This is a genomic window from Streptomyces sp. NPDC045287, assembly GCF_056432325.1.
This window is the reverse complement of sequence record NZ_JBWKJG010000006.1, coordinates 277,190-334,860: the sequence shown is the minus strand read 5'-3', so window position 1 is coordinate 334,860 and position 57,671 is coordinate 277,190. Positions and strand designations below refer to the sequence as shown.

Annotated in this window: 40 protein-coding genes (1 of these 40 cut by a window edge); 26 read left to right on the top strand and 14 right to left on the bottom strand. The window is 71.4% G+C overall.

Translation table 11 applies throughout. The features are described from left to right. The 3 genes from AC07D6_RS13420 to AC07D6_RS13410 all read right to left on the bottom strand — a co-directional run. Positions 1-908, bottom strand: the 5' portion of a protein-coding gene (locus tag AC07D6_RS13420) for a catalase (protein WP_479044009.1). 550 nt of this gene lie to the left of the window's left edge; 908 of the gene's 1,458 nt are visible here — the first part of the coding sequence; it begins with the start codon at positions 906-908; its stop codon lies off the left edge, out of view. A gap of 235 nt (positions 909-1,143) precedes the next feature. Beyond that, on the bottom strand, positions 1,144-2,034 hold the full coding sequence (locus tag AC07D6_RS13415; RefSeq protein ID WP_479044006.1) for a 2-hydroxy-3-oxopropionate reductase: 891 nt from the start codon (positions 2,032-2,034) through the stop codon (positions 1,144-1,146). 32 nt (positions 2,035-2,066) lie between these two features. Continuing rightward, complete coding sequence (locus AC07D6_RS13410; protein WP_479044003.1) at positions 2,067-2,924, bottom strand: TIM barrel protein; 858 nt, start codon at positions 2,922-2,924, stop codon at positions 2,067-2,069. Positions 2,925-3,051: 127 nt separating this feature from the next. Here AC07D6_RS13410 and AC07D6_RS13405 point away from each other — a divergent pair, with 127 nt between their 5' ends. The 7 genes from AC07D6_RS13405 (at position 3,052) to AC07D6_RS13375 (ending at position 8,950) form a co-directional block, all read left to right on the top strand. After that, positions 3,052-3,303 carry a hypothetical protein gene (locus AC07D6_RS13405; protein ID WP_315877858.1) on the top strand — a complete coding sequence of 84 codons (252 nt, stop codon included), beginning with the start codon at positions 3,052-3,054 and terminating at the stop codon, positions 3,301-3,303. Next, positions 3,300-3,677, top strand: a complete 378-nt coding sequence (locus AC07D6_RS13400) for a helix-turn-helix domain-containing protein (RefSeq protein WP_479043999.1) — start codon at positions 3,300-3,302, stop codon at positions 3,675-3,677. The genes AC07D6_RS13405 and AC07D6_RS13400 overlap by 4 nt, the downstream gene beginning before the upstream one ends. A gap of 142 nt (positions 3,678-3,819) precedes the next feature. Further along, positions 3,820-4,335 carry a 2-oxo-4-hydroxy-4-carboxy-5-ureidoimidazoline decarboxylase gene (uraD, locus tag AC07D6_RS13395; protein ID WP_315877856.1) on the top strand — a complete coding sequence of 172 codons (516 nt, stop codon included), beginning with the start codon at positions 3,820-3,822 and terminating at the stop codon, positions 4,333-4,335. Then, positions 4,332-4,721 (top strand): hydroxyisourate hydrolase, encoded by a 390-nt coding sequence (uraH, locus tag AC07D6_RS13390; protein WP_315877855.1) that lies wholly within the window; start codon positions 4,332-4,334, stop codon positions 4,719-4,721. Before uraD ends, uraH begins: the two co-directional genes overlap by 4 nt. Positions 4,722-4,728: 7 nt before the next feature. Further along, positions 4,729-5,652 (top strand): factor-independent urate hydroxylase, encoded by a 924-nt coding sequence (gene pucL / locus AC07D6_RS13385; RefSeq protein ID WP_315877854.1) that lies wholly within the window; start codon positions 4,729-4,731, stop codon positions 5,650-5,652. 159 nt (positions 5,653-5,811) lie between these two features. After that, positions 5,812-7,197: an 8-oxoguanine deaminase gene (locus AC07D6_RS13380; RefSeq protein ID WP_315877853.1), complete on the top strand. Its 1,386-nt coding sequence runs from the start codon at positions 5,812-5,814 to the stop codon at positions 7,195-7,197. A 274-nt stretch (positions 7,198-7,471) separates the two neighbouring features. Then, positions 7,472-8,950: a nucleobase:cation symporter-2 family protein gene (locus AC07D6_RS13375; RefSeq protein ID WP_391653303.1), complete on the top strand. Its 1,479-nt coding sequence runs from the start codon at positions 7,472-7,474 to the stop codon at positions 8,948-8,950. A 63-nt stretch (positions 8,951-9,013) separates the two neighbouring features. On the opposite strand, the gene AC07D6_RS13370 is transcribed toward AC07D6_RS13375, so the two are convergent. From AC07D6_RS13370 to AC07D6_RS13360, 3 genes are all read right to left on the bottom strand, one after another. Further along, positions 9,014-9,271 carry a hypothetical protein gene (locus AC07D6_RS13370; protein ID WP_479043993.1) on the bottom strand — a complete coding sequence of 86 codons (258 nt, stop codon included), beginning with the start codon at positions 9,269-9,271 and terminating at the stop codon, positions 9,014-9,016. A gap of 142 nt (positions 9,272-9,413) precedes the next feature. After that, on the bottom strand, positions 9,414-10,010 hold the full coding sequence (locus AC07D6_RS13365) for a 3'-5' exonuclease (protein WP_479043991.1): 597 nt from the start codon (positions 10,008-10,010) through the stop codon (positions 9,414-9,416). Between the two features lie 136 nt (positions 10,011-10,146). After that, positions 10,147-10,728, bottom strand: a complete 582-nt coding sequence (locus tag AC07D6_RS13360; protein ID WP_479043989.1) for a hypothetical protein — start codon at positions 10,726-10,728, stop codon at positions 10,147-10,149. 156 nt (positions 10,729-10,884) lie between these two features. On the opposite strand from AC07D6_RS13360, the gene AC07D6_RS13355 reads away from it, so the two are divergent. Both AC07D6_RS13355 and AC07D6_RS13350 read left to right on the top strand, forming a co-directional pair. Then, positions 10,885-11,265, top strand: coding sequence for a hypothetical protein (locus tag AC07D6_RS13355; protein ID WP_315877849.1), 381 nt, complete (start codon positions 10,885-10,887; stop codon positions 11,263-11,265). Between the two features lie 120 nt (positions 11,266-11,385). Further along, complete coding sequence (locus AC07D6_RS13350) at positions 11,386-12,999, top strand: NnrS multi-domain protein (RefSeq protein ID WP_479043986.1); 1,614 nt, start codon at positions 11,386-11,388, stop codon at positions 12,997-12,999. Here AC07D6_RS13350 and AC07D6_RS13345 read toward each other — a convergent pair. Together AC07D6_RS13345 and AC07D6_RS13340 are read right to left on the bottom strand one after the other, a co-directional pair. Next, entirely contained in the window at positions 12,989-14,845 is a 1,857-nt protein-coding gene (locus AC07D6_RS13345; RefSeq protein WP_479044041.1) for a DNA/RNA helicase domain-containing protein, read from the bottom strand. The two genes, AC07D6_RS13350 and AC07D6_RS13345, sit on opposite strands and share 11 nt — an antisense overlap. A gap of 195 nt (positions 14,846-15,040) precedes the next feature. After that, positions 15,041-15,238: a hypothetical protein gene (locus AC07D6_RS13340; protein WP_479043985.1), complete on the bottom strand. Its 198-nt coding sequence runs from the start codon at positions 15,236-15,238 to the stop codon at positions 15,041-15,043. 430 nt (positions 15,239-15,668) lie between these two features. On the opposite strand from AC07D6_RS13340, the gene pglW reads away from it, so the two are divergent. The 3 genes from pglW to pglX all read left to right on the top strand — a co-directional run bounded on the left by pglW (position 15,669) and on the right by pglX (position 28,862). Next, complete coding sequence (pglW, locus tag AC07D6_RS13335) at positions 15,669-20,087, top strand: BREX system serine/threonine kinase PglW (RefSeq protein ID WP_479043983.1); 4,419 nt, start codon at positions 15,669-15,671, stop codon at positions 20,085-20,087. Between the two features lie 125 nt (positions 20,088-20,212). Further along, positions 20,213-25,147 (top strand): DUF3320 domain-containing protein, encoded by a 4,935-nt coding sequence (locus AC07D6_RS13330; protein ID WP_479043980.1) that lies wholly within the window; start codon positions 20,213-20,215, stop codon positions 25,145-25,147. Between the two features lie 67 nt (positions 25,148-25,214). Further along, a complete protein-coding gene (gene pglX, locus AC07D6_RS13325; protein ID WP_479043978.1) occupies positions 25,215-28,862 on the top strand; it encodes a BREX-2 system adenine-specific DNA-methyltransferase PglX in 3,648 nt (1,215 codons plus the stop codon). A gap of 85 nt (positions 28,863-28,947) precedes the next feature. On the opposite strand, the gene AC07D6_RS13320 is transcribed toward pglX, so the two are convergent. Together AC07D6_RS13320 and AC07D6_RS13315 are read right to left on the bottom strand one after the other, a co-directional pair. Continuing rightward, positions 28,948-29,148: a DUF397 domain-containing protein gene (locus AC07D6_RS13320; protein WP_479043976.1), complete on the bottom strand. Its 201-nt coding sequence runs from the start codon at positions 29,146-29,148 to the stop codon at positions 28,948-28,950. Further along, entirely contained in the window at positions 29,145-30,002 is an 858-nt protein-coding gene (locus tag AC07D6_RS13315; RefSeq protein ID WP_479043974.1) for a helix-turn-helix domain-containing protein, read from the bottom strand. The genes AC07D6_RS13320 and AC07D6_RS13315 overlap by 4 nt, the downstream gene beginning before the upstream one ends. 136 nt (positions 30,003-30,138) lie before the next feature. Between AC07D6_RS13315 and AC07D6_RS13310 the strand changes: the two genes are divergently transcribed. Further along, a complete protein-coding gene (locus AC07D6_RS13310) occupies positions 30,139-30,588 on the top strand; it encodes an ATP-binding protein (RefSeq protein ID WP_479043972.1) in 450 nt (149 codons plus the stop codon). Positions 30,589-30,778: 190 nt separating this feature from the next. Further along, a complete protein-coding gene (locus AC07D6_RS13305) occupies positions 30,779-32,677 on the top strand; it encodes an ATP-dependent nuclease (RefSeq protein ID WP_479043970.1) in 1,899 nt (632 codons plus the stop codon). A gap of 48 nt (positions 32,678-32,725) precedes the next feature. Here AC07D6_RS13305 and AC07D6_RS13300 read toward each other — a convergent pair whose 3' ends face one another. Beyond that, on the bottom strand, positions 32,726-34,339 hold the full coding sequence (locus AC07D6_RS13300; RefSeq protein ID WP_479043968.1) for a hypothetical protein: 1,614 nt from the start codon (positions 34,337-34,339) through the stop codon (positions 32,726-32,728). Positions 34,340-34,426: 87 nt separating this feature from the next. Here AC07D6_RS13300 and AC07D6_RS13295 point away from each other — a divergent pair, with 87 nt between their 5' ends. The 8 genes from AC07D6_RS13295 (at position 34,427) to AC07D6_RS13260 (ending at position 48,324) form a co-directional block, all read left to right on the top strand. Further along, entirely contained in the window at positions 34,427-35,893 is a 1,467-nt protein-coding gene (locus AC07D6_RS13295; protein ID WP_479043966.1) for a PIN-like domain-containing protein, read from the top strand. A gap of 97 nt (positions 35,894-35,990) precedes the next feature. Further along, positions 35,991-36,617, top strand: coding sequence for a hypothetical protein (locus AC07D6_RS13290; RefSeq protein ID WP_479043964.1), 627 nt, complete (start codon positions 35,991-35,993; stop codon positions 36,615-36,617). Between the two features lie 122 nt (positions 36,618-36,739). Continuing rightward, a complete protein-coding gene (locus AC07D6_RS13285; protein WP_479043961.1) occupies positions 36,740-40,573 on the top strand; it encodes a BREX-2 system ATPase PglY family protein in 3,834 nt (1,277 codons plus the stop codon). 41 nt (positions 40,574-40,614) lie between these two features. After that, positions 40,615-43,329, top strand: coding sequence for a BREX-2 system phosphatase PglZ (gene pglZ, locus AC07D6_RS13280; RefSeq protein WP_479043959.1), 2,715 nt, complete (start codon positions 40,615-40,617; stop codon positions 43,327-43,329). After that, positions 43,326-44,654: a BREX system ATP-binding protein BrxD gene (gene brxD / locus AC07D6_RS13275; protein WP_479043957.1), complete on the top strand. Its 1,329-nt coding sequence runs from the start codon at positions 43,326-43,328 to the stop codon at positions 44,652-44,654. The genes pglZ and brxD overlap by 4 nt, the downstream gene beginning before the upstream one ends. Continuing rightward, a complete protein-coding gene (locus tag AC07D6_RS13270) occupies positions 44,651-46,786 on the top strand; it encodes a DEAD/DEAH box helicase (RefSeq protein ID WP_479043954.1) in 2,136 nt (711 codons plus the stop codon). Before brxD ends, AC07D6_RS13270 begins: the two co-directional genes overlap by 4 nt. Positions 46,787-46,847: 61 nt before the next feature. Further along, positions 46,848-47,120: a hypothetical protein gene (locus AC07D6_RS13265; protein ID WP_479043951.1), complete on the top strand. Its 273-nt coding sequence runs from the start codon at positions 46,848-46,850 to the stop codon at positions 47,118-47,120. Positions 47,121-47,205: 85 nt separating this feature from the next. After that, positions 47,206-48,324 carry a DEAD/DEAH box helicase gene (locus AC07D6_RS13260; protein WP_479043949.1) on the top strand — a complete coding sequence of 373 codons (1,119 nt, stop codon included), beginning with the start codon at positions 47,206-47,208 and terminating at the stop codon, positions 48,322-48,324. A 92-nt stretch (positions 48,325-48,416) separates the two neighbouring features. Here the strand turns inward: AC07D6_RS13260 and aceB are convergent, their stop codons facing one another. Next, on the bottom strand, positions 48,417-50,039 hold the full coding sequence (aceB, locus tag AC07D6_RS13255) for a malate synthase A (protein ID WP_315877846.1): 1,623 nt from the start codon (positions 50,037-50,039) through the stop codon (positions 48,417-48,419). Between the two features lie 249 nt (positions 50,040-50,288). Beyond that, positions 50,289-50,939 (bottom strand): nucleotidyltransferase family protein, encoded by a 651-nt coding sequence (locus AC07D6_RS13250; protein ID WP_315877845.1) that lies wholly within the window; start codon positions 50,937-50,939, stop codon positions 50,289-50,291. Positions 50,940-51,074: 135 nt separating this feature from the next. Here AC07D6_RS13250 and AC07D6_RS13245 point away from each other — a divergent pair, with 135 nt between their 5' ends. Beyond that, entirely contained in the window at positions 51,075-52,973 is a 1,899-nt protein-coding gene (locus AC07D6_RS13245; RefSeq protein WP_479043946.1) for a serine/threonine-protein kinase, read from the top strand. Positions 52,974-53,154: 181 nt separating this feature from the next. Here AC07D6_RS13245 and AC07D6_RS13240 read toward each other — a convergent pair whose 3' ends face one another. Beyond that, on the bottom strand, positions 53,155-53,961 hold the full coding sequence (locus tag AC07D6_RS13240; RefSeq protein ID WP_315877843.1) for an IclR family transcriptional regulator: 807 nt from the start codon (positions 53,959-53,961) through the stop codon (positions 53,155-53,157). Between the two features lie 320 nt (positions 53,962-54,281). On the opposite strand from AC07D6_RS13240, the gene allB reads away from it, so the two are divergent. The 3 genes from allB to AC07D6_RS13225 all read left to right on the top strand — a co-directional run bounded on the left by allB (position 54,282) and on the right by AC07D6_RS13225 (position 57,666). Further along, positions 54,282-55,622 carry an allantoinase AllB gene (gene allB / locus AC07D6_RS13235; protein ID WP_479044039.1) on the top strand — a complete coding sequence of 447 codons (1,341 nt, stop codon included), beginning with the start codon at positions 54,282-54,284 and terminating at the stop codon, positions 55,620-55,622. A 5-nt stretch (positions 55,623-55,627) separates the two neighbouring features. Beyond that, complete coding sequence (alc, locus tag AC07D6_RS13230; RefSeq protein ID WP_315877842.1) at positions 55,628-56,764, top strand: allantoicase; 1,137 nt, start codon at positions 55,628-55,630, stop codon at positions 56,762-56,764. A gap of 281 nt (positions 56,765-57,045) precedes the next feature. Beyond that, complete coding sequence (locus AC07D6_RS13225; RefSeq protein ID WP_315877841.1) at positions 57,046-57,666, top strand: dihydrofolate reductase family protein; 621 nt, start codon at positions 57,046-57,048, stop codon at positions 57,664-57,666. The last annotated feature ends 5 nt before the right edge of the window (positions 57,667-57,671 follow it).

Here is a 57,671-nt window from a genome sequence, read left to right as displayed (position 1 = left end):
TTCTCCGGGTTGCGGTCGAGGACCATCCGGCCGACGCGGCGCAGCGGGTAGTCGGCGTGCGGCCACACCTTCGTCAGGTCGAACGGGTTGAAGCGGTAGTCGGCCGCCTCCGCCGCCGGCATGATCTGCACGTACAGCGTCCACGAGGGGTGCACCCCGCGCTCGATCGCCTGGAGCAGGTCCGTCTGGTGGGAGGTGGCGTCGGTGCCGGCGACCTCGGCGGCCTGCTCGGCGGAGAGGCAGCGGATGCCCTGGTTCGTCTTGAAGTGGTACTTGATGAAGAAGGCCTCGCCCTCGGCGTTCGTCCACAGGTAGGTGTGCGAGCCGAAGCCGTCCATGTGGCGGTACGACGCGGGGATGCCGCGGTCGCCGAACAGCCAGGTGACCTGGTGGGTGGCCTCGGGGGAGTGGGCCCAGAAGTCCCAGACGTTGTCCGGCTCCTGCTTGCCCGTGAACGGGTCGCGCTTCTGCGAGTGGATGAAGTCGGGGAACTTGATCGGGTCCTTGATGAAGAACACCGGGGTGTTGTTGCCGACGAGGTCGTAGTTGCCCTCCTCGGTGTAGAACTTCAGCGCGAAGCCGCGGGGGTCGCGCACCGCGTCGGCGCCGCCGAGCGAGTCGGCCACCGTCGAGAACCGCGCGAACAGCTCGGTCCGCTTGCCGACCTCGGAGAGGAAGGCCGCCTTCGTGTACGCGGTGACGTCGTCGGTCACCTCGAAGTGGCCGTACGCGCCGGAGCCGCGGGCGTGCACCACGCGCTCCGGGATGCGCTCCCGGTTGAAGCGGGCGAGCTTCTCGATCAGGTGCTGGTCCTGGATGAGCAGCGGCCCGCCGATGCCGGCGGTGGCGGAGTTCTGGTTGTCGGCGACCGGTGCGCCGGACTCGGTCGTAAGCACGCGCTTCTCCATCGTGACCTGGTGACCTTCCGTACGGGGAGCTGCTGGCGGTGCTCAGGAGCGTAGGTACGCCCCGAGGTGGCGTCAACAGTTTGTTGAAATTGGAGAAAGGGGTTCCGGACGGCGCCGGCGCCTGGGCGCGACAGGACAGGTTGTCAGCGCCGGCGCCGCCGGAAGTCTGGGCCGGCCCGGGGCGGGTCAGGAGCGCAAGCCCCGGGCCGGGGGCGCGAGGGCGGGTGAGGGGGCGTCAGACCTGCTGGCCGGAGAGGCGCTCCACGGCGCGCAGCAGCGCCGAGTGGTCCAGGCCGCCGTCGCCCTGCGCGCGCAGGGACGCGACCAGTTGGGCGACCACGGCGCCGACGGGCAGGGCGGCGCCGACCGCGCGGGCCGCGTCGGTCACGATGCCCATGTCCTTGTGGTGCAGGTCGATCCGGAAGCCCGGGGCGAAGTCGCGGTGGAGGAAGTTGTCCTTCTTGCGGGTCAGCACGGTGGAGCCGGCCAGACCGCCGTTGAGGACGTCCAGGGCCGCCTTGAGGTCCACGCCGGACTTCTCCAGGAAGACCACGGCCTCGGCGCACGCCTGGATGTTGACGGCGACGATCAGTTGGTTGGCGGCCTTCACCGTCTGGCCGGAGCCGTGCGGGCCGCACAGGACGATGGTCTTGCCGAGTGCCTGGAAGATCGGCAGCGCGCTGTCGAAGTCGGCCTGCTCGCCGCCGACCATGATGGACAGCACGGCCTCGATGGCGCCGGCCTCGCCGCCGGACACGGGGGCGTCCAGGACGCGGATGCCCTTGGCCGCGGCGGCCTTCGCGAGGTCGACCGAGGTCCGCGGGGTGATCGACGACATGTCGATCAGCAGCGCGCCCTCCTTCGCGTTCTCCAGGATGCCGTCGGGGCCGTACGCGATCGCCTCGACCTGCGGGGACGCCGGGACCATCGTGATGACGACGTCCGCGTCGCGGACCGCGTCGGCGAGGGACGCGGCGGCGGTGCCACCGGCCCGGGCGAGCCGGTCCAGCTTCTCCTGCTCCAGCGTGTAGCCGGTGACCTGGTATCCGGCCTTCAGCAGGTTCTCGGACATGGGGGAGCCCATGATGCCGAGCCCGATCCACGCGATCTTCGGGAGGGTGCTCATGTCGGTCCTCTTTCGGAAGCTCGTACGTAAGGTCAGTCGGCGGCGCGCAGTTCCCGGGGGAGCCAGTCGAAGCCGTCCGCGCCGGGGCGGTCGCCGGCCTTGTACTCCAGGCCGACCCAGCCGTCGTAGCCGCGGTCGCGGAGCCGCAGCAGCAGCGCGGAGAGGTCGAGGTCGCCGGTGCCGGGCGCGCCGCGGCCCGGGTTGTCGGCGATCTGGACGTGACCGGTCTTCGCGGCGTACGCGTCGATCACCGCCTCCAGGTCCTCGCCGTTCATCGACAGGTGGTACAGGTCCAGCAGGAACGCGGCGTTGCCCAGGCCGGTGGCCTCGTTGACCCGGTCGACGACCTCGACCGCGGCCGGGGCGCTCACCAGCGGGTAGCGGGGCGACTCGGGCTCGTTGAGGGCCTCGACCAGCAGGGTCGCGCCGATCCGGTCGGCGGCCCGGGCGGCGAGGACCAGGTTCTCCAGGGCCAGCGCGTCCTGGGCGGCAGGGTCGACGCCGTCGACGCGGTTGCCGTAGAGGGCGTTCAGCGCGGTGCAGCCGACGGAGGCGGCGAAATCGGCGGCCACGTCGATGTTGGCGCGGAAGCGGTCCGACTCCTCACCGGGGACGGACAGGGCGCCGCGGTCCGGGCCGGGGAGCTGCCCGGCGTAGAAGTTCAGCCCCACCAGCCGCGTCCCGGCGTCCTCCAGCGCCTTCTTGAGCGCGTCGAGCTCGCTCTGCGGCGGCGTGGGCGCCTCGGGCCAGGGCCACCACAGCTCCACCGCGGTGAAGCCCGCCGCGGCGGCGGCCGCGGGGCGCTCCAGCAGCGGGAGCTCGGTGAAGAGGATCGACAGGTTCACATCGAAGCGCTGGGCCTTGCCTGCGTCTTCTGAAAAGCGGGCCATGAGGCGGCGCTCCTTCCGTATTGCGGAAGTTCATTTCTGCGTGATGGAAGACTGCAAGTGGAGTGCCCACCTTGTCAAGAGCCACCCGCCGGACGGGCGCCCGCCGCGGCGGCGTTACGGTGAGGTCATGGAGCGATTGAGGGTCGAGTTCACGACCGAACCGTTCGACCTCGACGAGGCGCCGGCCCACGCGGTCGTGGCCCGCGAGGTCATCCAGGGCGCCGAGTTGGACGCCGTCGACGTGGGACCGTTCGGCAACACCGCGGAGGGGCGCGCCGACGCCGTGCTCGCCGCCGTGGACGCCCTGCTGCGCCGCGCGCTGGAGGCCGGCGCGACCCGGGTCTCCCTCCAGGTGAACGTCATCGGGGACAGTCGGTGACCGCGTCGGGAGACCACCCCCTGGTCGCGGCGGTGAAACCGCTCGTGGACGCGATGGGCGGGCGGATGCTCCCGCCCGGCGAGGCGGGGCCCGACGACGTGGTGCTCGCCTGGGAGGGCGAGGACGTGCTCGCCGTACGGCTGCCACAGCTCGCCGACTCCCTGGAGCACATCCTCGCCGCCCTGGAAAGACGGCACGGAATGCCGCTGGCCGAACTCGACCGCAAGAGCAAACAGGAGATCGTCCGCGGCCTTGAGGCACGCGGTGCCTTCTCCGTGCGCCACGGGGTGGAAACCGTGGCCGGCGCCCTCGGCGTCAGCCGGTTCACCGTGTACAACTACCTGAACAGGGAGAACGCCGCCAAGGGCAAGTAGAACCCCAGCCGTCGTCCGGGTGACCGGGCGGCGGCTTTCGCGTCACCGACTTTTCAACAAAGTGTTGACGCCGTGTTGCCGCAGGGCGTTAGCTATCCGCAGCCCGTCCGACGACAGCGAAAAACAGCCACGGAGGCTCCCCGTGACTTCGAGTACTTCGACACCGGGCCTCACCCGGTTCAACACCTCGGCGGACAGCGACGCGCTCGCCGCCCTGCACGAGGTGTGCGCCAGCTCGGCATGGGGGAGCAAGCTGCTCGCCCAACGCCCGTACGCCACCGCCGAAGCCCTCCTCCTCGCCAGCGACGCCGCCACGGCCGAGCTCTCCGCCGAGGACCTGGCCGAGGCCATGGCAGGGCACCCGCCGATCGGCCGCCCGAAGCCCGGGGACCCCACGTCCGCCCGCGAACAGCGGGGCATGGCCGGGGCCTCCGAGGAGCTCAGGGCCGAGATGCTCGAACTGAACCTGGCCTACCAGGAGAAGTTCGGGCACGTCTTCCTCATCTGCGCCACCGGCCGCACCGGCGAGCAGATGCGCGACGCGCTCCGCGAGCGGATCGCGAACACGCCCGAGCGTGAACGCGGGATCGTCCGCGCCGAATTGGGAAAGATCAACCGTATCAGGCTGACCCGTCTAGTGGAGGAAGACCCCGCATGAGCACCGACACGACCGCATCGGTGTCCACGCACATCCTGGACACCAGCGCCGGCCGCCCCGCCGAGGGCGTGGCCGTCTCCCTCGCGGCCCGCGCGGGCCGCGACGCGGAGTGGGTGGTGCTCGGCGCTTCCGCGACCGACGCGGACGGGCGGTGCAAGGACCTGCCGGCGCCGCCGGAAGGAACGACCCACGTACGCCTCGACTTCGAGACCGGGGCGTACTTCGCCAACAAGCAAGCCGAGGCACAGCAGGACGCCCCCGCGACACGGGACAGCGGCGTGTTCTTCCCCGAGGTGGCGATCACCTTCGCCGTCGTACCGGGCGAGCATTACCACGTTCCGCTGCTGCTCAACCCGTTCGGCTACTCCGTTTACCGAGGGAGCTAGCAGCCACATGCCCACGATTCTCGGCCAGAACCAGTACGGGAAAGCAGAGAACCGCGTCGTAAGGATCACGCGGGACGGCGCGACCCACCACATCAAGGACCTCAACGTCTCCGTCGCCCTCTCCGGCGACATGGAGGACGTGCACTACTCCGGCTCGAACGCCCACGTCCTCCCGACGGACACCACCAAGAACACGGTGTACGCGTTCGCCAAGGAGTACGGCATAGACTCCGCCGAGCAGTTCGGCATCCACCTCGCCCGGCACTTCGTCACCAGCCAGGAGCCCATCCACCGGGCCCGGATCCGGATCGAGGAGTACGCCTGGGAGCGCATCGCCACGTCCGACGCCAACTCCAGGTTCATCGGCGCCGACGAGGTCAAGCACTCCTTCGTCCGCAAGGGCCAGGAGACCCGCCTCACCGAGATCACTTACGACGGCGAGAACTGGCAGGTCATCTCCGGCCTCAAGGACCTCGTCGTCATGAACTCCACCAACTCGGAGTTCTGGGGCTACGTCAAGGACCGGTACACCACCCTCCAGGAGGCGTACGACCGCATCCTGGCCACGCAGGTCTCCGCCCGCTGGCGGTTCAACTGGACCGACGACGAGCAGCGGATGCCCCACTGGGAGAGGTCCTACGAGCAGGTGCGCAAGCACATGCTCCAGGCCTTCGCCGAGACGTACTCCCTGTCGCTGCAGCAGACGCTGTACCAGATGGGCGCGCGCATCATCAACAACCGCTCGGAAATCGACGAGGTGCGCTTCAGCCTCCCCAACAAGCACCACTTCCTCGTCGACCTGGAGCCGTTCGGCCTCAAGAACGACAACGAGGTCTACTTCGCGGCGGACCGCCCGTACGGCCTGATCGAGGCCACCGTCCTGCGGGACGGCGTGGAGCCCCGCATCCCGGTCGACCTGACCAACCTCTGACCCGGACCGGCCGTCCGACCCGCCCCGGCGGGCCGGGCCGGACGGCCGGACGGCCCCCCGACCTTCCCCCTCGGCACCCGCGGCCGGCAGACCGCGGCACTCAAATCTCCAGGGTCCTGCCGTGCCCACCCTCGCCATCCGACACCGGAAGGACGCACCATGGCACCTTCGGCAGCCCAGCGCACCGTGATCGAGAACTGCGCGATCGCCACCGTCGACGCCCAGGACACCGAGTACGCCTCGGGCCACGTCGTCATCGCGGACAACCGGATCGAGTCGGTCGGCGCGGGCCGGGCCCCCGAGGGCCTGGCGGACGTGGTCCGCCGCATCGACGGCACCGGCCACCTGGTGACGCCGGGCCTCGTCAACACCCACCACCACTTCTACCAGTGGATCACCCGCGGCCTGGCCACCGACCACAACCTCTTCGACTGGCTCGTCGCCCTCTACCCCACCTGGGCGCGGATCGACGAGCAGATGGTGCACGCGGCCGCCCAGGGCTCCCTGGCGATGATGGCCCGCGGCGGCGTCACCACCGCCATGGACCACCACTACGTCTTCCCCCGCGGCGCCGGCGACCTGTCCGGCGCGATCGTCAAGGCCGCCGCCGACATGGGCGTGCGCTTCACCCTCGCCCGCGGTTCCATGGACCGCAGCGTCAAGGACGGCGGCCTGCCCCCGGACTTCGCGGTCGAGACCCTCGACGGGGCGCTCGCCGCCACCGAGGAGACCGTCCGCACGCACCACGACGCCTCCTTCGACGCGATGACCCAGGTCGCCGTCGCCCCCTGCTCGCCCTTCTCCGTCTCCACCGAACTGCTCAGGCAGGGCGCGGAACTCGCCCGCCGGCTCGGGGTGCGCCTGCACACCCACGGCTCGGAGACCGTCGAGGAGGAGAAGTTCTGCTACGAACTGTTCGGCGTGGGCCCCACCGCGTACTTCGAGTCGACCGGCTGGCTCGGCGAGGACGTGTGGATGGCGCACTGCGTCCACATGAACGACTCCGACATCGAGGCGTTCGCCCGTACGAAGACGGGCGTGGCCCACTGCCCGTCGTCCAACGCCCGCCTCGCCGCCGGCATCGCCCGCGTCCCCGACATGCTGGCCGCCGGCGTCCCGGTCGGCCTCGGCGTCGACGGCACCGCGTCCAACGAGTCCGGCGAACTCCACACCGAACTGCGCAACGCCCTCCTCGTCAACCGGCTCGGCGCCCACCGCGAGGCCGCGCTGGGCGCCCGCCAGGCGCTCCGCCTCGGCACGTACGGCGGCGCCCAGGTCCTCGGCCGCGCCGACCAGATCGGCTCCCTGGAGGCCGGCAAGCTCGCCGACCTCGTGCTGTGGAAGCTGGACACCCTCGCCCACGCCTCCATCGCCGACCCCGTCACCGCACTGGTCTTCGGCGCGGCGGCCCCGGTCACCGCGTCGTTCGTCAACGGCCGGCAGATCGTCGAGGACAACCGGCTGCTGACCGCCGACGAGGACGCCATCGCGCGTTCCACCAGGGACGAGGCCCGGCGCCTCGCCCGCATCGCCGCCCAGGGCTGAGCCCGGGCGCGCACCACAGAAGTCCGGCCGGGGGGGACGGCCCCCGGCCGGTCGCCGCGGACCCCAGCGGGGCCCGCGGCAGCCGGACCGGGGGGTGCCGTACCGCAGAGGTACGCCGCCCCCCGGAACGGTACTGGTCGCCCGCACGCGCATGTACCGCCCCTCGCCTCACCTCCGTACCCCCCACCCCCACCCTCCGACCTCCCGGATCACCAGCAGCACCTCCCTGAAACCCGTGTCACCGCCGACGCGTCAACCGACCGGAGGAACCGCCGTGGCCGCCATGCCCAGGTCCCACAACGATGCAGGCAACCAGAACCCCGCCCCCGCCCCCGACACCCCTTCCGCCCCCGCGGGCGGGAAGCATCCGGTCGACGAGACGCTCCCGCCCGTCCGCATGCTCACCAGCGGCCTCCAGCACGTGGCCGCCATGTACGCGGGCGTGGTCGCCCCGCCGCTGATCGTCGGAGCGGCCGTCGGCCTCTCCGCCACCGAACTGACCTTCCTCACCGGCGCCAGCCTCTTCACCGCCGGACTGGCCACCTTCCTCCAGACCCTCGGCGTCTGGAAGATCGGCGCCCGGCTGCCGTTCGTCAACGGCGTCACCTTCGCCGGCGTCGCCCCCATGCTCGCCATCGTCGACACGACGGACGACAAGGCCGACGCCCTCCCCGTCATCTTCGGCGCGATCATCGTCGCCGGCGCCCTCGGTTTCCTGGCGGCGCCCTGGTTCAGCAAACTCGTCCGCTTCTTCCCGCCCGTCGTCACCGGCACGGTCATCACCCTGATCGGCGTCTCCCTGCTGCCCGTCGCCTTCGGCTGGGCGCAGGGGCCGAACCCCGCCGCCGACGACTACGGCTCCACGACGTACCTGACGCTGGCGGCCGTGACCCTGGTGGTCGTACTGCTGTTGCGCCGCTTCACCCGCGGCTTCGTCAAGCAGATCGCGGTCCTCATCGGCCTCGTCCTCGGCACCCTGATCGCCATACCGTTCGGCGTCACGGACTTCAGCCCGGTCGTCGAGGCGGACCTCGTGGGCTTCCCCACGCCGTTCCACTTCGGCGCCCCGCAGTTCGCCGTCGCCGCGATCATCTCCATGTGCGTGGTCATGCTCGTGTCGATGACCGAGTCCACCGCGGACATGCTGGCGCTCGGCGAGATCGTCGGCAGGCCCGCGGACGAGCGGACCATCGCGGGGGGTCTGCGCGCCGACACCCTCGGCTCGGCGATCAGCCCCTTCTTCAACGGCTTCATGTGCAGCGCCTTCGCCCAGAACATCGGCCTCGTCGCGATGACCCGCATCCGCAGCCGCTTCGTCGTGGCCGTGGGCGGCGGCTTCCTGGTCCTCATGGGCCTGTGTCCCATGGCGGCGTCGCTCATCGCGGTCGTGCCGCGCCCGGTCCTCGGCGGCGCCGGTGTCGTCCTCTTCGGGTCGGTCGCCGCGAGCGGCATCCAGACCCTCGTCCGGGCGGGCCTGGAGAAGGACAACAACGTCCTCATCGTCGCCGTGTCGCTGGCCGTCGGGATCATCCCGATCACCGCGCCGGAGTTCTACCACGCCTTCCCGGAGACCGCGAAGATCATCCTGGACTCCGGCATCTCCACCGGCTGTGTCGCGGCCGTCCTCCTCAACCTCGTCTTCAACCACATCGGTGCCGCGGCCCGCCGCGACTCCGACGACGTGACGGCCCCCATGGAGCCGGGCGACGAGATCACCGAGGTCCGTACGGCGAAACCCGCCCCGGCCCACTGACCCGCGGGTCGGCAGCCGCCACGGCCCCGCGCGACGACGTGCGCGCGGGGCCGGAGCCGTCGGTCACCGGGCCCTGTCGAGCTGCTCCGTCAGCACCGCGACTCGCTGCCGCAGCGCCGCCGTCTCCTCCGACCGCCCGGCCGTGGCGGACCCCTCCGGTCCCAGGGCCTCCACCAGGACGGCCACCTCCGCCTCGGCCTCGGCGGACCGTCCGGCGTGGAGGAGGTTCAGCACCAGGCCGTACCGGGCGTTCAGCACCACCGGCGCGCCCGGTGGCACGACCGGGGCGAAATCGGCCATGAGCGCGCGCAGTTGCTCCACGACCTCGTCGTGCCGGCACAGCCGGTACAGGAGGTGGGCGCGGCGGTCGAGGAGCCGCAGCCGTTCGTTGTAGGCGCGTTCGCGGGCCGGACCGACCGCCCGCCGTCCCGCTCCCGCACCTCACTGCGGGGGCGGGCCGGTCTCAGCCGGGCGGCGTCCCCTTCCACGCCATGAGGTTGCTGAACAGCTCCGCCTGCTCGATCGCGTCGTCCAGCGCGTGGTGGGTGTGCCGGCGGGTCGACAACAGCTCGCGCGGCATCGTCCGCTTGGCGACGGCGCGCAGCGGCATGCGCGCCTTGGTGGCGTACAGCGTCTTCATGTCCAGGCACCCCGAGTGCCCGAACGGGCTCTCGCCGGTGAACCGGATCAGGTACCAGTACAGGAACGTCCAGTCGTACGAGGCGGGGTAGCCGCACATCACCGGCTGGGCGCCCCGGCCCACCTCCCGCACCCACGCGGTGAACTCCCGCAGCGCCACCGCCGGTTCGGCGCCCTCGGCGCGCAGCCGCTCCCGGTCCAGGCCGCTGACCGCGAGTGCCTCGGGGACGAAGTCGTCGCTGATCGGCCGCAGTTCCCGGTAGAACGTCGCCGCCTCGGGATCGGCCGGTGCGTACCCGTCGGCGCCCTGCCGACCGGCGACGGCGGCGCCGACGCTGAGCATCGAGTACGGGCCGGGGATGGGCCCGTCGGCTTCGATGTCGACGGAGATGTACAGGCTGGGGCGGGGACGCTGGAGCATGCCACGGCGCGGGCCCGGGTCCCAGCGGATATCCGGAGCCCGCACCGGCCGGGAGCCGTCGGCCCACTCCCCGCAGGCCGTACCGGCGCCGCCGGACCCCGGGGCGCGGGCGGACCGCCGCCGCGCCCGGCACCCGTCACCGTCCCCCCTCCGCCCGCCGCCGGCACTCCTCGGCGAGCCACGGGTAGGCCTGTGCGATCGCCGCGTAGATCCGCCGCCGCAGCAACCGCTCCGCCTCCGCCCGCCCCGAGGCGGCGAACAGCCCGTCCAGCAGCGCGTCGTACGACCGCAGCGCGCTCCGCAGGTACCCGACCTGCCACCGGGCCAGGCCCCCGGCCGCCCCGTCGTCCGCCCCGGCCCCGCCGACCTCCCGCCGGTACCGCACCGCCCGTCGCTCCAGCTCCGCGGGCGGCAGGATCGGCACCCGGATCGGCTCGGCCCGCAGCGTCGCCAGCACGGCCCGCCGCCTCCGCTCGGCCGCCACCCGCGGCCCCACCAGCCCCGCGGCCCCGCCGGCCCGCGCGCACACCCCGAACTCCCGCGCCCGCTCGACGGCCTCCACCCGCGCCAGCAGGTACAGCCGCACGGGCGCCCCCGCCCCCTGCCGCGGGCTGCGCCCCTGCACGTCCGGCAGTCCCAGGAAGTCCCGCACCATCCCGTCGGTCCACCCCCGCGACCGCAACCCCTCCAGCGACACGAAGATCGTACGATCCGTCACGACTCCCCCTGATTCGACTACTCACGGTGACGAATCCAGTGAAGCGCACCCCACTGACAACGCCCCCGACGGCCCGCCCGGCTCATACGGGACGCCACCGCCACCCGTCCCCGGAGGAGCGAACCCACCGGACACCCCACCGCGAAGGACCACCACATGACCCTCACCCGCCTCACCCGGAAGGCCCTCACCGCCGCCGTCGGCGCCCTCACCGCGGCGTCCGCCGTCCTCGCCACCGCCGGCAGCGCCACCGCGACCGCCCAGGCGGCACCCTGCTGGCCCAAGAGCGGCAGCTACTTCTACTGGTGCAACAACATCCCCGGCGCACCCGTGTACTCGCCGAAGGACTTCAAGACGGTCGTCGGCTACATGCACTCCAACCCGTCGTGGTTCCAGTGCCGCTACGAGTACGGCCCGAATCACGGCGGCCCCCACCCCACGCGCTGGCTCTACACGCAGGCCGACAACGGCGCGTGGGGCCACATGAACGACAACCACATCGCCAGCGAGACCGACCCGGTCCCCGTCTGCCCCTGACCCCGCCCGTCCCCCGGGAGGCCCCGCCCCGCACAGGCGGCACGGGGCGGGGCGGGGCCTCCCGGCCGTGCGCGCCCGCCGGATAACCTCGTGGCCGCGAGCGGACGGTCTGGGGGAGAGTTGCAGAGGGCGCGGTACGACCAGCGGGTGCTGACCCTGGTGGAGGTGAGGGGCCCCGAGCGGGACCACGACGAGGCGCAGGAGTGGTTCGGGCAGCGCGGCTGGCCCGTGTTGGGCCGCTGGCCCTGCGGCGAGGGCCCCACGGCCGGGGTCCTGCGGGCGCGCCCCGACAGCGTCGTGTTCCTGGTGGAGGTGCGCTTCTTTGGCGCGCGCAACAAGCGGACCGGCCAGGCCGCCGCCTGGCGCGTCGACGGCCTGGCCAGGACCGCCAGGCTCCAGGTGTACGTACGCCGCACCGAACTCGTCGACCCGGACCGCGAACACCTGCCGCACTGGCGGGTCGTCACGACCGGCCACCGGCCCGCGCCGCCCCCGGCGCCCCGCCCCCGCGCGGCGGCCGTCCGCTTCCGCCTCCTCGCGCACCGGGCCCGGCTCATGGAGGCCCTCGGCCGCCACGACACCGGCGAGTTCGCCTCCGGGACGCCCTCCGAGGCCCGCCGGCTCGCCCGGACGGCACTGGAACCGGGCGCGCCGCCGCCGACCGGCGTGGACGCCCGCCCGACGGACCGCCGGGGGCGCGGTGGCCGCCCCCTCGACAGGGAGGAGCAGGTCGAGCGCGGCGTGCTGCGCCTCGCCCCCTGGCTGGGCCTGCTGTCCTTCGCCACGGTGGTCGCGCGTGCGGCGCGCGGCGGGGCGGTGGCGTTCTGGGTGCTCGTGGCCGCCGGCTCCCTCCTCGCGGCCCTGCGCGCGGCCGACCGCGTCTCACCGCACCGGAAGGCGGAGGGCCGCGCGGCCTGCCTGGTCGCGGCGGCCGTCCTGGTGACGCTGCTCCACACCGACTACCTGTCCGGCACCTCCGTCGCGCTCACCCCGCTCCAGGCGCTGGTCACCTGCGTGACGCTGTTCACCGTCACCGGGTGCTACCTGCTGGTGCGGCAGTGGACCTGGGGGGACTGGCTGACCTGGGGCGCCCCCCTGGCCGGCTCGCTCGTCGTCTCCGGTGTCGTCGCGTCCGGCTCGGTGCTCCACGCCTTCTACGCGGACGCCCTGGACCTGAACCCGCAGGACCTCGACGTACCCGGACTGTGGCAGGCGGCCTCGGCCGTGAAGCTCCTCAGCTTCCTCGCCCTCGTCCTCCTGGCCCCGGCGGCGTGGGGCACGCTGAAGCACCTCCACTGCATCCGCCCGCGCGACGGGTCCAACGTCGCGCTGTACGCCCTGCTCCTCGTCGCGATCGTCGTGAGCGTCGGCGGCCTGGCGGCCCAGTCGGCGGCGAGCGCCGCCGAAGCCACCAAGGCGGCCGCCCGCGACCGCCGCACGCCGCCCCCGTACTTCGGGGTGAAGCCCAAGTGGACCTGCGTCCGCCCCGTCGTCCCGGCGGACCGCCTCCCCTCCGACGGCGGCGCCCTCGCCTCCCCGGCGGCCCGCCCCTACCTCCTGATCTCCGTCGCCGGCGGCAACGCGGTCCTGTGGGACGCCGACGCCACCCCGGACCCGGGCGCCTTCAAACTCCCCGCGAACCGCCTCCAACTCCTCCCGGCCCCCTCCCCGAACACCGACTGCCGGGCGGAAGGGCAGGCGGGACCCGGCCGACCGCGATCCGCTAGGAGATGAGAGCCCGCTGTTCCCCCGTGACCCACTCGCGCAGCTTCTCGCGCGTCGCGGCGTCAGTCGAGTAGACGACGGTGCCCATCATCCCGCGGGTGAGGAGGACCTTGTAGGTGTTCCGGATGAGCAGGTCGACATCGGCGTCGGGCGTGGAGCGCTTGAAGGCGGGGTCCTTCGACTGGGTTCGGTCGATCACCCAGCGTCCGTCGCGCCAGACGAGGTCCGGCCCGATGATGACCCCGCTCCAGTCGTACTCGAAGCCCTGCGCCGTGTACACGCAGCCGATCTGCCCGAAACCGGCCGGATCCGTGGCCCACAGGGCGGACGGGGGAGCACCGGCGACCCCACGGTCGCCGTAGACGTTCCAAGGGCGGGCCCAGTCACCGATCACCACGTCGGCCGGAAGGGGTTTCCCCGGAGACGTCTCCTTGGACCACTTCCAGCAGAAGCCCGCCGACATGCGCGCGCCGTACCCCTGGGCACGCTTGCTCTCGAGCAACGCCTCCATCTCGTGAGGGCTGTCCGCTACCAGAAGCTCCATCTTGCCGTCGGGTTCCCACCGCTGTGGGCCCTCTCCCTCGAGACCCAGCAGCCGCAGTACCCATTGGAGGTAGGCGTCGCTGCCGCCGCAGCGGAACTGGCTGTCCAGGGGGATGACCGTGCAGGGCAGGTCCTTGGCGGCGGCAGCTTCCCGGATCTGGTGGACGGTGCCCATTTCGCCGGGCCGCACGACCTGGTGTTCGTCGAGCAGGAAGACCGGCACCCGTGCGGCGTCGATCAACTCCTCGACCTGCGGCCTGTCGCTGCGCTGGGCGGCAGGGGTGTACCGGTTGGCCGAAGTCTTCCGCATCCGGTGCGCCTCGTCGCAGATGATCACGTCGAGGGCGTTCCGTTCGGCGGTCATGAAGCTGTTGAAGTACTTGAAGAGGTCCTGCACCTCGCGCTTACGGGCTCCCGCGACCTTGCGCATGGTCTTGGTGAAGGACTGGGACCCCGTGGCGTGCATCGCGGTGCGGCCCTGCCGGTAGAGCTCACCGAGCAGGGACAGAGCGATGACGCTCTTGCCCGTCCCCGGCCCGCCGGTGACGACGACGACTTCCTTCCGGTCGGCCTGTGCCGCCTTCCGTACGGCGCGCATCACGGTTTCGAAGGCCACCCGCTGCTCATCCAGGAGGACGAACTGCTCGCGCTCCCGCACTTCCTGGGCGGCGACGGCCATGAGCTGCTTGGACGGCGCGATCTTCCCGGCGAGCAGCTCGTCCGCCGCGGCCGCGCCGTTGACGGGCGCCAGCCGCTCCTGGAGGAAGCGGACGAAGGCCCCCCGCCGCTCTTCGCTGAAGAGCCGCCCGCGCTCGCTCTCCCCGACCTCGCCGAGGCCGGTGATGCCGAACTCGGTGGCGTTGTGGAGGTAGGCGGCACCCGCGACGCGGTGCGGGTGGTCGGCGAGGGCTCCGTTGAAGGAGACGAGGTAGTCGCAGTAACCCCGCACCTGCTCGATGGGGTTCAGTACGGGCCGTGGGTACGCGTCGACGCGGCACAGGAGCGGTTCGCCGTCCTCGGGCGCCGCCTGGCTCCACTGCTTGAGCTCCACCACGACGTAGGAGGGCTCCCCGGTCCGCGGATGCACTCCGGCCAGAACGGCGTCGGCTCGCTTGCTGGTGAGGGGCAGCCCGTACTCCATCAGGATCGTGACATCGCCGAGACCTGCCTCCAGCAGCACGCTCATCAGCGCTGGGAGGCTCCGCTTCCAGGACCGCACCTCGGAGTCACCGGGCCTGTGTCCGTGGTCATGGACGAACTGCTCCGTCAGGCGGAGGGACAGCATGCCGCTCAGTCCCTGAGCGGCGGCCATGGAGACGGAATCACGAATCAAGGCGGGCTCCCGGGCAGCACGATATGAGGCGTGCGGGTGGAGGCGTGTCCTGGGAAGGAAGCCCGGCGGGCCGCAAGGGTGATGATGAGAACACTATCCCGGTGTTCATGGCTGGTCCTTGAGGGAGGAGCCTCCCCGGGCGTCGAGGGCCCGGGGAGGCGTGTGCGAGATCGGCTAGCGACGCCGCAGCGTGAACAGCGCCCGCAAGAGGTCGCCGAACTGCCTGATGAGCCGCGGCCGGTCCGCTGAGCGGGTGTTCGACAGCGCGATCTTGAACATGCTGCGGGCCGTGGCGCAGTACACGACGAAGCAGGCGGCGAGGGCGACGATCAGGGCACCGGCGACACCGGTGTCCGGAAGGGAGGAAAGCACGTTTGCACCTTGGGGGTGAGTCCCTGTGACACAGGGAGAGGGAACGTTTCTGCTGAGCCTGGTGGCGAAGAACCGACTCGAAGAAGGGCCTGTGGTCAGGCCGTGGTGCGCGAGATGTCTCGCGGGGTCCGTTCGAGACCGCCGGCTGCGCCGCGGGCGAGGGGGAGGTGCGGCCCCCAGGGGACGGGAAGGGCGGTGTTTCGAGACGCGGTCACGCGTGCTCTCCTTACGGTTGGAGGGCCTGGTCGACTTCGACAGCCCGGTGGGTTCCGTAAAACAGCTTCCCCGAAGTTACACGATCCGTGATCGCTTTGGCCATGGGTTATCCGGTCGTCCTCGTCGTCCGCTCCGTGTGCTGCCCGGACCGAGGTAGGGTCACCGCCAGCACCCCGCGCCGCGAGGCGCGCCGACGAACGCGGAGGTCGCAACCGTGACGGCAGCTGGCACGCCTTCGGGGCCCAGGCACGTGCCGCCGCGCAAGGAGCACTGGTTCCAGCCCCGCCGCTCCAGTTACAGCTGGGAGCAGGACGGCCTCGACCACATCCGGCAGCTGATGCCCAAGGCTGAGCCGTACCGGGCGTGGGCCACCTTCTCCTTCACCGCCGCGTCCGGACGCACCAACGAGTGCGACTTGTTCATCGCCGTTCCCGGCGGACTGTACCTGCTCGAACTCAAGGGTCACCCGGGGCGTGTGGTCAACCACGGCGACACGTGGCAGTTCCACGCCGACCGCGTCCGCACCCTGAAGAACCCGCTGCACCTCACCGACCTCAAGTGCAAAGAACTCAAAGGGCAGTTGCAGCACGCCGCACGCTCCATGGGTGTCGACCCGCGGCGCGTGCCCTTCATCAAGCCGGCCGTGTTCCTGCACTCGCCCGGGCTCGTCAGCGAACTGGACCAGTTCCAGCGGCTCAACGTCTACGGGCGCAACGACGAGTCGGGCGGACTCGCCCGCGTCTGGGACGACCTCCTCGGTAAGCCACCGGAGCGGGAGAGCTGGCGCATCACACCGCAGACCGCCCAGTTGCTCGAGCAACTGATGCAGCGGATCGGCATCAGCCATTCCACCGCCCACCTCCGGTACGGGGACGACTGGAAGCTCGAGCCGGGGGCACTCGATGCCGGGCCCGGCTGGGAGGACCGGCTCGCCTCCCGCGACGACGGGTTGGTCCAGGAGGAGGGCCGCGTACGCGTCTACCTCGTCGAGCAGATGGCGGGTGACGCCGCCAGGCGTGCCGTCGATCGCGCGGCCCGCCGCGAATACCAGGTCCTACAAGGCATCACCCACCGGGGCATCGCCCAGGCGGTCCAGATCCGCCAGCACCAGGGCGGCCCCGCGATCCTGTTCCGCCACCGCCACTCCGACCTGAGGCTGGACGCATACCTCGACGCCTACGGCGGCTCCCTGACCCCCGAGGCACGCCTCGACCTCGTACGCCAGCTCGCCGAGGCCCTTCGCTACGCTCACAACCGCTCGCTGTACCACCGTGCCCTCGCCGCGCGCTCCGTGTACGTCTCCGCCAAGGAGGACGGCACCGACCCCGTGGTGCGGATCACGGATTGGCAGACGGCGGCCCGCGACTTCGACACCACGTCCCTGCGGTCGATCGGCGACACGTCCCTCGACGCGGCACTGATCGAGAACGCCGCCCAGGTCTATCTCGCCCCCGAGACGGACCAGGAATTCGCCGACCCGGTCGACCTGGACCTCTTCGGCCTCGGCGCACTCGCGTACCACGTGCTCACGGGGGAGCCGCCCGCGGCCCACCGCAGCGCCCTCATCGAACGGCTGTCGGCCGAGGGCGGACTCCATCCGTACGCGGTCGCCGACGGCCTCTCCGACGCCCTGGACGAGCTCGTGTACCGGGCGACCCGCGCGGAGGTCGTCGACCGGCTGCCGTCCGCCGACCGCTTCCTGGACCTGCTCGACGAGGCCGAGCAGAACGCGGTGGTGCCCGAGCGCGCGGCGGTGGAGGAGACGGACCCGCTGACGGCACTGCCCGGACAGCAGATCGACGGGGAATGGACGGTCAAGCGCGTCCTCGGCACGGGGGCGACGGCCCGGGCCCTCCTCGTGGAGAGGGTCGTGGAGGAGGCCGTCGATCCGGACGGCAGGGCCGTCGTCGAGGAGCGCGTCCTCAAGATTGCTCTCGACCGCGACAAGGACGCCCGGCTCCATGCGGAGGCGAACGCCCTGAAGCAGGTGGGAGGCGGTCGCATCGTCCGCCTCCTCGAAGACCCGCGGGAGATCGCCGGCCACACGGTCCTGGCGCTGGAGTACGCGGGCGAGTCCTCGCTGGGCGCCAGGTTGCGCGGTGAAGGGCGCCTGACCTACGACCAGTTGGAGCGCTACGGCACCGACCTGTTCATCGCCTTGGACCAGCTTGCCGCCAAAGGCGTGCGCCACCGGGACATCAAGCCCGACAACCTCGGCCTGCACCGCCGCAGCGACGGCTCCTGGGAGCTTCTCCTCTTCGACTTCTCCCTGACCGACGCGTCCGAAAGGGACATCACCGCCGGGACCCGCGGCTATCTCGACCCCTTTCTCGGCAGCCCTCGCCGCTCCCTCTACGACGACCACGCCGAGCGGTACGCGGCGGCCGTCACGCTGCACGAGATGGCGTCCGGCGAGCGGCCGGTCTGGGGCGACGGCCAGAGCGACCCCCGGATGAGCGACGACGTGGAGCTCTTCGTCGCCGCCGAGCTGTTCGAACCGGCGCTCCGGGACGGTCTGACCGCGTTCTTCCAGCGGGCCCTCCACCGCGACGTCGACCGGCGCTTCGACACCTTCAAGCAGATGGAGGACGCCTGGCGGCAGATTTTCCGCACCGCCGACGCCGTCAAGCCGGCCACCACTCCGGCCACCGTCGGCACCCTCGCGGTGACCACCGAGGAGGCCCGCGAGATGGCCGCCGCGGCGGCCGAGTCCACCACGGCGCTCGAGGCGGCGGGCCTCTCGCCGCGGGCGGTCTCCGTCGCCAACGGGCTCGGAGCGGTCACCGTGGGGGAGCTGCTCGACGTACCGCCCCACACCATCGCACGGGCCCGAGGCGCCGGCACGCTGGTACGACGCGAGCTCAACCGCCGTCACAAGCAGTGGACGGCCATGCTGCGCCGCCCGCAGGGCGACACCCCGCCCCATGCGGAGGAGCCCGGCCACCCGGGCGCCGGCGAGGCCGGTCAGGAGGCCGACGCCCAGCGCATCGCGGGAGAGCCCGTCGACCTGCTGGCGCGGCGTCTCACCCCCGCACCGGCTCGCAAGGGAAACCTCAGACCCGAGATCGTACGGCTGACCCTCGGCCTTCCGCGCTCTCCGGAGGAAGGGGGTGCGCTGTCGCCGCTGGGCGTGTGGCCCACGCAGACCGCCATCGCCAAGCACCTCGGCAGCAGCCAGGCCACTGTGTCCCGGCACCACGGCGCCGCGATCGAGGAGTGGGCGGCCACGGACTGGATCACCGCCGTCCGCGACGAGCTCGTGCAGATCCTTGCCCAGTCCGGCCGGGTCATGACGGTCGAGGAAGTCGCCGCGCAACTCCGCGTCCGGCACGGCGCGGGCGACGACACGGCGGAGCGCACGCTCGCCAAGGCGCTCGCCGTCGTGCGCGCCGCAGCCGACGCCGAGGCGCTGAACCGCTCCGACGACGCGGAGCCCCGTCTGGAAGTGCTCCGCAGGGGGCCACGCGTCCTGCTTGCCCTGGACTCGCTCCCCGGTACGGACGATCCGACCCCGCAGGAACTGGCCGACTACGCAGCCGCGCTCGGCGCCGCTGCCGACCGCCTCGCCGCCCAGGACCCGCTGCCGGGCCGGGCCACCGTGGTACGGACACTGCGCGAGGTCGCCGCGCCCGACGGCATGGCGCCCCTGGCCGACACCCGCCTGGTCGGTCTGGCCGCGACGGTCTCGGAGAACGCCGCGGCCTCGCCGCGCCTGGAGCTCTACCCCCACGACCTGGGCCTGGCCCGCGCCCTGCGGATCTCCCAGGCCCCGGCCGGGGTGCGCCGCGAGACGGGCATATCGATCAGCGAGCTGGTCTCCCGGGTCAAGGCGCGTTTCCCCTCTCTCCCGGTCCCCGTGACCCCCACGCACATCGAGATGGAGGACGTGCTCAAGGAGGCGGGTTTCCCGCTGGAGTACGACAGCGTCCGCAAGCGCTTCTTCCCGCCGGCCGCCGACGGCGTTCGCTGGACCAGCTCGACCTCCACCCGTACCAGCGTCCTCGTCGCAGAGGCGCGGGCGGCCGCGGCGGCGGGGCGCGACCCTCAGGCGGTCCTGCGCGCCAAGTTGTCGACCGCCGCCGAGCGCGGTGGCTTCCTCGCCCTCACCCTCAAGGGGACGGAACTGCCCGGCACGGCCGAGAGCCTGGCGAGCGCGTTTCCGGTCTTCGCCGTGGACGTCAACACCGAGTTCCTGCAGGTCTTCCGCGCGTTGGCCGACGAGCTCGGGACGGACTGGCGGAAGGTGCTGCGCGCGGACGCCGCCTTCACGGCGAGTGGCGAGCTGAAGCCGGGCCTGCGGTCATACGTCCAGCGGGTCACCGATCGTCTGGCCGGCCGCCTCGTCGAGGCGGTTGAGGCCGAGGGTCCCAAGACGGTGCTCTTCCTGCACAACGCCGGTCTTCTGGCGCGGTACTTCGACGGAGGAGGCCACGACCTGCTGGTCACCCTCCAGCAGGCGGCGCGCCGCCCGGCCCGGACACCGCACGGACTGTGGCTGCTCTGCCCGATGGAGGACGCCAGGCAGACCCCCTCCCTCGACGGCCGCACGGTCGAGGTCGTCGACCGCGCCACGGAGTGGGCGGTGCTTGACGCCCTGTTCCTGAAGAGCCTTCGCCCGGAGCGGGAGGCATAGCGGACACAGCCGCATACCGGCTTGCCGATCTCGGGTGTGCCACGGCTCGCGGACTGATAAGCAGATGTTTCGGGGGCTCATCGAACGAGGGTCTCCGCGCGTTCTGCCCAGGAGGTCCTCACCGCATGCCCCGCCAGTACCAGACCGGCCCCTCCCCCTCGAGCGACCCCGGGCTCCACAGGCTGAAAGCCGTCCTCGACGGCTGGCGCGATGCGCTGATCGACATGGGCGGCCGCAACCGCCTGCTCAACTTCCGACACACCAGGACTGCCACGCTCGAACTCAGTTCGCCGCGCGCCGCCGACCTCCTGAACGGCCTCGCACGCGGTTGGGATTTCGCCCCGGTGAGACAGGACCCGGACACCGACGAGGGCGTGCGGCTCTCCAAAGGGCCCGTGGACCCGGGGCTGGTGACGCAGAGGACCAGCCAGCCGGCGCTCAACACCTCCCTCTACCACCTGCGCCAGAAGTCCGCCCAGATGTACAACGACTACGGCCTGTGGGTGCTGTGGTTGGGCGTCGGCATGCTGGACTGGCGGGAGGAAGGCGCGTACGAGACCAGCTCCGCCCCCCTGCTGCTCGTACCGGTCGAGCTGCGCCGGGACGGCAACCGCCGCTACCGCCTGCACCGGGCCGACCACCAGGACCCCATGCACAACCCCGCCCTCACGGTGAAGCTGGAACGACTGGGCGTGGCCTGGAACACCGTCACCGACACGGACGTCTCCGACGTGACCGGGCTGATCTCCGCGGCCCGCGCGGTGGCGGCCGGGCAGGAGGGCTGGAAGGTCGAGGAGCGGACGGTCCTCGGCCTGTTCGCCTCCCACCGCGAGGCCATGTACCAGGACCTCAAGCAGAACGAGGAACGCATCCTTTGTCATCCGCTGGTCAGGGCCATCGCCCTCGGCCCCGACGCGGGACTGCCCGACGACGCCATCAATTTCGAGCCCGCGGACCCGGACCGCATCGACCAGGTCCAGGCACCGGAGAGGACACCGCTGGTCCTCGACGCCGACGCCTCCCAGCGACAGTGCGTCAGCGCCGCCCTCGATGGACGGTCCTTCGTGGTGAGCGGCCCGCCCGGCACCGGCAAGAGCCAGACCATCACCAACATGATCGCCGCACTGATGCACGCCGGACGTACCGTGCTGTTCGTCAGTGAGAAGGCCGCCGCCCTCGATGTCGTCCGCAACCGGCTCCGGGGCGTCGGGCTCGGTGACTTCGTCATGGCCCTCCACAGCGGTGACACCGGCAAGAAGGCCGTCGCCGAGGAACTGCACCGGGTGCTCACCACCGAGGCCCGCGTTACCGGGGCCGCCGAGCATGAACTGGAGCAGGCCCGCAGGCTTCGCGAGGACCTCTCCGGCTACGCCGCCGCCATGAACCAGCTCCGCGACCCGCTGGGGCGCTCCCTGCACGACGTCCTGGGGCGGCTGATCCAGCTGGAGGCGGCCGGCACACCCGTGCTGCCGCTGCCCGGCCAGCACGCGCACATGGTCCGCACGCTGAGCGCCGGAGCCCTGCAGAGCGTCCTCACCGCGGCCAGGTCGATCAGCCGCGCCTGGCGCCCCGCTGCCGAAGGTGACGCCTTCGTCTGGCGCGGGCTGACCGGCAGCGCGCCCCAGCAGGTGCTGTCCGAAGCCGCCGACGCCCTCGCCGCCGTGCGGACCGTCGTCGCGCGCCGCCCCTTCGCCGCCGCGCGGGACGAGCCGGCCACGGCCCGGAGCCTCCAGCAGACCGTAGGGTCCCTCCTCTTCCGGCTCCCGAACGCGGCAACCCCGCAGGACGCCGACCTGCCGCAGGACGTTTCAGGGCCGGGGAAGCAACTCGCCGACCTGCTCGGCGTGCCGTACGGCGACGACTCCCAGGCCGTGTTCGCCCTGTGTGAGCTCGCCGACCTGACGCACGGCACCCACCGGCCCCCGCGCTCCTGGTTCGACGCCGACGCGCTGCACCGGGCACACGAGGCGGCGGACGCCCTGCGCGCGGCATTGAGCGCCGAGACCGAGGCCCGCGAAGCCGCGGAAGACCTGTTCGGTGAGCAGGTACTCACGGCGGAGGACCTTCCCGGACTGGTGCGTCGCTTCGACGAGGACCACACCGGCCTACTCGTCCGGTTCAACGCCCAGTACAAAGCGGACCGCAAGGCCGCGACGGCTCTCACCCGCACGGACGCCTGGACCAAGTCACTGCCCTCCCGTCTCCACCAAGCCCTTGCCTGGCACCGGGCCGCCGCGGAGGTGCGGCGCCTCGCGGACCACCACGCCGCGCTCCTGTCGCCGTACACCCCGCGCACCGAGGAGGAGCTGCAGCCCCTCGGCCGGGCGCTCGCGACTGCCGACCGCATCGCGGAGCTGGCCCCGGACCCCGGGCACCGCGCCCGACTGGCCGATCACCTGGCCGCCGACGCGGACCCGGACCGGCTGGCGACGGCACTCGCGGAGAACGTACGCCGCTGCCTCGGCGACTGGTGCGCCGTCGCCGACCGGCGGCTGGATCGCTGGTCCACCGCTGCCGCAGCGCTGCTGGACCTGTTCGACACCGCGCGGAAGGCTCAGCTGTCGCCTTCGCTGCTGGGCCCGTTCGAGCAGGCACAGGGGGTGCTGGACACCCTGCTCGCCGACCCGCAGGGCCCCGAGGAGTGGCGGACCCACCGCGACGGCCTCGCCGTCCTGTCCCGCCACGGCACCGGTGACCTCGTGGCCGCCGCAGCCGAACGCGGCATCGCCCCCGAGTACCTGCCGACCTTGACCGAGCAGGCGCTGCTCCGCTCCTGGGCCGACGACATCCTCGCCACCGACACGCGCCTGCGCACCACCCGCTCCGAGGACCTCGAGGCACGGGTCACCGACTTTCAGGAGGCGGACCGCAACCTGATCGAGGCGGCGGGCCGCGCGGTCATCGAAGCCTGCAACAAGCGCCGTCCCCGCAGCTTCGCCGGCGGAGCCGCGGCCGTGATCACCAGGGAGGCCGTGAAGAAGACCCGCCACATGCCCGTGCGGGAACTCCTCGACAAGACCCGTGACGTCGTCCACGCCATCAAGCCCTGCTTCATGATGAGCCCCCTCACCGTCAGCCAGTTCCTCCCCGCCGACTTCCGCTTCGACGTCGTCATCTTCGACGAGGCGTCCCAGGTCCGCCCCAGCGACGCCGTCAACTGTGTCTACCGGGGCGACAGCGTCGTCGTCGCCGGTGACGACAAGCAGCTTCCGCCCACCTCGTTCTTCGACGCGTCCGTCGAGGACGACTCCGACGAGTACGCCGAGGACGTCCCGGACTCCTTCGAGTCGCTGCTCCACGCCTGCAAGGCCGGAGCCATGCGGGAACTGCCGCTGCGCTGGCACTACCGCAGCCGCCACGAGAACCTGATCACCTTCAGCAACCGCGAGTTCTACGACAACTCGATGGTGACCTTCCCCGGCGCGCTGGAGGACGGGAACGACGTGGGCGTCGCCTTCTTCCGTACCGACGGCGTGTACGACAAGGGTGGCCGCCGCGACAACCGCCTGGAGGCCGAGTACGTCGCCCGGCGCGTCATCCACCACTTCGACACCCGCCCCGGCCTCACCCTCGGTGTCGTCGCCCTCTCCCAGGCGCAGGCGGCGGCGATCGACCTGGCCGTCCAGCAGGCCCGCATCCAGCGCCCCGACCTGGACCACTGCTTCACCGAGGGCCGCCTCGACGGCTTCTTCGTCAAGAACCTCGAATCCGTGCAGGGCGACGAACGAGACGTCATGATCATGTCCGTCGGGTACGGTCCCGACGAGCGCGGCACGCTCGGCCTCAACTTCGGCCCGATCAACAAGACGGGCGGCTGGCGCCGCCTCAACGTCGCCGTCACCCGGGCCCGCCACCGCATGGAGGTGGTGGCCTCCTTCCACGGCACGCAGCTGAAGGACAGCCCGAACGAGAGCGTCCAGTACCTCAAGCGGTACCTGGAGTACGCGGAGAACGGCCCGGCAGTCCTCGCCAGGGACGTGACGCAGCACGATGCCGAACCCGACAGCCCCTTCGAGGAGTCCGTGCTGGCGGTGCTCCGCGACTGGGGCTACACGGTCCAGCCGCAGGTGGGCGTCGCCGGCTACCGCATCGATCTCGGCGTGCGCCACCCCGAGCTGCCCGGTGCGTACGCCCTCGGCATCGAGTGCGACGGCGCGATGTACCACTCCTCGAAGGCGGCCCGCGACCGGGACCGGCTGCGGGAGCAGGTCCTGATCGGCCTGGGCTGGCGGCTGTACCGCATCTGGGGCACCGACTGGTACCGGGGCCGAGCGGCGGCGGAACTGCGGTTGAAGGAGGCGGTCGAGCAGGCCGTCGCCATGGGCCCGCTGAGCACGGCCCCGGCCCCGGCTGCGCCGTCGTGTGAGCCGGCGGTCCCCGACCCCGAGGAGCCCGCCCCGCCGGCGGCGATCCCGGCGCCTCGCACGTCGACGGAGATCGCGTACGAGCGGGTGCCGGTGGACACGACGGCCCAGCGGGAGTGGGCGGCCCCGTACCGCACGAGCACGGTCGACGTACGGCCGCGGCACGAGCTGCACACCGTGGAGGCCCGCCCGGCCCTGCGCGAGGCGCTGCGGCAGATCATCGAGACGGAGGGTCCCATCCACGAGGACCTGCTGATCCAGCGGGCGCGCGAGGCGTGGGGCGTGACGCGGGCGGGCAACCGCATCAGGGACAACGTCCGAGCGGTCGCGGAGGCCCTCGCCCGCACGGGGACGTTCACCCGTGACGGCGGCTTCTACGACGTGGCGCAGCGTCCGGTACGGAAGGCCCGGCACCCCGAGGGCGGGGAGAAGCCGCGCACCGTGATCCAGATCGCCCCGGCCGAGCGTCGGCGAGCATTGCACGAGCTCGCGGTGGAATGCCCCGGTATGTCGGAGGACGAGCTGATCAAGCTGACGTGCGAGTTCTTCGGTTGGAGGCGGAGGGGCCACGATATCCGGGGCTACCTGGAGACCGACATCGCGGAGCTGTACGCCCGAGGCCGCCTGCAGGGCGGCCCAGACCGCGTTAGCGCGGTGCCGAAGGGCGCGGAGCAGCGGTCCGGCGACCACCGCTGAGCTGGCAGGATGGACGGTCGGTAGGAGATACGGGATGGGTTCCGGGTCACGGAGAGAGGGCGCACAGGTGGACAAGGCCGCACTACTGAAGGACCTCCGCAAGCAGGTCGCCACGCTGGAGGACGACCTTCGGGCGCGCACCGAGTCGGTGGACGAGTTCCGCGCCGACCTGGAGCGCGAGTACGAGGCGGCCCGGCAGGCCAAACGCACGGCCGCCACGTACGGGGCGTGGCGCGACGAACGCGTCACGCAGGCGGCTGCCGCGTGGGTGCTGGCGACGGTGTTCGTCCGCTTCTGCGAGGACAACGAGCTGATCGAGGTCCCGTACATCGCGGGCCCGGGGGAGCGCCTCGCGGACGCGGAGGACCGTCAGGCGGACTTCTTCCGGAAGAACCCGGAGCGGAACGACCGGGACTGGCTGACCGCCGGCTTCGAGGCGCTCGCGGCCACCCACAAGGCGGTCGCGGGCCTGTTCGACCGCGGCCACAACGCCCTGTGGGAGCTGACCCCTTCGTACGAGGCGGCGACGGCCCTGCTCGGCTTCTGGCGCACGCGGGGCGCGGACGGCGAGATCGTCCACGACTTCACGGACGAGGACCTGGACACCCGCTTCCTCGGCGACCTGTACCAGGACCTGAGCGAGCACGCCCGCAAGACGTACGCGCTGCTGCAGACACCGGAGTTCGTGGAGGAGTTCATCCTCGACCTGACACTGGAGCCGGCGGTCGAGGAGTTCGGCCTGGCCCCGGCGTGGAAGCACAAGCCGGCGAAGTACCAGGGCGACGACCCCGTCGTCTACGGCTTGCGGTGCATCGACCCGGCCTGCGGGTCCGGCCACTTCCTGCTGGGCATGTTCCACCGCCTGCTGGCCAAGTGGCGCGAGGCGGAACCGGGCACGGACGACTGGGAGCTGGTACGCCGGTCCCTGGAGTCCGTGCACGGCTGCGACAAGAACCCGTTCGCGGTGGCCATCGCGCGGTTCCGACTGCTGGTGGCGGTACTGAAGGCGTGCGGCGAACGGCGCCTAGCCGCGGCGCCGGACTTCCCGATCAACGTGGCGGTGGGGGACTCGCTGCTGCACGGGCGGGGCGCGGAGACGATCACGGAGACGCTGGACACGCTGTTCGGGGGCGAGGACCGGACGTTCGCGTACCGCACGGAGGACGTGTGGGAGTACGCGGAGCGGGTCGACCTGCTGGGACGGGGCAGCTACCACGTGGTGGTGGGGAACCCGCCGTACATCACACCGAAGGACAAGCAGGAGAACGAGAACTACCGGAAGGCGTACGACGCCTGCGCGGGGACTTATGCATTGTCAGTGCCGTTCGCGCAGCGCATCTTCGAGCTGGCGGTCCGCGCTTCCGGGAATGATAGAAGTGGAGGGTTCGCGGGGCAAATCACCTCCAATTCGTTCATGCGTCAAAACTTCGGAAAGATGCTGATTGAAAATTTTTTTCGTACTGTCGACCTGACACATATCATCGATGCTTCGGGTGCCTATATTCCAGGACATGGGACGCCGACGGTGGTTCTCGTGGGAAGGAATCGAATGGGACTGATCTCCGACAGTGTTCGTGTGGTGCAGAAAGTCCAGGGAGAGCCGGAGCAGCCGGCGGATCCTGCTCGAGGACTCGTCTGGTCAGCTATTGTCAACCAGGTTTGCAAGTCGGGTAGCGATTCGCAGTGGATCTCTGTTGCAGATGTTGAGCGTTCTCGCTTCTCTGCACATCCGTGGTCGCTTGCGGGGGGTGACGGAGATCGGGTTCTCGAATTTCTTGGTAGGAAAGGAGGGAGGCTGGCGTCAAATATTGAAAAGCCGATCGGTCGCGCGATCCGAGCTGGTCTGGATGACGCTTTCATGCGTCCGTTGCGGCCGAGCTTGAGGGTTAGGGCGCCCAGGGCTGTGGTTCGACCCGTGATGGTTGGCGAAAGCGTTCGGGATTGGAGCGCCGAGCCCACCACAGGAATCCTGTATCCGTATGACTCCACGCTGGGCAAGAGCGGGCTTGCAGAGGAGCTTTGGCCTTATCGGGTGCCTCTTCTGGCTAGAAAAACCTTCCAGGGGAACTTGGAAGCTGCGGGGATCTCGTGGTGGGAATATCAACAGCATACGACTTCGGCGTACGTGGGGAAATTTTCCATCACCTTCCCGTATGTCTCGACTGATGTTAATTTTGCTCTCGATCGCGGCGGAAACATCTTCAAGCAGACTGCTCCGATTATCAAACTGCAGCAGAATGCTAATGTTGTGGATTACTACGGCTTGCTTGGAATCTTGAATTCGTCGACCGCGTCTTTCTGGTTGAAGCACGTCTGCTTCGATCGGGGGAATGGTGGTATTGGAGGGGGTATTTCTGACGAGCAGTGGGAGCATTGGTACGCTTTCAATGGGCAGCAGATTCAGGAGCTGCCCATTCCAGCGAAAAGGCCAGGTCGATTGGGAGAGCTCCTAGACTCTCTTGCGCAGGAGCTGTCCATGCGCCACGCTCTTTCTGTGCTGTCCGGTAGTGATGCCCGCCGTAGCCTTGATGAGGTCCGTGCTGCGCACACCTCCATTCGAGCCCGCATGATCGCCTTGCAGGAAGAGCTGGATTGGACCGTCTACGGTCTGTATGGCCTCCTCGGCCCGGAAGAAGTAGCCCGCACAACGCTTCCCAGCCTCGATGATGTGCCTGAAGTTGCTCTGGGAGCGCGGGCAATCGAGATTGTGCTCGCTCGAAAGATGGCAGCAGGAGAGCTCAAGACCGCCTGGTTCGAGCGGCACGGCTCCGAGCCCATTACCGAAATCCCCGCGCACTGGCCCGAGGCGTACAAGGCCGTCGTCCAAGCCCGGATCGACATCATCAACTCCAACAAGGACATCGCCCTCATCGAGCGTCCGGAGTACAAGCGCCGCTGGGCGTCCGAGCCCTGGGAGAAGAAGGAAAAGGAAGCCCTGCGGAACTGGTTGCTCGACCGCTGTGAGGACGAGAAGCTCTGGTACGGGCTCCGGGACGGGTTCCGGGCGCCCCGCACGCTCACCGTCTCGCAGCTTGCGGATGCCCTCCGCCAGGATGCCGACGTGCAGTCCGTCGCCGAGCTGTACGCCTCCGACCACATGGGCAAGCGGGACGCGACCCTCGCGCAGGTGCTCGCCGACATCATCGCCACCGAGCACGTGCCCTACCTCGCCGCCCTGCGCTACAAGGATTCCGGCCTGCGCAAACGGGCCCAGTGGGAGGAGGTGTGGGACCTCCAGCGCGAGGAGGACAGGACCGGTCAGCGGCTCGACATCCCCGTGCCGCCCAAGTACACGTCCGCCGACTTCCTCAAGGCGTCCTACTGGTCCCACCGGGGCAAGCTCGACGTGCCCAAGGAGCGGTTCATCTCCTACCCGGACGCCTCCCCCGACTCCGACCCGACGATCCTGCTGGGCTGGGCCGGCTGGGATCACAAGGACCAGGTGCAGGCACTGGTCAACGTCATCAACGACCGTACCGAGCAGGCGGGCTGGGACACCCCGCGTCTCACCCCGCTGGTCGCGGGCATCCAGGAGCTGATGCCCTGGGTCCACCAGTGGCACGGTGAGCACGACGACGAGTGGGGCGGCAACCCCGCCGAGGAGTACCAGGCGTACCTGGACGAACAGCGCGGCAAGCACGGGCTCTCCGCGGACGACCTCAAGAGCTGGCGCCCGGAGAAGAAGACGCGCGGCCGGGCCAAGAAGACCGACTGAGCGGGCCACCCGTACACGCCCGTACAAGAAGGGGCCCCGCCACCGGATCGCGACCGGCGGCGGGGCACCCACATGACCGAAGCGGTCAGACTTCCTTGGCGTACGCCACGAACGACGTCCACTGGTCGCCGTCGAACGACAGAGACGGTCCCAGTGCGCGCTTGGAGTCCCGCACGTGCACGCTTCCTCGATGGGTTGCCACCTCCACGCAGTCCCCACCCTCACCGCTGCTGTAGCTGCTCTTGAACCAGCGCAGTTCTATGTCAAGTGCGGTGTCCCTGCTCACAGTTCTCCTAGCAACTTCTCGATGAAGGCCATCGACTCTCGAGGGGGGAGAGCCTGGGCCCGGATAATCCCATACTGCGCCTCAAGCTCTCGGACTGGCTTGCGGTCGATGTGGAGGCGGCTCACATTCTGCACTTCCACGTAGGCCACTCTGCGGCCGTCCACCGTCTCCATCAGTGTGAACGGACCGCTGAGCCCGGCGTGGTCCTCGCGGTTCAGGGGCATCACCTGAAGTTCCACGCTCCGCTTCTCGCCCACGAGCATGAGGTGTTCCAACTGGCCCCGCAGGACGGACCTGCCTCCGATGGGGCGCCGCAACACCGCTTCCTCCATCACGAAGCTCATCAGAGGAGCAGGCCAGCGCGAGAAGATGTCTTGGCGTGCCATCCGAGCTGCTACGCGCTGCTCGATCGTCTCTTCATCGAGGAGCGGACGACGCCTCGTGAACACCGCCCGCGCGTAATCCTGCGTCTGCAGAAGCCCCTTCACCACGTGTGTGTCGTACGCGTGCAGCTCCACCGCCTGCGCCTCCACCCGCGCCGCATCCCGGAAGAAGCTCGGGTACCGGACCCGCGCCACCTCCTCCTTCCGTGCCACCAGGACGCCTCTCGCCCCCAGCACCTCGTCCGCCTTCTCGATGAAGTGCTCCTTGGGGATGCGGCGGCCCTGCTCGACGGACGCCACCAGGGCCTCGCTGTACCCGAGCCGTTCCCCGAGCTCCGCCTGCGACAGCCCGGCCAGCGTCCTGAAGATCTTCAACTGCTTCCCGAAGGACCTCAGGACCTCCGCCCCCGCGTCGTCCCCGCGGTGCTCGCCGCTGTCCGTCGGCCCCTCAGGCCGACGCTCCTCCGTCATGTTCCCCACCTCCGTTTGACCGTCGCAGGGGTAACGGATCGACGCCCCGACAGGCCACGCCCCGTACCCGTACAGCGACCGTCCGTACCTGTAACCCTGCTGGTGAGCCCACGCACCGGCCAAGATCCTCGTAGGCATGACGACCGAAACTCCCCCTCCCGTCGCCGGTGCCGTCCGCGAGTTCGCGATGAGGTTCACCTCGACCCCGCGCGGCGCTCGCCTCGCCCGCCGACTGGTCTCGCATCGCCTGCACGACTGGGGTCACCCGTACGGCGGTTCCGTGAACGAGACCATGGCCCTGATCACCGCCGAACTGACCGCGAACGCCGTGCGCCACGGCCACGTACCGGGACGGGACTTCGCGTTGCGGCTCTTGGCCGCGGACGCGGCCGTCCGTGTCGAGGTCACCGATACGCGCACGGAGCGTCGGCCTTCGCCGGAAAGGCCCTGCCGGCCGGAACCCGACGACGAATCCGGACGCGGCCTGTTCATCGTCGCCGAACTCGCCGACCGGTGGGGCGTCGCGCCGCGTACGGGAGCGCCCGGCAAGAACGTCTGGGCCGAACTCGAACTCATGTCCCGTTAAAGCTCGTTGCTCATCCGGCGGCCAGGTGGAAAATCATCTGACCGTACGTCGGATACGGCTACGATCCTGTCCGTCTCCGGTGGCCGCCAGGCCGACGACTGGATCCGGTCCGGTCTGCCGTCTCGGCCTTCGCGCCACCTCATCCCTCATTTCCTTTCCACGACCCGGGACGAACGTGAAAATCAAGCGCGTGCGCGTCGAGAACTTCCGCTGCCTGCACAAGGTGGACATCACCTTCGAGGAGATAACCTCCTTCATCGGCCCCACCGGCGTCGGCAAGTCCACCGTCCTCCGCGCACTCGACTGGTTCTTCAACGGCGAGAAGTCCGTGGCGCTCTCCACGGAGGACCTCCACTCGTCGGGCAACGGCCGACGCATCTCCGTGGAGGTCGAGTTCGACGGCCTCACCGACTTCGACCGCGAGACGCTCGGCCGGTACGCTCCGGAAGGGGCCGAGACGGTCAGCATCTGGCGTACCTGGGAGTCCGGCGAGGACAAGATCAGCGGCAAGGCGTTCGCCTACGCGCCGTTCGAGGAGGTCCGGCGGCACAAGGGGGCCATGGACCGGCGCAGGGCGTACAACGCGCTCCGCGAGGGGAGCCCCGAGCTGGGGCTGCCTGCCGCGGGGAAGGCCGAGCAGGTGGACGAGGCCATGCGGGTCTGGGAGTCGTCGCACCGGGACCAGCTCACGGCCTCGGAGATCGAGGACACGCACTTCTTCGGCTTCGCCGGCCAGAGCGTGCTGGCCAAACTGGTCGACTTCGTGTTCGTCTCGGCCGACCTGCGCGCGTACGAGCAGACGGACGACACCAGGGCGACGGCGCTGGCCCGGATCATCGACCACTCGGTGAACCGCGCGCAGGCGAGCGAGCGGCTGGGCGAAGTCGAGCAGGACGCCCACCGCGCCCGGCAGCGGGTGCACGAGGAGGTGTACGGGGACGACCTGCAGCAGCTCTCCGCGGCCCTGACCCGCGAGGTGGCCGAGTTCACCACAGGGCGGGAGATCGCCGTGGTTCCCGTCGTCCAGGCGCCCCGGATGCCGAAGACCGTCTTCGAGACGATCATCAAGGACGGGGCGGCGGAGACCGCCGTGGACAAGCAGGGGCACGGCTTCCAGCGGACGCTCATCGTCGCCGCCCTGAAGTTCCTCGCCGAGCGGCGGCGCCCGGAGGGCGGCACGCGCACCTTCTGCCTCGCCGTCGAGGAGCCCGAGCTCTTCCAGCACCCGCCGCAGGCCAGGGTCTTCGCCGAGGTGCTGCGCGGCCTGGTGAAGTCGGACGGGAACGGCCGGACCCAGGTGATGTACGCGACGCACAGCCCGCTCTTCATCGACCCCGAGGGATACCACCAGATCCGCCGGCTCGGCAGGGACGTCGTCGAGTCCCACCCGGTCACCCGGGTGTGGCAGGCGTCCGAGGCCGAGCTGTGCGCGGCGCTCACCGACCTGGTGGACGCGGGCAGCGTGAGCCGGCGCATGGGCCCGAGGCTCGCGGGCTCGCTGGCGGAGGCGTTCTTCGCCCATGCCGCCGTGCTGGTCGAGGGGACGACGGACCAGGCCCTGCTGACGGGGTGCGCCGAGCGCCTCGGAGTCAACCTCGGTGCCGAGGGGATCGTCTTCACCGAGGTCACGGGCAAGGACAACATCCTGCTCTGCCACGCGATCCTCAGCGCGCTCGGGCTGCCCTGCCACGTCGTCTTCGACGCGGACGCCGGGGCGCGGGAGCGGAAGCTGGAGTCCGTACGGCACCTGCCGGACGACGAGCAGGCGAAGAAGGCCGCGGACTTCGACCGGGAGGCGGCCAGGAGCGCCGACAAGAACGCGAGCCTGCTCGGCTACCTGGGACAGTCCACGGCACCGTGGCCGGCGACGGGATCCAGCTCGACGCACACGGTGTTCGCGGACACCCTGGAGACCTACCTCGCGGACCACTGGCCCGCCTGGGGTGACCGCTGCCGGGAGCTCCAGGTGGAGCTCGGGCCGTCGAAGAAGAACGCCGCCGTGTACCGGGAGGCGGCTCGTACCGCAGTCTCCGGCCCGCCGTACGTCCTTCAGGCCGCCCTGGAGAACATCCGCGCCCTGGCCCGGTGATGCGCCGGGGGCGGGCCCCGCCCGGGGGCGGGGCCCGCCACCGGCGCATCACCGGCAGGAGGCGGACCCGGCCTCCGCCACCACCACGTCCTCCAGCCGCACCGACAGCGCCTCGTCGCGGTGAGGGTCCCACAGCCAGACGCGGCCGTCCGCCGGGCCGAACGTCACCAGGGGGCGCGTGGTGGCCAGCGGCCCGTTGAAGACGGCGGTCTTCTTCTGCAGGGGCGTGACGCACACCAGCTTGCCCCGCACCCCGTAGTACGGTGCCGGGTTCTTTCCCGATGCCGCTGCGGCACGCGCGCGGGACGCGGCGTTCTCCGCCCAGGCGAGCCCCGCGGTCAGTGAGATCCCGACGACGAAGACCGTCATCAACGGCACCCAGACCCACACGATGCCCCGGCCGTGGGCCCACTGGTGGAAGTGGCGCATCCACCCGGCCAACGCCAGGACCCCGGCGATGCAGACGGCCGCCAACCCGGCCGGCTTGAGGGACGCCGCGTAGGACCAGTACACCGACACCGGCAGGCCGTTCGCCGGAATCCCGAAGCCCGCCTGGAGGTACGTGGTGTGGAGCAGGCCGCCGAACCACGGCAGGGCCAGGGCGAGCGCCGGGACGAGGGCCGGCACGGCCCAGTGGGCGTTGCGGCTGAACCAGGAGTGCACCAGCGCGTAGGCCAGCCCGTAGAGGATCAGAACGAACACGACGAGGGTCGCAGCGCCGTAGGCGAGGACAGTGGTCACCTGTTCCACCGGGACGGGAGCCGAGATGATCATCAGCGCGCCGGAGAGGACCAGGGACCCCACCGCCGCCCCGCCCCACACCAGCTCGACGACCAAGGGCGGAGACTCCCTGCGCGGCGTGACCGCACGTCCCGTCGGCCACACCAGGGCGCAGGCGAGGAGAAGCGGCAGCAGCACGAGCCAGCCGTCCGCGAGCGCGACGCCGAGGCCGCACCCGACCGCGCCGAGCCCGTAGACCAGGAAGGGCAGGGCCGCGCGCCACGCCGGGACGGGCGGCTCCGCCGCGTTCGGCTCGTCGTCGGCGCGCCCCCGCATCCCGGTGGGAATCCGGAGCCGCAGCGACTCCGCGTCGTACGCCCGGCCCGTGAGCGCCCCGCGCCGCAACCGCTCCACGAGCGACTCGACCGACGGCACGCCGGGCTGCTTCACGATGCGGACGCTCGTCACCAGCCCCAGCAGGACCCTCCAGCGCGCCCATGACCGACCGTGACCCGGCAGGTCTGCGGCCTCCTCACCGCCGGCGGGCATCCGGTACGCGTGGAGCTCCGTCCGGTGGTCCCTGGACACGTCGTGCTCGACCAGGACCGCGTCGACGACCCACATCCCGGCCTGGTGGCGGCGTGCCAGGTTCTCGATCCACGCGACGGCCGCCCGCACCGCGCCGAAGCGAGCGCCGTGGAGCCGCACCTCCACCAGCAGGCCCCGGCGGCCCGCACCCAGCGCCTCCTCGGTGCTCTCGCCGTCCGTCGGAGTCCACGGACGGACCGGCCATCCGGACGCGTCCAGGAGCTCCGTCGCCAGTGCCGTCTCGTCCGGGCTGTCGACGACCGCGACCAGGACCTCCACCCTGCGGTTGAAGGGGCGCCCCGGCACGGAGCCCGCCGCCGTGCCCTCCTCGGCGGCCTGAGGTGCTCGCAACATGGTCGGCATTGTGGCGCAGACCCGAGGGGCGACCGCGCTCGGAAGTGGCCGGAAGTGATCTTGCCCTGCCGTGCCCGGCCAGAGACCATGCCGTGGATTCCCACCGGCGGGCACCTGCCGGCGGAGTACGAGGGGGAGCAGGCGCGCACCATGTCGTTGAAGGACGTCCCGGCGGCATCCGGGACCAGCCAGGGCATTTTCGACTGCGACGGAGCCCACCGGAGCCCGGTCGCGGCGGACTACGAACGGCTCTTCCAGAGTGGCCTGATCGTGCTGGACACGAACGTACTGCTCAACCTGTACCGGTCCAACGCCCGTACCCGTCAGGACACCCTGGCCGTCCTGAACAAGCTGCGGGACCGGCTCTGGGTGCCCCACCAGGTCCTCGTCGAGTTCTGGCGGAACAGGGAGGACCGCTCCGTCCGCCACCACCACCGCACCAAGGCCAAGGAGACGTCCACGGCGCTGGACAAGGTCAGCCGGTCGGCGAAGGACGCCGTCGAGCGCTGGATGAGCGATGTCCGCCTCAAGAGCGACGAGGCCGTCGCCGAGCGGATCAACGTGGAGCTGACGGCGTTGACCCAGGCGATCGGCGGCCTGCAGAAGATCATTGACGAGCAGGCGGAACGCGACGCCCTGGTGGGCACCTCCCACACCCACACCGATCCCGTGCTGATCGAGTTGGAGCCACTCCTGGAAGGCCGGATCGGGGAGGCACTCCCGTCCGAGGAGTACGACAAGGCCGTCCAAGAAGCCCAACGGCGGGCCGACGAGGAGATCCCTCCCGGATACGAGGACTTCAAGAAGAAGCCCGCGGAGCGGGCCGCGGGCGACTACCTGCTGTGGCTGCAGGCGATGCGGGAAGCGCGGAGGCGTGACTGCGACCTGCTGCTGGTGACGGGAGACGTCAAGAAGGACTGGTGGCAGCCGCGGGACCAGGACATTCCCGGCCGCCCGAGGCCCGAGCTGGTCACCGAACTCCGGGAGCACACCGGCCGCCGGCTCTTCATGCTGACTCCGGCCGAACTGCTGACCTGGGCGGAGGGCCTGCTCGAAGGGCTCGACGTCGACGAGGACTCCGTCGGCGACCTGGAGCGGCTGGGCGACGTCGACCGGGAGGACGACGAACCCGAGCCGGGGTGGACCAGGGCGTCGTTGTCGTTCTTCGTCGAGGCGTTGCGCCTCCGCTACCCGGCTCATGCCAAGGTCGTCCTCGCGGCGGCGGCCAACGGAGGGTTCGTGGACCGGGACACGGTGTACGAGCTGGCGGGATACCCGAGCGACCGGCAGCTCAAGGGGTTCACCCGGCCGATCAGCACGGTGGCACGCGACCTCCAGGACGAGGGCGTCCTGAACGGGCAGGAGCCCTTCCTCCTCCACACGATCTACGGTTCCGCCACCGAGCCGTCCTGGGCCACGGGTTTCCGCATCCCGGAAGAGACCGTCCCTCTCCTCCAGGACCTCTTCGAGGACGGGGCCCGCTGGCCGGTTCGCAAGAGGGTGGAAAGCGGTCACGACGACGGCACCCATCCCGACGACGGCGCGGACGCGTAGGGGGTTCACCCAGCTCGCGGCCGGTTCGCACCCTTGCCCCGGCCCTGTACTCCGTGCCACACAGAAAGGACGTGCAGGGGGACAGGGGGAGGAAGCCGTGGCCGAAAGCAGGACGTCCCGCTCCGGGCAGGAGGAGCCTTCAGCATGGGCGCGCGCCGCGTTCGGCGCGAAGGCGGGCGCGCTCGTCGCGGGGGTGCCGAAGCGGCTGGCCCGCGCCCACGAACGGGCACGGGCCGCGCACGACATGGCCGACCTGCAGAAGCGCGGACCGTACGGTCACGTACTCGCCCAGGCGGTGAGGGAAGAGATCGCAGCGGAGGTGATCGGGCTGGGCGGCTCCGTGCGCGAGCTGCGAGGATACGCCTACGCCGTGCTCAACGGCCACGTTCTGTTCCCGTACCGGTACGCGGACCACCCCCTCGCGGTCGACCGCGCGCGGCTGCCCGCCGACGCCTCGTACCAGCGCAAGCGGATGCTGACCGCGCACGGGCCGGAGGCCGACATCGGACTGTTCCCGCTGGAGGACGTGGCTCCCGGAAAGGATCACCTCCGTCTGTACGAGGCGTTCGAGGAACTCGGCGCGACCGCCCGGCTCGTCTCCGTCTTCTTCACGGCGTCGAAGGAAGAGGGCGTCCACCAGATCCACTGGGGCGAGGCGCGGCTCGAGAGCGACCGGACCTTCAGCTGGCCGCACCGGGAGACGCTGCTGCGCCAGCGAGCCTGACGGGAGCTGTGACCGATCCTCGTACCCCCGGTCCCACAGGGCCCATGACCTGGCAAGATGAGGGCGGTAGTGCGCACAGCGCGGAACAGGTGAACCGCCGAGTGAGGGAACGAGAGACACCGATGCCCACGAACGAGCTCTTCCTGCGGGACGTCATCGACATCAAGGAAGACGTCCACGCCGGCGATTTCAAGGTGGAGCTCACCGGGGGGTTCACCGAGACCGCCGCCAGGGTCGCCGAGTACGTCGTCACCGACCAGCTCAAGGCGGCCTTCGGCAAGGCGCTCGGCATCGTGCGGGCCGCCGTGCGCAGTGGCAACTCCCACGCCGCCTACCTGCACGGCTCCTTCGGCTCCGGTAAGAGCCACTTCCTGACCGTGCTGCACGCCGTACTGAACAACGAGCCCGCCGCCCGCGCCAAGCCGCGGCTGCAGGAGGTCGTCGCCGAGCACGACGACTGGCTGCGGGGCAAGCGGTTCCTCATGGTGCCGTACCACCTCGTCGGCTCGACCGACCTGGACTCGGCGCTGCTGGGCGGGTACGTCGCGGAGGTGCGTCGCCTGCACCCCGAGGCGTCGACACCGCCCGTCTACCGGGCCGACGCCATGCTCGCGGACGCGTCGAAGCTTCGGACGAACATCGGGGACGACGCGTTCGTCAAGCTGCTGCCCGGCGCCGGGGTGGCCGGCGCGGACGACGACCTCGACGACCTGGACGTCATCGACGGCTCCGGCACCGCATGGACCGCCGCGGAGCTGGACCGGGCCTTCTCGGCGCCCGCCGGGGACCCGGTGCGCGACCGGCTCGTGTCGGCGCTGCTGACGGGGCCGATGGCGTCGTACGCGGAAGGCGCCCGCGGGGACGCCCAGGCGTTCCTGCCGCTCGAGAACGGCCTCGCCGTGGTCAGCCGGCACGCCAAGTCGCTCGGCTACGACGGCATCGTCCTCTTCCTGGACGAGCTCATCCTGTGGCTCCAGGCGCACATGTCGAACCGGGAGAAGGTCAACTCCGAGGTCAGTAAGCTCGTCAAGCTCATCGAGTCGGGCGACAGCGCACGGCCCGTGCCGATCGTCTCCTTCATCTCCCGGCAGCGCGACCTCTCCCAGCTCGTCGGCGCGGACGTGGTCGGCGCCGACGTCAAGAACCTGGAGCAGCAGGTCGAGTACCTGGCAGGACGCTTCGACGTGGTCAGCCTGGAGGACCGCAACCTCCCCGAGATCATCAAGGAGCGCATCCTCAAGCCCAAGGACGAGCGGGTACGGACCGCGCTGAACGACGCCTTCAGCGCGATCGAGTCGACCAACTCGCAGGTCAAGGACGTCCTGCTGGACGCGCACGGCGCGACGCACGCGGACTGGAGCGACTTCCGTTCCGTCTATCCGCTCTCGCCGGCCCTGCTGAACGTCCTCGTGGCCTTGTCCGGAGCCCTGCAGCGCGAACGCACCGGCCTCAAGCTGCTGCAGGAGATGCTGCGACGGCGGCGCGGCGACTTCAAGCTGGGGCAGCTCATCCCGCTCGGTGACCTGTGGGACGTCCTGTCCGACGGCACCGGTGAGGCGTTCACCGACCGGCTCAAGAACGAGGCGGAGGCCGCCCACGCCTTCCACGGCAAGGTGCGCGCGCACCTGCTGGAGAAGTACGGATCCCAGGACAACGAGAAGTTCATCGCCGACGACCGGTTCGTGAAGACGCTGCTGCTCGCCGCCCTCGCCCCCGACGTGCCCGCGCTCAAGCGGCTCACCGGGGCGCGGATCGCGGCGCTCAACCACGGCTCCATCCGGTCGCGGACCGTCGCCCCCGGTTCCCTGGTCGTCAACCGGCTGCGGGAACTGCAGGCGGAGTTCGGGGAGATCCGCGCCGACGGCGACCAGGACCCCGTCTTCACCCTGCACCTGTCCGACCTGGACATCGAGCCGCTCCTCGACATGGTCGCCGACGAGGACCGCACCGGCGCCCGCCGCATCTGGGTCAAGGACCAGCTGTGGAAGGCCCTCGGGCTCAAGGACACCGGGGCGTTCGTGTGCGAGCAGGAAGTCGTCTGGCAGGGCACGCGACGCACCGCCGAGTTCGTCTTCGAGAACGTACGGGACGAGGTGCAGCTCTCGGCAGAGCAGTTCCGGCCGGGCGTCGACGGGCGGGTCCGGTTCATCCTGGACTACCCGTTCGACGACGGGCAGCACTACCCCAACGACGACGTCCAGCGGGTCGAGCGGCTCCGCTCGGAAGGGCTCATGGCGGCGACCGTGGTGTGGCTGCCGTCGTTCCTCTCGGAGCAGAAGCAGGCACAGCTGGGCAGGCTCATCAAGATCAACTACCTGTTGGAGCGGGACCGGCTCGACGACTACGCCGGACACCTGGCCTCCGACGACCGCGTCCGGGTCCGCCACCAGCTCTCCGCCCAGCGCGACACCCTCACCTCGCAGCTCACCGCGACCCTCGCCCAGCTCTACGGCATCGCCAAGCTGGACGAGAACAGCGCTTCCATCGAGGTGAACGACGGCAGGCACGTGATGTCCCTGCTGCCCGAGTACGCCGGGCCGCAACTCCTCGGCGGGAAATCCTTCAAGGACAACCTTCAGCACCTGGCCGACGGAGCCTTCCGCGCGCTCTACCCCAAGCACCCCGACTTCGGCCGCACCGGCGACACCAGGCCGATCGGCCTCGGGGACCTGAGGACCGCCCTGACGTGGATCACCCGTGCCATGGACGACGGCGGGCGGCGCGTCGAAGTCGACAGCCACCACCTCAAGTCCGTCAAGCGGATCGTCGAGCCGCTGGAGCTCGGCCACGTCCACGACGGCCCCCTGGTCCTGCGCAACGACTGGCGGGCCCGCATCAACCAGCTAGCCCACCAGCACCGGCCCGGCGCGGCGGAAGTGTCCGTCGAGGACATCCGCGAGTGGATCGCCAAGGACCTCGGCTGGACCGGACTCGACAAGAACGTCAGCAACCTGATCATCGCCACGTACGCCCTGCTCGACGACCGGGCCTGGACCTATCACGGCAGCGCCCTGCCGCAGCCTCCGGAGCTGGAGAAGATCGGAGCGGGGTACGCCCTGCGTTCCCAGCAACTGCCCACGGAGGACGAGTACACCGCGGCCCGCGAGCGGGCGGGCAGGGTCTTCGGGATCGCCGTCCAGCCACACCTGTTCGCCCGTAACGTGAACAAGCTCTACAACGCCGTGCGGGAGAAGACCGAACAGTACGAGCAGCCGGTGAACGCCGTCCGCACGTCCCTGAACCGACACGCCGAAGCCCTCGGCATCGACGCCGCCGCCAGCGCCCGCACGGCCGCGTGCCGGGACGCGGCGGACCTGCTCGCCCGGCTCGGTCGGCACCGTGACGCCACCGCCCTCGTACGGGAGCTCGCCGCCACCTCGTACACCTCGTCCGACGCGGACCTCGCCGCCACCATCCGCTCCGCACCCGACGTGCTCAAGGCCCTGGACGACGCCGACTGGAAACTGCTCGACAGCGTGCGCGGCTTCGCCGGCCGTGACGACAGTGTCGGCGAGCGCGCCGAACGGCTGCTCCAGGAGGTCGCCGAGGCCGCGGCGGACAGCGAGTTCGTCCGGTCGCTCGTCCCCGTGCTCGCGTCCATCCGCACGAAGGCGGTCGACCTCGTCGGTGACGCGGCGCGGCTCGTACGGGTGACCGATCCCGCGCCCATGCCTCCGGTCACGCACGACGAGGTGCCGGTCGACACGCGGAAGGGCACCACCGACGAGAAGAGGGGGCCGGTCCCGAGCGACGAGCGCGAGGTGCGGGCCGCCACACCGGCGGAGTCCGTACGGCTCCAGCCCGGACAGATCGAGAACGCGCTGAACGACCTGTGGGACGAGATCCTGGCGTACGCGGCGAAGCATCCGGGCAGGGCCGTCGAGGTCTCGTGGCGCGCCGTGCCGGCCGACGACGCAGACGGTGGTGCCGCCACCGGCGACGGGGCGTCGTCCTGATGGCCGTCCGACCGCTCATCGGACGGCGGATCGTCGAAGCGTTGCTGGAGACTGAGCTCGGTCGTGCCAAGGACCGGCGGCTGCTGCTCGTCAACGCGCGGTACGACCCCACCGCGCCCACGGAGTTCACCGTCCGGGTCGACGGTCGGCAACGCCCGGTCACCGTCGCCGACCAGGACTCCGCCCTGGGCGTCGTCGACGCCTGGCAGCGGCTGCTGTCCGACGCGGAACCCGACCGCGTCCTGGTGGTCACCACCGCCATCCCGGCCACGGCTCTCGGCTGGGACGTCAGGGCCCACGCGGTCGGGCGCCGCAGCCTGACCGTCGACCGCGCGGAGATCGTCAAGCAACTGTTCGGCGCGACCGACCTCGATCCGCGCATGATGCGGGAGACCTGGCTGCTGGACGCCCTCGTGGAGGCCGAGCCACAGGAAGGCTGGCCACGTACCGGCTCCGTGCTCACGAGGGACACGGCGGTGCTGGCGCTGATCGGCGAACGCCTCGGGCTCGGCCGGGGCAACGGCGGCCAGAGCGCGGACCTGGACACGAACACACTGCTCTCGTGGTCGCGGACGACAGCCGGTCCCGCCCGTTTCAGGGAACTGCCCGAACGGGAACGCGCGGGCCTCACGGCCTGGCTCACCGACACCGTCGGCGCCGCGGCTCCCACGCTGCTCGCCCTGGTGGCCGACGGACGGGGCCGCGACGCCATGGCGCTCGGTGTCCTCGGTTCCGTGCTGAGCTCGCCGGACGCACCCGCCGGAACCGGCTTCGCCCTCGGGGGCCTCTTCGGTTCCACCCTGCGGTCCGTGGACGACCTGCCCCCTTTCACCGCGGCGGTCACCGGGACCCTTGCCCGATGGATCGCCGAGGCCGAGGCCACCACACCGGCGGGGGCGGACGCCCGGCAGCGGGTCCACGCGGTGCTCGACCGGGCCGACGAACTCGCCGGGGAAGCCGGACTGGCGCAAGCCCTGCGCGGCGACGCCCTGCTGCCCTCGGGCTTCCGGGCCCGTCTCAGGGACCTGGCCGCAGCCCTGGACGGCGGCCCGGCCCCGGCGGAGGCCGCGTTGCAGCACGTGCTGGCCCACCAGTTGTCCCGGCTGCACCCGGCGAGCTCCGAGGCCGCGCGCATGGCGGTGCGCCTCGTACGATGGCTCGACCGGCCGGCGCCCACCGTCGACTCCGTCGCCCACGGCGTCCGTGAGCACATGGGGCAGTGGGGATGGGTCGACCGCGCCCTCGCCGTCCTCGGCGCGGGCGACCCGCACGGCGACCCAGCGGTGGGACAGGCCTACCACACGCTGATCAACCGGGCTCGGGCCCGGCGTGACGCCCTCGACGAGCAGTTCGGCAGACGGCTGGCCGGCTGGACCCGCACGGCTTCCGTGCACGCCCCCGCGGGCGCGCTCTTGATCGAGGAGGTCTTGGCGACGCTGGCCGCCCCACTCGCCGCCACGTCGCCGCCGCTCATCCTCGTACTCGACGGAATGAGCGCCGCGACCGCGGCGCAGCTCTGCGACGACCTGGACCGCCGGGTGTGGACCGAGGTCGTACCCGCCCCACGGGACGGACGTCCTCCGCACCGCCAGGCGGCCGTCTCCATGCTGCCGTCCATCACCACCATCAGCCGGGCGTCCCTGCTGGCGGGGAAGGCCACGACCGGGAAGCAGTCCTCGGAGAGCAGCGGTTTCGCCGCGTTCTGGCAACGGCACCGGAGAACCGGCGTCCTGTTCCACAAGGGGCGGATCGGCGGCGCCGAAGGGCACAGGCTCGCCCCCGAACTGCTCGACGCCCTCGCCGGTGACGCGGTCGTCGGCGTCGTGCTGAACACCATCGACGACGCGCTCGACCACGGGCAGGAGGGGCAGCGAACCGGTTGGCGGCTGAAGGACGTCAGCCACCTGCTCGACCTGCTCAACGCCGCCCGTCAGTACGGCCGCCCCGTCGTCCTGGCCGCCGACCACGGCCATGTGCTCGAGCGAACGCCCCCGGGAGACGGTCCCATGAAGACGAAGGGGGCGCATAGCGCCCGCTGGCGCACGGGAGCGGCCGCCGAGGGGGAGGTCGAGCTCACCGGGCCGAGGGTCCTCGAAGGCGGCGGCACCATCGTGGTGCCGTGGCGTGAGGACATCCGCTACACCCCCCGCAGGGCCGGTTACCACGGAGGCGCCTCCCTGGCCGAGGTCACGGCCCCCGTGCTCGTGCTGGTGCCCTCGGAAAAGCTGCTGCCCGACGGCTGGACCGTACTCCCGCGCGAGCGTGCGGTGCCGGCCTGGTGGGAGCGGCGGGCCGACACCGGGGGGACGGCCACCGAGGAGGCGGAGAGCCGGTCACCGGCAGGGCCGGTGGCGCGCAGGTCGCGACGCCGGGGTAGCGACCAGGTCGGCGAGGGCCTGTTCGACGAGGCGGAGGTCAAGCCCGGAAGCGAGACGCTCGGCGCGCGCGTCACCGCCTCGCAGCGGTACCGCACCCAGAGGACCTTCGTGCGCCGCGCACCGGACGCCAAGGCCGTCGCCGCGGTCGTCGACGCGCTCGCCGAAGCCGGCGGGAAACTCACCCCCGACGCGGTCGCCGCGGCAGCCGCGGCGGCGACCGGCCGGTCCCAGCGGAACGCGGAGATCTTCGTCACCGTCGTGCAGCGGCTCCTCAACGTCGAGGGCTACGGAGTGATCAACCTCGTGGACGGCGGGCGGACCGTCGAGCTGAACATCCCCCTGCTCGAGGAACAGTTCGGAACGGAGCACCAGTCATGACCGACACCACCGACGTCAGCGCGGCACGACGCCGCGAGGTCATCGACGCGCTCCGGCGCGGCACCGTGCCGCGGGCGGGACTCGACCTGTTCGCCGTGGGCCTTGACCGGTTCAGCGGAGCCCTGGACGACGACATCGCGACCGTTACCCGCGGAGGCTCCGCCTTCCATGCGATCCGGGGCGAGTACGGCTCCGGCAAGACCTTCTTCGCACGGTGGCTCGCGGAGCGGGCCAAGCGCGCGGGGCTCGCGACGGCCGAGGTGCAGATCTCCGAGACGGAGACGCCCCTGCACCGGCTCGAAACCGTCTACCGCAGGCTCACCGAACGACTCACCACCGCGACGCACCAGCCCAGTGCCCTGCGCGCGGTCGTCGACTCCTGGTTTTACACATTGGAGGAGGAGATCCTCGACGCGGGGGAGGTGGCCGAGGGCGACGAGATTGCCCTAGGGCGCGCCGTGGACGAGCTGATGGAGCAACGGCTCGCCGACGTGGCCCGCACCACCCCGGCGTTCTCCGCCGCCCTGCGCGGGTACCGTGAGGCACGGACCTCCGGCGATGCCTCCACGGCCGAGGCGCTCATCGCCTGGCTCGGCGGCCAGAAGTCCGTGGCGGCCTCGGCCCGCCGGGCCGCCGGGGTACGGGGCGACCTCGACCACTTCGGGGCGATGGGCTTCCTGCAGGGCCTCCTGACCGTGCTGCGCGACTGTGGCCACCCGGGGCTGCTTCTGGTCCTCGACGAGATCGAGACGCTGCAGCGGGTGCGCGGAGACGTACGGGAGAAGGGGCTGAACGCGCTGCGGCAGTTGCTGGACGAAATCGACACCGGCCGCTTCCCAGGTCTGTTCCTGGTGATCACCGGCACGCCCGCGTTCTACGACGGGCAGCAGGGCGTCCAGCGGCTTGCCCCGCTCGCTCAGCGCCTGGCCACCGACTTCACCACCGACCCGCGCTTCGACTCACCCCGGGCGGTGCAACTCCGCCTCTCCGGCTTCGACCTGCCCAGGCTCGGAGAACTGGGCCGAGGCGTCCGCGACCTGTACGCGGGGGCCGCCCGCAATCGGGACAGGATCGCCGCGCGCGTGGACGACGCGTACGTGAGCGAGCTTGCACACGCGGTCACGGGGGGACTGGGCGGCAAGGTCGGTGTGGCGCCCAGGCTCTTCCTGCGCAAGCTGGTCGCCGACGTCCTCGACCGCGTCGACGAGTTCGAGGACTTCGACCCGCGCGCCCACTACGCGCTCACGGTGTCCGGCGCCGAACTCAACGAGGTCGAGCGGAACGCGGTGGCCGACGCCGACGACATCGTCCTGGACCTCCCGTGACGGCCATCGACGCACTCGATCCGGTGCTCGTCCACCACCTTGTCAACTCCCTGGGATGGAAGGGGCTGCGCCCCCTGCAGGAGGAGGCCGTCGAGCCCCTGATCGCCGGAGAGGACGCCATCCTCCTGGCGCCCACGGCAGGCGGTAAGACCGAGGCTGCGGCCTTCCCCCTGCTGACGCGGATGAGCCGGGAGGGGTGGCAGAGCACGTCGGTGCTGTACGTGTGCCCGCTGAAGGCGCTCCTGAACAACCTGCTGCCGCGCCTGGAGACGTACACCGGATGGCTCGGGCGCACCGCCGCCCTGTGGCACGGTGACGTCACCGCGGGCCACCGCAAGCGGATTCTCGTCAACCGCCCCGACGTACTGCTCACCACGCCGGAGTCGCTGGAAGCGATGCTGGTCAGCACCAACGTCGACCATCGGGCTTTCTTCTCCGGGCTGCGGACCATCGTCGTCGACGAGGTGCACGCCTTCGCCGGGGACGACCGGGGTTGGCACCTGCTCGCCGTCCTGGAGCGGCTGCAGAAAGCCGTCGGCCGCCCCGTCCAACGGGTCGGGTTGTCGGCCACTGTGGGAAATCCGGCGGAGCTCCTCCACTGGCTGCAGGGATCGGGTGCCGGCAGCCGCGCGGCACGTGTCGTCGCACCGCACCTGGACCACCAGCCGTCGCCGGCCACCGTGTCCCCGGGACCGCCTCCCGGCGACATCCAGCTCGACTACGTCGGCTCGGTGGACAACGCCGCCACCGTCATCTCGGCCCTGCACCGAGGTGAGAAGCGGCTGGTGTTCTGCGAGTCACGGCGCATGGTGGAGGAGCTGGGCCAGAAACTCCGGCTGCGCGGAGTCACCACCTTCCTCTCCCACGCCTCCCTTTCGCTGGACGAGCGGCGCCGTGCCGAGCAGGCGTTCGCGGAGGCCAGGGACTGCGTCATCGTCTCCACGAGCACTCTGGAGCTCGGCATCGACGTGGGTGACCTGGACAGGGTCATCCAGATCGACGCTCCGGGCACCGTCGCCTCCTTCCTGCAGCGGCTCGGCAGGACCGGCCGTCGACCGGACACGACACGCAACTGTCTCTTCCTGGCACTGGACGAGGACGGGCTGCTCTCGGCGGCGGGGCTGCTGCTGCTGTGGTCCCGTGGCTGGGTCGAACCGGTCGCGCCACCGCCGGAGCCACGCCACATCGTGGCGCAACAGCTCATCGCGCTCTGCCTGCAGGAACACCGCGTCGGCGACAAGCTGTGGCGGGAGTGGTGGAACGACCTGGGACCCTTCGGGGAATCGGCCGAGCCGATCGTGCGCCACCTTGTGGAGCAGGGCTATCTGGACCGGGACGGAGGCATGCTCTTCGTCGGCCCGGAGGCGGAACGCCGATTCGGTCACCGCCATTTCATGGGCCTCACGGCGGTGTTCACCGCCCCTCCGCAGTTCACGGTCTTCCACGGCCGCTCGGAGATCGGACGCACGGACCCCGATCTGCTCACCGAGGAGATTCAGGGCCCGCGCAAGCTGCTGTTGGCCGGACGCAGCTGGGTGGTGACCTACATCGACTGGCGCCGCAAACGCTGCTACGTCGAACCGACGGACGGTGGGGGCAAGGCCAAGTGGAGCGGCCTGGGTTTCATGCGGTCGAGCTCGTTCGAACTGACCAGGGCCGTACGCGAGGTGTTGCTCGGCTCCGACCCGCCTGTCAAGCTCACGAAGCGGGCGGTCGCGTCCCTCTCCGAGACCAGGGACCGCTTCGTCGACGCCGTCCACCCGGGCGGCACCCCGATCACGCTCAGGAGCGGCGGGCCCGCACGGTGGTGGACCTGGGCCGGGCACCAGGCCAACGCCACACTCGCCGCTTCCCTCGCCACCGTGGCCGTGCCGGGGCAGCGGATCAACGACTGCTGGATCCGGCTGAGGGAGGACGTCACCCCCCTGGCGTGGAAGCAGGCTGTCACGGACGCATCAGGGCGCCTCTGCCTGCCCGAGATCGACATCCGAGCGGTGAAGGGACTGAAGTTCGCCGAGGCACTCCCGCCCCGACTGGCGGAGGCGACCCTGGCGGTGAGATTCGCCGACCTGGAGGGAGCCCGGAAGGTGCTCGAGGAGCCGACCAGGTTCGTGGCCGGTTTCGACTCCTGACACCGGCCGCTGCTGGTTGATTGATCGCTTCGGGAGGACCGCGAGAGGGAGACGGGGCAGGATGGCGGCGCGCAGCGAGCGGCAGCGCAGGGTGGACATCGTCCGGTACTGGCGAGCCGTGGAGATGTTCAGCCCGCAGAAGGTCGACAAGGTCGCGCCGGCGAAGGGCATGTACGCGGCCGATGCGGAGCGCCCTCTGCCGTGGGAGCCAGGGCATCCCGTACGACGGCGCCCTCTTGGGCGGAACATGGTGTGGCAGCACACCGTGTACTGCGGGGTCTATGCCGTGTCGGCCGTACGAGACGTCCTCCTCGACGTCTTCGGAGACAGCTAGGAGGACCACGACGGGCACCTCGACGGGGACACCGCGCTGCTCGCCTTCGACGTCACCGACGACGACGCGGCTCTTCCTGGCAGCGATGGACCTCCACCGCGCCTTCATCGAGGGTGCCGCCGACCGCATGCGGAAGAACCTCGACGCGGCCATGGACGTCCTGTGCGGAGATGCCCCCAAAACCCTGGGAGGCGACGTGGTCCTCGCCGCCTGGCAGAGCCTCTTCCTGGCGCTGTCCGTCGTGTCGACCACCTTCGCCTCGCTGGACCGGATGTTCTCCGGGATCGGACCCGGAGCTCTGGGCTGGATGCTGATCGACGAAGCGGGGCAGGCGGCGCCCCAGATGCCGGTCGGCGCCCTGTGGCGCGCACGGCGAGGCGTGATCGTGGGGGACCCTCTGCAACTGGAGCCCGTGGTGACGCTGCCGCACACCGGTCAGCAGGCGCTGCACCGGACGTTCGGGGTGCACGGGGAATGGGCGCCCTCTCGTACGTCCGCGCAGCGCGTCGCCGACCGGCTGAACCGGTACGGGACCTGGCTACCGTCCCCGGACGGCGCGGCCGAGGACCGCGTGTGGGTGGGCTCGCCCCTGCGGGTGCACCGGCGCTGTGACGATCCCATGTTCACCCTCAGCAACAGCATCGCCTACGACGGTCTGATGGTGCACGGTGCGCACCGGGACGACGAGTATCCGGTGGCTCGCCGAAGCGTGTGGTGGCCGGTGGCGGGCGGGCGCGCGCCGGAGGGGAAGTGGTGTCCCGACGAGGGTGATGCGGCGAACGTCATCGTGCACCGGCTGGTGGATCGCGGCCTGGACCCGGCACGGGAGCTGTTCGTCATCAGCCCGTTCCGGGACGTGGTGGCCGGGCTGCGCCGCAGCCTCTGCCGTACCGTGCCGCGCGACCGGATCGGCACGGTGCACACGACCCAGGGGAAGGAGGCGGACGTGGTGCTCCTGGTGCTGGGAGCCGGAGGCGACAAGGCCGGACCCCGGGCCTGGGCCGCCTCCGCGCCGAATCTCCTCAACGTGGCGGTGAGCCGCGCACGTCGCAGACTGTTCGTCGTGGGTGACCACGAAGCCTGGCGTCGGCATCCGTACTTCGACGTGATGGCGGGGCGGTTGCCCCGCATGTCGGAGGATCAGCGTGAAGCGATGAGGTCCCTCGCGCCCGACGTCCTGCCGGGGCACTGTCGCTGCGGGTGACACGTCGGCGTACGGACGCCACCGCCCCCCGGCGCTGTGCGGCGGCGGGGGGCGGTGGTGGCCCCGGGTGGGGCCGTCGGCCGTCGTGCGGGTCAGCCGACGAGTTGTTCGTAGGCGGGGAGGGTGAGGAAGTCGGCGTAGTCCTCGTCCAGGGAGACCTTCAGGAGGAGGTCGTGGGCCTGCTGCCACCGGCCGGCCGCGAAGGCCTCCTCGCCGAGTTCGGCGCGGATCGCGGCCAGTTCCTCCGCGGCGACCTGACGGGCCAGCTCCGGGGTGGCCTTCTCGCCGTTCTCGAAGACGACGCCGGCGTTGATCCACTGCCAGATCTGGGAGCGGGAGATCTCCGCCGTCGCCGCGTCCTCCATCAGGTTGAAGATGGCGACCGCGCCGAGCCCGCGGAGCCACGCCTCGATGTAGCGGATGCCGACCTGCACCGCGTTGACCAGACCGGCGTACGTCGGGCGGGCGTCCAGGGAGTCGACGGCGATCAGGTCGGCGGCCCGGACGTCGACGTCCTCGCGCAGGCGGTCCTTCTGGTTCGGCCTGTCGCCGAGGACCGCGTCGAAGGAGGCCATGGCGATCGGCACCAGGTCGGGGTGGGCCACCCACGAGCCGTCGAAGCCGTCCGCGGCCTCGCGGTCCTTGTCGGCCTTGACCTTCTCGAACGCGACCCTGTTGACCTCGGGGTCCTTGCGGGACGGGATGAACGCCGCCATGCCGCCGATCGCGTGCGCGCCCCGCTTGTGGCAGGTGCGGACGAGGAGTTCGGTGTACGCCCGCATGAACGGGGCCGTCATGGTGACCGCGTTGCGGTCCGGGAGGACGAACTTGGCGCCGCCGTCGCGGAAGTTCTTGACGATGGAGAAGAGGTAGTCCCAGCGGCCCGCGTTCAGCCCGGAGGCGTGGTCGCGCAGCTCGTACAGGATCTCCTCCATCTCGTACGCGGCCGTGATCGTCTCGATGAGGACGGTCGCGCGGACGGTGCCCCGGTCGATGCCCAGGTGGTCCTGGGCGAAGACGAACACGTCGTTCCAGAGGCGGGCCTCCAGGTGCGACTCGGTCTTCGGGAGGTAGAAGTACGGGCCCTTGCCGAGGCCCTGCAGCCGCCGCGCGTTGTGGAAGAAGTACAGGCCGAAGTCGACCAGGGCGCCCGGCACCGGGCGGCCGTCGCAGACCAGGTGGCGCTCCTCCAGGTGCCAGCCGCGCGGGCGCATGACGACGGTCGCCAGCTCCTCGGCGGGGCGCAGCGCGTACGACTTGCCGGTGCGCGGGTCGGTGAAGTCGATCCTCCGCTCGTAGGCGTCGATCAGGTTGAGCTGGCCGAGGACGACGTTCTCCCAGGTGGGGGCGGACGCGTCCTCGAAGTCGGCGAGCCAGACCTTCGCGCCGGAGTTGAGCGCGTTGATGGTCATCTTGCGATCGGTCGGGCCGGTGATCTCGACCCGGCGGTCGTCGAGGGCGGCCGGGGCCGGGGCGACCTTCCAGCTGTCGTCCTCCCGGATGTGCGCGGTCTCCGGGAGGAAGTCGAGCGTGCTGGTGCGGGCGATCTCGGCGCGGCGCTCGGCGCGGCGGGCGAGGAGCTCGTCACGCCGGGGCGTGAACCGCCGGTGCAGCTCCGCCAGGAAGGCCAGGGCGGCGTCGGTGAGGACCTCCTCCTGCCGGGGCAGGGGCTCGGCATCGACGATGGCCAGCGGAGACGGCGCTGGTGCGGACATGAGCTGTCACTTCCTTCAGCGGGCTTGGCGGTGGCGGCGGTGTGGTGCGGTGCGGTCGCCGGGGCCCATGCGCGCGTGGCACGGGGTGCCGCATGAGCCGCGGGGCGGTCGCGGGCGCCTGTGGACTGACTGGTCCTTCTGATCAGTGGATAATAGTTTCCTCATGGTGGAAGTTCAATGGTTTGTTGATGTCGAGATTCTTCGGGTCGACACAACGTGGCGCTCGGTGCCGCGCCGTGTACGCCCCGTTCACCCCGCCCCTTCAAGGTGCGCCAGATCCGCCGCCGTGTCGATGTCGTACGGCTCCGCCACGTCCCCGCACGGCACGAGCACGACCTCCGCCTCGTGCGCCCGCAGATAGGCCCGTGCCCCCTGGTCGCCCTCCGCGCCCGCCGCGACGTCCGCCCACCGGTCCGCGCCCAGCAGCACCGGGTGCCCGCGCCTCCCGCCGTACGAGGCCGAGGCCAGCGAGCCGCGCCCCCGGTACGCCCCCGCCACCCGCGCCATCGCCTCCGCGCCGATCCCCGGCTGGTCCACCAGCACCACCAGCGCCGCGTCCACCCCGCCGCCCGGCGCCCCCTCCAGCGACGCCAGGCCCGCCCGCAGCGACGAGCCCATGCCCCGCTCCCACTCCGGGTTCTCCACCACCACGCACCCCGCGAGGTCCGCCCGCTCCCGCACGGTCCGGGCCGCGGCACCCAGCACCACGTGGACCACCCCGCACCCGGCCGCCCGCAGCGCGGCCACCGCGTGCTCCACCAGCGGTCGCCCGCGGTGCTCCAACAGGGCCTTCGGCCGCCCCCCGAGCCGTCTGCCGCCGCCCGCCGCGAGCAGCAGGCCGGCGACCGGCGGTGGGGCGGGAGGGGCCGCTTCGGCGTCGTTCGTTCTCGTACCGTCCATGGGGAGTGCATACCGCACCCGTTCGCGCGTGGAGCCGGGGCACCTCGCTTGGATAGGGTGCGGATCTCCGGCACCGCAGTGCCGTTCCCACACGCACCGCGCGCGCGGTGAGTCCTTTTCAGGAGACATGGATCGATGAGTGGTGGTCAGCACCATGGGGGGACCGTCTTCCAGCCGCTGGAGGAGGACGACCCGCGCTCCGTCGCGGGGTACCGGCTCGCGGCCCGCCTCGGCGCGGGCGGCATGGGCAAGGTCTATCTGTCGTACACGCCGGGCGGTCGCCCCGTCGCCATCAAGGTGATCCGGCCCGACTTCGCGCAGGACGCCGAGTTCCGGCGCCGCTTCGCCCAGGAGGTCCAGGCCGCGCAGCGCGTCCAGGGCCTCTACACCGCGCCGGTCATCGACGCCGACACCGACGCCCGCGAGCCGTGGCTCGCCACCGCGTACGTCCCCGGGCCCTCCCTCGCCGACGCCGTCCAGAAGCACGGCCCGATGCCCGTCGACACGGTACTGCTGCTCGTCGCCGGCATCGCCGAGGCCCTCCAGGTCATCCACGGCGCGGGCATCGTCCACCGCGACCTGAAGCCCGGCAATGTCCTCCTCGCCTCCGACGGGCCGCGCGTCATCGACTTCGGCATCGCCCGCGCCGCCGACGCCACGTCGCTCACCAGCAGCGGCGTCACCATCGGCACGCCGTCGTTCATGGCACCCGAGCAGGCCGCCGGCAGCCAGGTGACGCCCGCGACGGACGTCTTCGCGCTCGGGCAGGTCGCCGCGTACGCCTCGCTGGGCAGCCCCGCGTTCGGCGAGGGCACGTCGCACGGCGTGCTCTACCGCATCGTGCACGAGGAGCCCTCGCTGGACGGGCTCCCCGAGCAGTTGCGCGAACTGGTCGGCCGCTGCTTGGCGAAGGACCCGGCCGAACGGCCCTCCGTCGCCGAGGTGCTGACGATGTGTCAGCGGGCCAGCGACCAGACCGCGCTGCGCCGCCCCGACGAGTGGCTGCCCGGCGCGGTCGCGGCCGACATCACCACCCGCGCCGCCGCCCCGGCCCCGGCCGCCGCCACGACGCCGCCCCCGCCGGCCGCGCCGCCCGCGGAGCAGCCCCCGTCCGTCGCCCCGGCCGCCGGTCACGCGACCCCCGCCCCCACGCACCCGGCCACCGCCCACGCCGCGCCCTCCGCGCCGCCGCAGGGCTTCGGCCCCCCGCCGACCACGGGCCCCGGCCACGCCCACACGCCCCCGCCGCACGCCCAGGGGTACCAGACCCCCGCGCCGCACCCGTACACCCACCCGGTCGTCGGCGCCGCGCCGTACGGCCCGGGCGCCCCCGGTACGCCCGCCCCGGGCGCGCCGGCCCCCGCGCCGAAGCGCAGGTCCCGTGCCGCGCTGATCGCCGCCGCCGCGGTCGTCGCCTTCGCCGTCGCGGGCGGCGTCACGGCGTACACGCTCCTCAAGGACAACGGGAAGGACGGGCGCGGCGGCCAGGCGCAGGGCGCGACCTCCGGCACGCCCGGAACCCCGGCCGCCAGCGCCGACACCACCGGCCAGGACGAGGGCGACCAGGCCGGCGAAGGGACCGGCACGGGCGCCGACGCGGGCGCCGGCGGCGGCACCCCGTCACAGGACGGCGCCACCGCCACCCCGCCCCAGCCCGTCGACTACAAGGGCATCGACCTCACGGAGGGGTACGAACTGTCCCTCGCGGACGACCCGGTGAAGCCGAAGGAGGACGACGGCGACGTTCGCTACGGCATCTCCGGCATCTCCACGCCCAGCAGCAGCGGCCGCATGGTGCTCCTGCGCAACGGGCAGGCCGGCACGCTGGAGACCTGCCTCGACGAGACGCGCTTCACCACCTCCATCAGCACGTCGCAGATGACCAAGGGCTCCCGCGTGTGCCTGCAGAACGGTGCCGGGGACGTGGCCCTGCTGACCGTCGGCGGCTTCTCGCCCGAGTCCGACCCCAGTGACTACATCACCCTCGACGTGACGGTGTGGCGCGGCGCGATGGACGTGGAGCAGACGAGCTGAGCGAGCCGGGCGGCGCCGGTCCGGCCCCTGCGGCCGACCGCCGCCGCCCGCTCCACGGGGGCCGTCGCCACCGCGGTGGTGGTCCGGGGCCGCGCTCGGTGGCGGCCCGGTGAGGGTTCTCGGGGCGAGGGGCGTCCCGCGGGCCGCGTACGTGGGGACCGCCGTGCCCCGGCCGCCGGGGTCAGGACGCGGGGGCCGACGTGTTGGCCAGGGCCGTCGACAGGTCGCGGGCCACCTCCTGGAGGACGGGGACGATCCTGTCCGTCGCCGCCTCCGTCACCCGCCCCGCCGGGCCCGAGATGGAGATCGCCGCCGGGGTCGGCGCGTCGGGCACCGACACGGCGAGGCACCGGACCCCTATCTCCTGCTCGTTGTCGTCCACGGCGTACCCCGCCGCCCGCACCTGCTCCAGCGCCGAGAGGAACCCCTCGGGCGTGGTGATGGTCTTCTCCGTCGCCGCCGGCATCCCCGTGCGGGCGAGCAGCGCCCGCACCTCCTCGGGCGGGGTGTGCGCGAGCAGTGCCTTGCCGACGCCCGTGGAGTGCGGCAGCACCCGCCGCCCCACCTCGGTGAACATCCGCATCGAGTGCTTGGACGGGACCTGCGCGACGTACACGATCTCGTCCCCGTCGAGCAGGGCCATGTTCGCCGTCTCGCCCGTCTCCTCGACGAGCCGCGCCAGGTACGGCCGTGCCCAGGTGCCCAGGAGGCGGGAGGCGGACTCGCCGAGGCGGATCAGGCGGGGACCGAGCGCGTACCGCCGGTTGGCCTGCTGGCGCACGTACCCGCAGGCGACGAGGGTGCGCATCAGCCGGTGGATGGTGGGCAGCGGCAGCCCGCTGCTGGCGGAGAGCTCGCTCAGCCCGACCTCGCCCCCGGCGTCGGCCATCCGCTCCAGGAGGTCGAAGGCACGCTCAAGGGACTGCACGCCACCCGTGCCGGTGGCGGGCTTGGCGGCGTCGGTGGTGCTGGCGTTGGACGACGGCACGTCAACGGTCCTTTCGAGGCGGATGGACAAGGCAGCAGCCTACCGGGCCGCCCCGCCGGGCACATCGCCCGCGACGGGGCGTCCCGGCCGGTCAGGGCCTGTTTGTCCGTGTGTCCGCAGCGTCGCCCCCCGGGTTTTGGGCGCCTCCCCCGTACGGAGCTACGTTCTTCTGTGCGAAATTCTATTTCCACTTTGTGGAATCTGCCAAGTGGGTCTCCCTGCTCCGGACCCCCCTTGACGCCGCTCGGCGGGCGGGTGAAGACTCCTTCAACAGTTCGTTGAATTTTCGCGGAGGGGAGAGCGTGGACGTGAGCGTGGACGTGAGCGGCGACGTGGATCTGGTACTGCGCTCGACGCGCGTCGTCACCCCGGACGGCACGCGCCCCGCGTCCGTCGCCGTGGCCGGCGGCACCATCGCCGCGGTCCTGCCGCACGATGCCGAAGTGCCCGCCGGGGCCCGGCTGGAGGACGTGGGCGACCACGTCGTCCTCCCCGGCCTGGTCGACACCCACGTCCACGTGAACGACCCCGGCCGCACCGAGTGGGAGGGCTTCTGGACCGCCACCCGCGCCGCGGCCGCCGGCGGCATCACCACCCTCATCGACATGCCGCTCAACTCGCTGCCCCCCACGACCACCGTGGAACACCTGCGGACCAAGCAGGACGTCGCCCGCTCCAAGGCCCACGTCGACGTGGGCTTCTGGGGCGGCGCCCTCCCGGACAACGTCAAGGACCTGCGTCCGCTGCACGAGGCCGGCGTCTTCGGCTTCAAGTGCTTCCTCTCGCCGTCCGGCGTCGACGAGTTCCCCCAGCTCGACCAGGACCAACTGGCCGTCTCCCTCGCCGAGATAGCCGGCTTCGGCGGCCTGATGATCGTGCACGCCGAGGACCCGCACCACCTCGACGCCGCCCCCAGCAGGAGCTCGGCCAAGTACGCCGACTTCCTCGCCTCCCGCCCCCGCGACGCGGAGAACGCCGCCGTCGAGAACCTCATCGCCCAGGCCCGCCGCCTCGACGCGCGCGTCCACGTCCTGCACCTGTCGTCCGCCGACGCGCTGCCGCTCATCGCCGCCGCCAGGAGCGAGGGCGTCAAGGTCACCGTCGAGACGTGCCCGCACTTCCTCACCCTGACCGCCGAGGAGGTGCCGGACGGGGCGACCGAGTTCAAGTGTTGCCCGCCCATCCGCGAGGCCGCCAACCAGGACGCGCTGTGGCGGGGACTCGCGGACGGCGTCATCGACTGCGTCGTCTCCGACCACTCCCCGTCCACCGCTGACCTCAAGACCCCCGACTTCTCCACCGCCTGGGGCGGCATCTCCTCCCTCCAACTGGGCCTCCCCGCCGTCTGGACCGAGGCCCGCCGGCGCGGCCACACCCTCGACGACGTGGCCCGCTGGATGTCCACCGCCCCCGCCTCCCTCGCGGGACTCGACCGCAAGGGCGCCATCGAGGCCGGCCGCGACGCCGACTTCGCCGTCCTCGCCCCCGACGAGACCTTCACCGTCGACCCGGCGCTGCTGCACCACCGCAACCGGGTCACCGCCTACGCGGGCCGCACCCTGTACGGCGTCGTCACCTCCACCTGGCTGCGCGGCGTACGCATCGCCGACCGCGGCCACCCCGCCGCACCCAGCGGGCGACTGCTCGAAAGGAACAAGTGAATCCCGTGACCGACACCGGAGCCGGCTCCACCGGCATACCGCGCTTCACCGGCGACGCCAGCCCGTACGGCGGCGGCGACCCGTACGCCGACTACCGCACCGCGGACTTCCCCTTCACCGGCCTCGCCGACCTCGCCGACCGGCGCCTCGGCGGCGGTGTCGTCGCCGCCAACGACGAGTTCTTCGCCGAGCGGGAGAACCTCCTCAAGCCGGAGCCCGCGGAGTTCGACCCCGAGCACTTCGGCCACAAGGGCAAGGTCATGGACGGCTGGGAGACCCGCCGGCGGCGCGGCGCCTCCGCCGACCGGCCGCACCCCACCGCCGACGACCACGACTGGGCGCTCGTACGGCTCGGCGCGCCCGGCGTGATCCGCGGCATCGTCGTCGACACCGCCCACTTCCGCGGCAACTACCCGCAGGCCGTCTCCGTCGAGGGCGCGTCCGTGCCCGGCTCGCCCTCGCCCGAGGAACTGCTCGGCCCCGACGTCGAGTGGACCGCCCTCGTCCCGCGCACCGCCGTCGGCGGGCACGCGGCGAACGGCTTCGCCGTCGACGTGGAGCGCCGCTTCACCCACTTGCGCCTCAACCAGCACCCCGACGGCGGCGTCGCCCGCCTCCGCGTGTACGGCGAGGTCGCCCCCGACCCGGCCTGGCTGGGCACGCTCGGCACCTTCGACCTGGTCGCCCTGGAGAACGGCGGCGGCGTCGAGGACGCCTCCGACCGCTTCTACTCGCCCGCCACCAACACCATCCAGCCGGGCCGCTCCCGCAAGATGGACGACGGCTGGGAGACCCGGCGCCGCCGCGACCAGGGCAACGACTGGATCCGCTACCGGCTCGCCGAGCACGCCGAGATCCGCGCCGTCGAGATCGACACCGCCTACCTGAAGGGCAACAGCGCCGGCTGGGCCGCCCTGTCCGTACGCGACGGCGAGGACGGCGCGTGGACCGAGTTCCTGCCCCGGACCCGGCTCCAGCCCGACACCAACCACCGCTTCGTGCTGCCCGCCCCGGCCGTCGGCACCCACGTCCGGATCGACATCTACCCCGACGGCGGCATCTCCCGCCTGCGCCTCTTCGGCTCCCTGACGGAGGAAGGGGCCAAGCGCCTCACCTCCCGCCACCAGGAGCTGGGCGGCTGACCCACCCCCGGCCCGGGCGGCGGACGACACCCGCCCGGGCCGGCGGGCGGGGCGCACGGCCCGACAGCACCGCGCGCCCCGGCCGCCCGACGGCAGGCCCGCCCGGCGGCGCGGCCTCACCCGCCCGGAGACACGGCCCCGGCCGTCCCCCGCGCCGGGCCGGACCGGCGGGGGTGTTGCTCCTGCGGAGGGACACCCCCGCCGCGTCGCCGCGCGGCGACGGGTTCCGCGGCGCGCGAGGGTCTGAGCTGGTGACGGAACACCGGCGAAAGGCGCGTGCCATGGCTCAGCTCACCCTCACCACCTTCCTCTCCCTCGACGGCGTCATGCAGGCCCCCGGCGGTCGCGACGAGGACCGCAGCGGCGGCTTCGACTACGGCGGCTGGCTCGTCCCCTTCGCGGACGAGGACATGGGCCGCTTCGTCAACGAGGTCTTCGGCCGCGCCGACGCCTTCCTCCTCGGCCGCCGCACGTACGAGATCTTCGCCTCGTACTGGCCGCGGGTCACCGACCCGGACGACCCGGTCGCGAGCCGTCTCAACAACCTGCCCAAGCACGTCGTGTCGCGCACCCTGCAGAAGGCCGAGTGGAACAACTCGCACCTCGTCGAGGGCGACCTCGTCCAGGCGGTCGCCCGGCTGAAGGAGGGCCCCGGCCGAGAGGTCCAGGTCCACGGCAGCGCCCGCCTCGCGCAGGGCCTCATCGCCCACGGCCTGGTCGACGCGCTCAACCTGCTGGTCTTCCCCGTCTTCCTCGGCAGGGGCCGCCGGCTCTTCCCCGACGGCGGCACCCCGATCGCGTTCGAGCTCACCGACCACCGCACCACGTCCACCGGGGCGACCGTCCAGACGTACCGGCCGACCGGCCCGGCCCGGTTCGGCACCTTCGCCCCGGGGGAGTGACCGCG

Bases quoted from the DNA above. Each gene is read 5' to 3' on its own strand.
- AC07D6_RS13415 (WP_479044006.1), bottom strand. From the start codon at position 2,034: ATGAGCACCCTCCCGAAGATCGCGTGGATCGGGCTCGGCATCATGGGC.
- AC07D6_RS13410 (WP_479044003.1), bottom strand. From the start codon at position 2,924: ATGGCCCGCTTTTCAGAAGACGCAGGCAAGGCCCAGCGCTTCGATGTG.
- AC07D6_RS13405 (WP_315877858.1), top strand. From the start codon at position 3,052: ATGGAGCGATTGAGGGTCGAGTTCACGACCGAACCGTTCGACCTCGAC.
- uraH (WP_315877855.1), top strand. From the start codon at position 4,332: ATGAGCACCGACACGACCGCATCGGTGTCCACGCACATCCTGGACACC.
- pucL (WP_315877854.1), top strand. From the start codon at position 4,729: ATGCCCACGATTCTCGGCCAGAACCAGTACGGGAAAGCAGAGAACCGC.
- AC07D6_RS13380 (WP_315877853.1), top strand. From the start codon at position 5,812: ATGGCACCTTCGGCAGCCCAGCGCACCGTGATCGAGAACTGCGCGATC.
- AC07D6_RS13365 (WP_479043991.1), bottom strand. From the start codon at position 10,010: ATGCTCCAGCGTCCCCGCCCCAGCCTGTACATCTCCGTCGACATCGAA.
- AC07D6_RS13355 (WP_315877849.1), top strand. From the start codon at position 10,885: ATGACCCTCACCCGCCTCACCCGGAAGGCCCTCACCGCCGCCGTCGGC.
- AC07D6_RS13345 (WP_479044041.1), bottom strand. From the start codon at position 14,845: ATGGCCGCCGCTCAGGGACTGAGCGGCATGCTGTCCCTCCGCCTGACG.
- AC07D6_RS13330 (WP_479043980.1), top strand. From the start codon at position 20,213: ATGCCCCGCCAGTACCAGACCGGCCCCTCCCCCTCGAGCGACCCCGGG.
- AC07D6_RS13315 (WP_479043974.1), bottom strand. From the start codon at position 30,002: ATGACGGAGGAGCGTCGGCCTGAGGGGCCGACGGACAGCGGCGAGCAC.
- AC07D6_RS13310 (WP_479043972.1), top strand. From the start codon at position 30,139: ATGACGACCGAAACTCCCCCTCCCGTCGCCGGTGCCGTCCGCGAGTTC.
- AC07D6_RS13300 (WP_479043968.1), bottom strand. From the start codon at position 34,339: ATGTTGCGAGCACCTCAGGCCGCCGAGGAGGGCACGGCGGCGGGCTCC.
- AC07D6_RS13295 (WP_479043966.1), top strand. From the start codon at position 34,427: ATGCCGTGGATTCCCACCGGCGGGCACCTGCCGGCGGAGTACGAGGGG.
- AC07D6_RS13285 (WP_479043961.1), top strand. From the start codon at position 36,740: ATGCCCACGAACGAGCTCTTCCTGCGGGACGTCATCGACATCAAGGAA.
- brxD (WP_479043957.1), top strand. From the start codon at position 43,326: ATGACCGACACCACCGACGTCAGCGCGGCACGACGCCGCGAGGTCATC.
- AC07D6_RS13265 (WP_479043951.1), top strand. From the start codon at position 46,848: ATGGCGGCGCGCAGCGAGCGGCAGCGCAGGGTGGACATCGTCCGGTAC.
- AC07D6_RS13260 (WP_479043949.1), top strand. From the start codon at position 47,206: ATGGACCTCCACCGCGCCTTCATCGAGGGTGCCGCCGACCGCATGCGG.
- aceB (WP_315877846.1), bottom strand. From the start codon at position 50,039: ATGTCCGCACCAGCGCCGTCTCCGCTGGCCATCGTCGATGCCGAGCCC.
- AC07D6_RS13250 (WP_315877845.1), bottom strand. From the start codon at position 50,939: ATGGACGGTACGAGAACGAACGACGCCGAAGCGGCCCCTCCCGCCCCA.
- AC07D6_RS13245 (WP_479043946.1), top strand. From the start codon at position 51,075: ATGAGTGGTGGTCAGCACCATGGGGGGACCGTCTTCCAGCCGCTGGAG.
- AC07D6_RS13225 (WP_315877841.1), top strand. From the start codon at position 57,046: ATGGCTCAGCTCACCCTCACCACCTTCCTCTCCCTCGACGGCGTCATG.